Genomic DNA, 57,671 nt, shown 5'->3' with positions numbered 1-57,671 from the left:
ATGCAGGCCGCCACCGGTGAAAAAGCTTTCGCCGGGGCTGGCCGAATATTGTCGATCAAGGGCTGCGTCGAGCATCTTCGGCAGGCTCTGGTCACTGTTTTGCGCCAGGTAGTCCACGGCCCAGCGGGACAGGCGATCCTGGTCATCGATCTCGATTTTTTTCAGCGCAGCGGGCGGCTGGCCGGCGAACCGATCATGCAACTCGCTGATGATTTGCAGGTAGGTGGTCAGTACCCGCAGCTTGGCGGTGGAGCCCAGTTCCAGCTTGCTGCTTTCGTTGATGTCGAACGGTTGGTCGGTGTTGTCGGTCTGCACCCGTACGCGGGCACCGTCGGGCGTCATCTCATACAGGGTGAAGCTGTAGCGCACTTGGGCGGTGCTGCTGGGCGTCAGCAGGCGCGGGCCGAGTAGCCCCAGTTGGCCGGCGAAGGCCGGGTCTGCCAGGCGTTTGAGGTAGTCGGTGGCCTGGGTTTGCAGGTCGCTGTGCAGGGTGCTGGTGGCGGACAGGTCGAGGCGGTCCAGGTCATACAGCGGCCGGTTGAGCAGGGAACCCAGGCGGCTGCGGGCAACGTTGATGCCTTTGTTGCTTTCGATGGGCTGGACCGTGGGCTGCTGCTGCCAGTCCCGGTACGTGACCCGGCTGGCGAGTGCGGCCTCGGACAGCCCCGGCTCAATCACCCCGTTCTGCGCCAGCAAACGCAGATGACTGTCGGTCAGTTGCTCCAGGTCGGCACGGCCCTTGGCGAGGTAGTAAGACGGGCGGCGCTGGGCAATCATCAGGGACAACACTTCGCGCAGGGCCAGGCCTTTTTGCTTGAGCGTTTGCGGGTCGTCACTGGCGAGCAGGGCGTTGGTCTGGTTGAAGTCGGCGCCATACCAGACCCGCAGTCCTTCTGCCAGGCCATGCACCTCGCCGTGGCCGGGCACCGCCGACAGCGGCACGCTGTTGAGGTAGTCGCGCACCACATCCTGACGTGCTTGCAGGCTGTCCGGCCCGCCCTGATACGCCCGTACACTGGCGGAAATCATCTGGCGGATTTTCTCACCACCGCTCAGGGTCAGCCCATCGGGTGAGTGGCGGTATTTTTCCAATTGCGTGGCCAGGGTACTGCCACCGGCACTTTGGCCAGGCAGGTGCAGCAAGCGTGCGACCTGCGACCACGCGGCCTTGGCAAAACGTGGCCAATCCACGGCGGGGTTGGCTTGGGGTTGGTCGGGGTCGAGCAGGTCGCGGTTCTCGATAAACAGCAGGCTACTGACGATCACGGGCGCAATGGCGCTGAAACGCGGGTACGCCTGTTGCGGGTAATTGAAGCGGTACACCGGGGCGGCCCGGCAATCGGTAATCGTCAGACCAGCCTGGATTTTCTCGCGGTAGGGAATGAACAGGCCGTGATCGCTGTAGTCGATCAGCGCCGTGGAGAAGCGTGCCTGACGTTCGATCAGGTAGTTGCGTTTGAGCAGGCGCGGCAGGAACTCACCCAGGGCGCTGTAGCCCAGGCGCCGGTCGAACGGACCGTCGCCGGGATAGACAATGGCGTCGCTGGCACCGGGTTGTACCGTATAGCTCAACGCGTGGGCGAGACGGCTTAACTCTCGGGCTTGCCAGTGGGCCGTGCGCATTTCCCGATGGGCGGCAAACCCCAGCGCGATCAGGCCGATCAGCAGCAGTAACCAGACCATTCGCCACGCATACAGCCGCTTGCGGGGGCTTTGCGGCAATGGCTGTTCATCCAGGCTGTCGGCGGGGCCAGCAGCCTTGGGTGAATCGGTTTGCCATAAAGCGCCCATAGTCGATTGATCCATTCACGCAGATTGATCGGACTTGATTCAAGCGTAGACGTTGATTGAGGCAGACAAGGGATTTGTCGCAAACCCCTAGCGGGCTACCGCAGGTGCGTGGAAGGCAAGCCATAGCCTGCGAGGTCAATCGGACCGATTTCCGGTGTCCGTTACCAGGAGCTCCCTCATGTCTCAAACCCCCCCTGTGCCCACGTTGCGGCGTGCGCGCATCGAGCGGATCGTCAATACGTTTTCCTCTGTGCCGAGCTTGCGTACGGTAGCGCAGGCCCAGATCCAGGCGGCACTGGATCGGCAGTACCCTTCCTTGCACTATGCCGCCGCACACCTCGCCATTGGCATACCGGTAGGTCAGGGTTATCGCTACAGTGCGCTGGCCGACGAAGTGCTGGCGCGCCTGGCCCGTGCGCGACCGGTTCGGTATGTCGAAGACTTTCACCAGGTGATGCAGCATCAACGGGAGGTCTACGTGCAGGGCGGGCCGGGGCTGGTCGATCTGGAACGGCTGGTCAACCACGCGGGACGCGAGTTGTTGGATGCCTGGCTCGCACGTTTGCGGGATTGGTGGGGGGCGCCGCGAGGGGCGGGGACGAGCCGCTGGGCTGAGTTGTCCGATGAATTACTGGGGTTGCTGTATGAATGCCAGATGCCTGCGGGCATGAGTGCAGAGCACTTTTCACGGCTGTTTCCACGTCAGGCGCTGCACCCCAGCCGACCTGATCGTACGTGGCGTTCGCAGGGTGAGACGTTGACGGTACGTACGCTGTCGGTGCGCCGTGGCCAGAGCACGCAACCCCCTGACATGGTGCCGGTATTGATCCTTGATCACCGGCTGCTGGGGGCCGAACTGCGCACGCTGCTCGTGTTCAGTCCCGCCACGGGGATTCATCCGTTGCAACAGTTGGAGGATATCGAACCCCTGATCCCCGGGTTCGTGAGCGCCTCGCTGGCACACGGGGCCGTGGAGTGGTTTGTCGAGGAACTACCCGGCGACCCGTTCGATGCGTTGGCGGCCTGCTTTGCCCAACAGCAGAGCGCCGAAGTCATGGCAATCGACCGCTCAGTATCACGTACGCCCGAGCAGTGCCAGGCAATGCTGGACTACGTGACTGACCCCCATCGTTGGTTCGAGTCGGCCCTCACACCTGAACAGCAACGCTTGCAAGATCGATTACCGCTCTGGCTCATCCATGCTTCGCCGGACGACAGCCTGGCCTATGCTCGCCTGCTACAGGGGCTGGTCGCTGCGCAAACAGCGGCGGCGGGGCACACCTTTCTCGACGGTATCGCGCCGATTCGCACGTTCACCGCCCAGGCCCTGACGCACTGCCTGGAGAAGGAGCCCCGCGCCAAGGCGATCAGCCCGGATCACATTGAACTGACCTACAGCCTTGTCACGGCGGTGATGTTGCCAGGCGGTTTTACCAGTGGTGATGCCCACCGGGTGACACTCACGCTGACGGAGCTGGCCCTGGAAAACCTCGGCGGTTTCCCCCATGCGCCGTCCCAGATAAAACTCAACGGCGACGTGGCGCCCGCTTGGTTGAGCGCCTCTTTGTTGACCGGCTGCGTGACCGAGACGGACGTCGGCCAGGCGTACCCCGACCTGTTGCGCAAAAAACTGATCGACGACCCGATTGAATCGGCCCGCCGCGAGAAGCTGTTCAGTCGGCAACTGCGGGCGCAACTGCCGCTGCTGGCGCTGGAGCTGAAGCTCAAACGCGAGGGCGGCTTGAGCCAGGCCGGTTACCGGTTGGTGGAGGCGGCCGTCCAGGCCAGTGCGGATGGACGCGCGGCGGGTATGTGGTCGCTGGCATTCAAGGCCACGCCAGCTGCGACGGCGGACGAGGTGGTCGGTTTTTACGTGATCGGCCCACGTGACACCGAGCACGGGCCGCATCTGTTGTACCGGCCGTTGTCGACCCCAAGCCTGCGTGAGTTCGAGTCGCAGCAGGCGTTGTTGGAGGCCATCAAGACGCCAGGGGAATTGCACGACAGTGTCCTCGCCTGGATGGCCCCTGCCCGCCAGCCGGTGTATGCCAACGGTGGTTTCCAGGAACCGCATGTCGCGCACTTTCTGGCCGGTGATGAGTTCAGCGTGCCGGATCGGCCAGCGCCGGCACAGCTCAGTAAGCGGCTGGAGGAAGGCGACCCGTTGCCTGGCCTGTTTGTCTCGACTGCCCAGGCGTTGGTCAGCCTGGCCCAGGCTCAGTCGGTGTCCAATGCTCAGCAACGCTGGCGGACGTTAAAGGCCGGCGGTTGGTTGCTGTTCAATACACTGCTGCCGTTTGTCCGGGGGCCGGCACTGCTGGCGGGCTGGATGGTGCAGGTGATGGACAGTGTCCAACGGGATGTGGCGGCATTGGCCAGTAACGACTCGGTCATGCAGACCCAGGGTGTGATAGACCTGTTGACCAATCTGGTGATGATCCTGGCCCATCGGGCCTCGCCTCATGAGTGGCCGGCGATGCTGGACCAGCAAGCCTCAACGTTTGCTTCGCCAGCGTCGATGCAGCGTCCTCCCGCAGTGATACCTGGCCCTGCCACCGTGCAGTTGCAGCCTCCCTTCAGTTGGAGTAATTCGCGCGATACGCTCACACCGTCCTTGCGCGCCCGGCTGGAGGGTATGAGTCTTAAGGCCTTGCCCCAACCTTGGCCATCACGGCTGCCAGGCGCACAGGCTTCGGGGATACACGAAGGCTTGCTACTGGATACGGCGTCGACCCCGGTCCACTGGCAGGCGCTGGTGCGCGGTCATGTGTACCGCGTGCAAGTGGCCCGTGACCGCGTGCGAGTGGTCAGCGCCGACGGTAGCGCGAACGGGCCGTGGCTCAAGTCGCTGGGGGGCGGTGCATGGGATGTGGACTTGGGCTTGCGCCTGCGCGGCGGGCAATCGGATACCCCGACCGGCCTGGTTGACAGTGAGTCACGCCGTCAGCAACTGGAGCAGGATTACCGCCAATCCACCGAGCGCCGGGAAACCGCAGACCGTGCCCTGACCACGGCCCGCATGCTTAGAGACAGTGAGGATACGCGCGTCACCGAACAGCATCGCGCCACGGCGGGCGCTCGCTATGTGCAGGAGCTTCAGAACAAACTCGAGGCCTCATTGCTTGAGCTGGAGTGCCTCAGGGCGCTGCAGGTCATCAGGCGCCGACCCGGTTATGCGAGAGAGTTGTCCACGTTGCTGGAAGGGACGGCGCTCATGTTGCAGCTATTGCTCCAGCACGCCCGCCAACAGACCGTCGCGATCCACCGCAGGTTGGTGCCGCTGCTGGAGCTGGTGCAATCGCTGAGCGCGCAGGAGGCACTTTTGGATATCTATCAGCAGCCCCACCGGCAGATCATGGAGGGGCTGCGGCAGTTGGCCGACAGTAATGAGCAAGCCATTGACTGGCGCGGCCTGCAACTGGGTTTGCTGGATGAACTGAGTCAGGTGCCCAAGTATGGGCGGGACAAGGCCCAAGCCTTGCGCGAGAGCGAGTTGTCCGCGCCGACGGTGCTCGAACTGCAATCGCTGCAGGTCACCGCCTTGTGGGCCGTGGCGATCAATACCGAAGGGCCGACGCTGGAGGAAGGTTTTTTTCAAAGCCTGGACGACACCATTCACCGCGCCCGTTGGGCCAGTGGCTCGCAGGCGCACTTGGACGAGCTGGCGCCGCAAAGTGCGGAGCTGCGTACCGAGTTGCTGGAGAGTTTCGACCGTGTCTACGCCTTGAGCGATGATCGGATTGAGTTCTGGCGCGCTATGGCCCCGGAGCGATTCGATCTCAAGTACCTGGAGAAGCTGCAACAGTTGCTCGCGCAATTGCACAAGGAGGTTCAGCGTGAGCTGGCAGCGGTGCTGGTTCCGACAGCCGCCGCGACGCCTGCTGTGGGACGTGCGCGGGTTCGGCAGAAAAAAATCATTCGCGTGCGCAACCAGGACATGTACGTCGCCCAGGTCAAAGTGACAACCGGCGAGCATCCCCAGGAAGTGGCCGAAGTCACGGATGCCCAGGACGCGGTGATCGCCACGTTTACCCAGGCCGACGATGGCATTTGGGAGCCGGTCAAGGCACCCGCCCCGGCGCTTCCTGGGCCGCAGCCCAACCTGGACCGGCTGGTCGAACAGGGGCAGGCGTTACGCGCGCCGGTGGAAAAGGCCATCGCCGAGGTACTCAAAATGGTCAGTCGGGCCAATGAGCCTCAGTCGTTGCAGGACCTGCTGGAGCAGCGCGCCGACAAGTTGCGCCAGTGCGCCGAGGCGATCCAGCAGCGGTTGCTGCACAGCGTGCCGGAGCGCCTGGCCGCGACGCAGCGTGCCCGGGCCACAACCGAGGCCGATGAGTTGCGCGCGGCCGCCAGCCGCTTGTCCGAGCAAGGTTTGCAGGCACGCCTGGCTGCAATCAAGGCGCGCCTGCCGACCCAGGCCGGGGTGCAGGTGCTGGTCAGTCATCACGAAGCGCGCATCTTTCGCCAGGGGGCGCGGGTCGAACTCGCCGGACGGTCCAATGACTGGTTGCAAGCGTACGTGGTGATGGACGCGCAAACGCGTCAGGCCCTGTGCTACGGGCATTTTCACTACGAACGGCCGACCGGGCCGGACGACCATTTCACCGCTGCGCACCTCAAGACACCCGCGCAACATCGAATGGGCAAACAGTCCCAGGCCCAGGCCCGTGCCCAGGCATTCGCCAGCATGCAGGCGGGGCAAAGCGGGCGTGTGACGCAAACCCTGGAGATCCATCGGGGCGAAATCAACCTCAGGATGGCGCGCAGGTTGTTTTTCGATGCGCCGCAGTGGACCGGCGACTGGTGATCGATACGGACCCTCGGGCTAGAGCGCTCCAGCTCCGGTAAATACGACCAGGGCAGGGGCATGACGGTGCACCGATGCTGTGCAATACTCGCCGCCGTTTGCGACAGACTATTCCTACAGTTCCCAGGTGATGCCCCTCCGCAGAAGCGGCATTTGCCGAGGAATCTCGCTGAATTTTGTTGCTTATTGAGTGAAAAGCCCTGCTTGCGGCTTTCTATACTGCACGCCCCCTGAGCTGGCCGGTGTGTCGGCCGGACGGGTTTACCCACGAGGTGAGCCCGCTAGGACAGCGTCACGGCGACCCGCTGTGGCGCTGAACACTCGGTGGTTCAATCCAATAACAAAATGAGGTTGTATCCCCATGCCAGCTGGCAACCACCTGCCCCATGGCGAGACCGCTTCTGGCGGCCCGCTCAAACGCGAACTCGGTGAGCGGCATATCCGCCTGATGGCCCTCGGCGCCTGTATCGGTGTCGGCCTGTTCCTCGGTTCGGCCAAGGCCATCGAGATGGCCGGCCCGGCGATCATGCTCTCCTACATCATTGGCGGCCTGGCGATCCTGGTGATCATGCGCGCCCTCGGCGAGATGGCCGTGCACAACCCGGTCGCCGGTTCGTTCAGCCGTTATGCCCAAGACTACCTTGGCCCGTTGGCGGGCTTCCTGACCGGCTGGAACTACTGGTTCCTGTGGCTGGTGACCTGCGTCGCCGAGATCACCGCCGTGGCGGTGTACATGGGCGTGTGGTTCCCCGATGTACCGCGCTGGATCTGGGCCCTGGCGGCCCTGGTGAGCATGGGCACCATCAACCTGATCGCCGTCAAGGCCTTCGGTGAGTTCGAGTTCTGGTTCGCCCTGATCAAGATCGTCACCATCATCGCGATGGTCATCGGCGGTGTCGGCATCATTGCCTTCGGTTTCGGCAATGACGGTGTTGCCCTGGGTATTTCCAACCTGTGGGCCCACGGCGGCTTCCTGCCCAACGGCGTGCAGGGTGTGTTGATGTCGCTGCAGATGGTGATGTTCGCCTATTTGGGCGTGGAGATGATCGGCCTGACCGCCGGTGAGGCGAAGAACCCGCAGAAGACCATCCCCAATGCCATCGGCTCGGTGTTCTGGCGGATTCTGCTGTTCTATGTCGGCGCGTTGTTCGTGATCCTGTCGATTTACCCGTGGAATGAAATCGGCACCCAGGGCAGCCCCTTCGTGATGACGTTCGAGCGGTTGGGCATCAAGACCGCCGCCGGCATTATCAACTTCGTGGTGATCACCGCTGCGCTGTCGTCGTGCAACGGCGGCATCTTCAGCACCGGTCGCATGCTCTACAGCCTGGCACAGAACGGCCAGGCTCCGGCGACGTTCGCCACCACTTCCAGCAATGGCGTGCCGCGTCGCGCCCTGTTGTTGTCGATAGGCGCGTTGCTGTTGGGCGTGTTGCTCAACTACCTGGTGCCGGAAAAAGTCTTTGTGTGGGTGACGTCCATCGCCACCTTCGGCGCGATATGGACCTGGGTGATGATCCTGCTGGCGCAGCTCAAGTTCCGTCGCGGCCTGAGCCCGGATGAGCGCGCCGGGCTCAAGTACCGCATGTGGCTGTACCCGGTCAGTTCCTACCTGGCGCTGGCGTTCCTGGTGCTGGTGGTCGGCTTGATGGCCTACTTCCCGGACACCCGGATCGCGCTGTACATCGGCCCGGCGTTCCTGGTGCTGCTGACCGTGTTGTTCTATGTGTTCAAGCTGCAGCCGGCCCAGGCTGGCCAGGGTTCGCCGCGCTCGGCATGACCCCCTGAACGATGGCCTGCCTGCCCCTTGCGACAGGCAGGCCACAGGTCAGACGTGTTGCAGGGTCAGTTGGGTGCCTTCTGTCAGTTGCCGCACCAGGCGGTTATGTTCACTTCGTTCTTCCTCGGCCAGTGACTGGCGGCGCTCCAGGTACGCATCCGAACGCTTGTCCGGCAGTTGCTGCTCGAGCACGCTGACTTTGTAGCTCATGGTGTCCTTGATGGTCAGAAACGGCTCCGGCTCGCTACTTGCCAAATATTCGATCCAGAATTCGCTCATCAAGATCCACTCCTGCAAGGCGGGCGACTCGCCAAGCCGGAGCAGGGTGTTGCGCGCAGTGTTGACCACCTCGTCCGTGACGTAGTCATTCACGGTGTACAGCAGTTCCAGCGGATAAAACGGCAGGTCGAACTCACGGGCCAGTTTTTCGCGCAGGTACACCGTTACCTCGGCTGGGTCGACCGTCAGGTTGGCCCGTTCACGCTCAAGAATGAACTGATCGGCAAAGTGATCCAGCTGATTGAGGTAGAAGCAACTCTTGGCCAGCGCCAGCAAGGCCCTGTCGGCCATGTAACTGCGGGGTTGCTGCTTGGCCTGGTGGATACGGTGATGCAACTCCATGTTGGTGAACGCCAGCAGCACACTGTCGCCGCAGTCGCCTGAGCCGTAGGTGTTGAGGCATACCGTGTCGCGCAGTTGCCTCGACTCGCCCATGGCGCTCAGTAAGGTCCAGACTCTGTGGGTCAATGCTCTCCTTGGGGTGTCGCCGTGGATGTAGGCGTAGGTCCGCGTCAGGTCCTGCAAGACCCGGAACACATCATCGGCACTCGCCGTCTCATTGGTTTTCAAACCCTCCCACAGCGCTCTGCGTGCCGGTACATCCTGGAGCGGCACGCCCATCAGCCATTGGCTGAGGTCGTCGACGGCCACAGCCGTATGCCGAGGCGTACGCAGTTGGCCACCCAGGCGAATGCCGGTATCCAGCCGGTACGCTTCGATACTCGCCAGGGTCGGTGCCGACAGCGGGTTTTCATGCAGGAGCGTGTTGCGATTGGCGGCTTGCAGCCAGGGGTTGGTGAAGACCTCTTCTGGAATGGTGGAGATCTGGTTTTCCTGCAGGTGCAACTCCATCAGGTACGGCAGCGCACTGGCGCCACGGGGCCATTGCGTGATGCCGGTGTTACCCAGGTGCAGGATGCGCAGTTGGGTCATTTGACTGACATCCGGGGCGAGTGCCAGGTCCGGGTTGTCGCTGAAGTCCACGTTGCGCAAGTTGACCATGGTTGCCAGGCGTTGTACCGCCTCTTCGGTCAAGCGGATGTCGTTGTCGTTCAGGTCCAGGTAGGTGAGCGAGGTCATGTCCGTGATTGCACTGGGCAGTTCGGTCATCCGGCAATCGAGGTGCAATGCCTTGAGCTGGTTGAATTTAGCGAGGAATTCAACCGCCGAAGACGGGAAGGCATTGCCGGAAATCCGCAGGTGTTCAATATGGCTGAAACCGCTGGTACCTGTGATGAACGAGGCGGGTGGCAGGCCACCATCGTCCAGTTGCAACTCCAGGGAGTACACGTGGAACAGCCCGGCGATGTAGACCGCCCTGTTGTCCCGCCGCCATGCCTGGCGCAATTGCTCGGCAATGTAGCGGCGCCGGGCCTGGCGCTGCCCGATGGGGTCGTCGATCACGTTGTCTTCATCCAGCACGGTTTCGCTCCAGCGCCGCAACTCCAGGTCCATGGTCTGGTACTCGGCCTTGCGACGTTCGAGCTCAATCAACACCGCCGGCTCAGTGAGGTTCAGCGACTGGATCAATTGGCGCGCGTCGTCGCGGGTGAAACGCGGATAAATCTCTTGGACCTTGGCCACCAGGTCCGGCGGCCTGGGGCCGTTGAACGGCCAGAAACGTGACCAGAGCGGGTACACCAGGAACGAACGCTCCAGGCCCATCGCCGGTTGCATCCAGGGTTGCAGGTGCGGGATATCCAGCAGGCCCTTGATCTCTACGCGGCGGGACAGGGCGATATCGGCGAGTTGCTGGCGCAGTTCGGTGATGCCGGTTTCATCGGTAACGCCCAGGACCGTTTGCTCGCTCGCCGACAAGGTGCTGAGAATCACCCTCAGCAAGTCGTTCGAAGGTTGGCCAAGGGGCACGCTGTTGGCGTCATAAGCCTGATAGCCACGATGGGTCTTGGCCACGGTCTTGCGCGAGGTGCCTACCAAATGACCGGCCGTTTTGAGCAGGCGCCCCTGTTCGTCGCGTTCGCGAATATCGATGCGCACATGCCTCGGCCAGGTGGGCAGGAGTTTGAGCAAATGCAGGATAATCCGGTCGCTGTCGGCATTGGCGCAGGCAGACACATGCAAGCCCTCATAGGCGCGGTTCAGTCGCAGGTCGTGGCTACTCAAGCGCGCCTGTTCCGCGAGTCGCAGGCTCAATTGGTTGTTTTCATGCAGTTGCTTGAGTTCGCGTGGCGAGGCGTGGCCAAGAATCGCCGTGACGGTGCTGGTGGGCAGATCGGGATGCTTGGCCTTGAACCGTCGCACCGACTCGCTGCCCCCGGACTCGCTGCGTTGGTACAACGAGCTCAGGATCTGCGCCTTTTCCCGGTCGGTGTAGTCGACGATCCGAGTGATCAGCTGGAACAGGCGCTGCTCGTGAGTCGTCGGCAATTCACCGAGCAGGGCAAGGGTCACGTCATCGTGGGTGATAATGTTTTCCAGCAGCCTGGCGTTTTTGAAGTCGGATTCGGTGATCTTCACCGTCAGGTCGTCCGGGCTGCTGCGTTGCGGGTATTGATGGGTGACCTGGTGGTTGTCATCGACAATTTGCAGTACGTGGCTGTCGGGCCATTCCGGCAGGCTGGAGAGCACCAGTAATTGCAAGTCCGGTCGGGCGTTGGAGGCGATGGGGGTTTCGTACATCGCGTCGATGAACTGGTCGATTTCCTGGTCGATCCTGAAGCGTTTGCAGGTGTCGACCAGCAATGGCGGCGCTGCACGGCCGCAGCGGTGAACCTGGCGCAATAGGTGGGCAGGGGTGTCGGTCAGGGCGAGGATGTTTTTGGACATGTCCTGGGTGAAGCTGTGGTGATTGCCCCCCAGGCGATAGAGCAGGCTATGGTCGTCCCAGCTCATCGGGTTCTCGCTGGACAGGCGCCAGGCACCGTGACCGTTGTGCTCCAGGGTCGGGGTGTCGACGCCGACCTTCTGCGGGTGCTTGAGCCGCCATTTAAAGCTGCGCTTGTCATAGATGATGCGGTACAGAGAACCGAACAACGGCAGGTAGTGGCGGCCTTCCAGGGGGAAAATACCTTGGGCATCCGGTTGCAGGGCGGGCGGCAAGGGCAATGTGTGTTCGTACTGCGCCAGTGACCCGTTGACCAGGCTCACAAAACCTTCGGGGGTGCGTTGGCTGCTCATGTAGTCGCCCAGGGTGTGGCGCAGGCCCAGCGCATCGGTCGCACTGTGCATGCCCAGCGCCTGGTGCTCGTGGGGTTGCAGTACCGAGCCGATGGCCAGGTAGAAACTGTCGACGACCGGGGACACGGCAATCGTGCCGGCATTGCGCATGTCGTAGGCCTCATAGGCGCCGTCGCCTGAGTGCCGCAGCTCTACGGTTCGGTCGTCTGGGCCGCTGGAGCGATAGGGGGTGGCGATGGCTCCGGCATGCACTTCTGTGATCACGAAGTCGCGCTTGAGCCGATGGCGTACCAGCGCCGATGCGAACTCCCTGGCCCATTGGTCGGCGTCAGTGTTGTAGGGCCTTGGGTGATAAAGCCCGTCGATTGCCGCGTCGATACGCAGGGCGATGCGGTGGTTTTCCAGTTCTTCATGAAAGTGGCTGGGCAGCGCCCCCTCCTGCAAGTAGGCCTGCTGTTGGCGCGGTGTCAGAGGGTGCTGCTGCAGCAGGCGTTCCAGCAGGGCTGGGGACAAGGGGCGATTGAGATCGCGCAGTTTCTTGAGCAGCGGCGTGACCGCCACCAGCGGGGCCGATGCCTGGATGGGCAAGAAGCGTCGGGCATTGATGGGCGGGAGTGGTTCACTTTTTTCATACCCGGCATAGCTGAAGATTGCCGCGAACAACGCCATCCGCTCACGGCTCGCCAGCGCGGCCACGTCCCGGCGAACGCTCATGATCCGCTGTTCGGGCGAGGCGTCGGCCTGATCCGCCAGGCCCAGCCGTGAGTGGGCCGGTTGCAGGCTGATGATCAGGCTCAACAGCGGCTCGGCCCGATAGGGCGGCTGGCCACGATCCCCTTCGACCTGGTAGCCACTGTCTTCACTGCGGATGAGGGTCAGGGTCTTTGACTCGGCCACCGTGTGCTCGAGGTTGCCGAAGGTTTCGATCACGCTGCGTTGCGGGTCGCTGATGCTCAGCAGCAGGCTGGCGGGCCAGTCCGGCAGTTGGGTCAGCAGGCACAGCACCAGGCTGTCACCGTAGGGCGGCAGGTAACCGGGCTCAGGGAAACGTTCGATGATCTGCTGGATCACCTGGTCAGCCTGCAGGCGCCGTACGCCCTCGATCAGGTTCAACGGTGCCGGTTCGCCACGCCAGACCCGATCCAGGGTGGTGCGGGTGGTTGCGGTGCTGCGCAGCATGCGTTCCAGGTCGAGCTGATGGATGACCGACGAACCGTTGGGCAGCATCCGTTGCAGCAATTGGATATCCGAGAGGGTATGAGCGTTGTGCAGGTCGAAGGTCCAGGCCTGCAGCGCGGGCTCGAACACAATGGGTGGCTTGTAGCTGCTGCGACCATTCTTGAGCACGTAGCGCAGGCTCGGCACGTCGTGGCTCACTTCGGCTACCAGGGGCTGGCCTTCATGATGCAGCTTGACGTATTGCTTGCCGTGTACGGTGAACACGCCCAGGGCATCGGCGCTTTTGCCATCCAGTAGGTATTGCCGATCATGGGCATAAGGGCCTGGGTCGGCCTTCCACAGTTCATCCACGCCGTCGGGGCGCGTGACCTTGCGGGGGTTGCCCAGCCGTTGCAGGTGTTCGAGCATGCGTTGGCGATGGGCTTTACCCGCGACATTGATCAGGCGTCCGCTGATCGCCAGGTCGGCGACGTCGGTCAGGGTCGAGGCAAAGCCGCTGGCGTCGCCCTTGGCGGCTTCATTCAGGCCGACGCTGACGCTGTAGGTCATGCTGCCCAGCACCGCCAGTTGCATGATTCGGTTCATGCCCGTGACGCCACCGGGCAGGGGGGTCAGCAGCAGTTGCAGGACTTCGGATGCAATGGCGGCGGCGGCATCCTTGACGGCTTGCCAATCGGCTTCGGAGCGGCTGCTGGCGAGGGTGTCCATGTCGGCCTGGCAACGCTGCAACTGACGATATGCCAGGGCTTGGCGCAATGTCTCGGCGGGGCCGGCATGCGGGTCGGTGGCGAAGCGGATATCGTTGAGTGTGCGTTCCGGGAAGGCGTTGTGAAACCCGTCGTACAGTGTGCCCGCCAGCCAGTTCATGCCCTCGGGGCGTTTTTCCTGGGTCAGCAATGACTGGAAGGCCGACAAGCCCACCAAGGGCAACTGCCGGGAAAACCAGCCGAGGTCGCCTTGCTGGTGACTGTCCAGCAGTTGCTGACGAAAGTCGGCTTCTGCCGAGCGGGCATCGTCGTGGTAGCGAAACGCGCCGCCAGGGCGGAAGGGAAAATAGGACAGCACCCCGAGGCTGGCAATCTTGATCAGCATCAAGGGCACGGGAATGTAACTCTCCCACGCCACGAATGGCACGGAGACAATGGGCGTGACGCCTGAGGTCAGGCTCAGGCTCTCGATCGACAGCTGCGTCCCGCTGCCGTCGATCGATGCCCTGAGGCGCTCATACATCGTGCGAGTCAAACCGTTGTGGGCGCGGTTGCGCCAGGCGTCTAATACATCGAACTGCAGCAGGGCCTGCGCGGCGTCATTCATCAATTGACGCAGCGTGCCATGCTCGCCCAGCGTGGCTCGGATCGTAACGTGCAGTTGGTGACCCAGGTCCAGCTCGCGGGCGATGCCGATGAACTCGCGGGCACTCAGGCTTCGGTCGCCGTCGGGACCGACCACGCGGCTGGCATCAATCAGGGTATAGCCGGAATCCGTGCGAGCGTACGCGGTGAAGCCGAAGTTCACGCAGGCTGCCTCCCACAGCGACAGGCTCTTGACGTGTTCGATATGGCGCAGGTCCATATCCGAACGACGCGGCACTCGGATGTGGCTGCCGGTTCGCCGCTCCCATGGCAAGGGTTGTTCCACTTTTTCCAGGTAGGTGGTTTCGAAGCGGTACTGTTCCGGGTCGCGCCCGCCGATCCTGTCGCGCAATTGCGCCAGGCCCTTGGTCTTGAAGGCACTTACGACCCGTTCTTTCTCGGTCTCGACTGCCGTCAAGGCCGCGAGGGCCTGGCGTTGCAGGTTTACGAAACGTCGCTTTTCCTCGTCGTCCAGGCCATCCAAGGCTTGGATCACGTTGCGCTGGATCAGCTCCAGTGCCTGTTGCTGGGTCCAGGAGGTACTCGATTGCAGATTGCCGGACAGGCCGTTGAGTAATTGTTGAGTCGGCATGCGCTCTACCTTTCACGATAAGTGGAGGGCAGATGGAAGCACCGCGCATGCCGGCGCTGGGGCTATCTATTTAAGGGCCGGCGCCTCGCCGCGCAGCGCCAGGTCCAGGCGCTTGTTGAACTCCAGCCACGCCGCCAGCCCGGCCATCAGCGCCAGGCCCAGCAACGCGCTGAAAACCTGCATCGGCCAGGCATCCTCGACCTGGGCGTTGAGCATGTCCGCCAGCGGTGCCAGCAGCACGCCGAGGCAGAACACCTCCAGGGAGTAGCGGCCCATGCGACAGCTTTGTTGCGCCCACCAGGTTTGCGTCCAGCCGCGACCCGGCAACAGCTTGGCGGTGACATAGGCCAGGGCCAGGAAGTGCAGCAGGCGCAGCGGCGACAGGTCGGTCTTGCTGATGGGGTAGATCAGGTCGCTGAGCCACGACGGCATCAGCGCGTCATGCACCTCGGGCCAGCGCCATGACAGGGTCAGCACACACGCCACCACGGTGTACACCGCCGCCGCCATGAACAACGGCTGGCGCTTGAGCGGGCGCTGTTCCGGCGGGCGCGCCTGACTGGCCTGCAGCGCCGCCGCGCCACCGAGGATAAACAGGAACTGCCAGGTCACCGGGTTGAAGTACCACACGCCGTCGGCAATCGCCCGCAGGTTCCAGCCCATCCACGGCGCCAGCAGATACACCGTCGCCGACGCGGCCACCACCAGCCAGGTGTGGCGCAGCAGCAGCGGCAACACCAGCGGCAACCCCGCCAGCAGCACGATATACAACGGCAGCGGGTCCATCAGGTTGGGCTTGAAGCGCAGCAGCAACTCGTCGGTCAAGGCTTGTTGCGGGTTGGTGATGAAGTGCGTCAGGCCCATTTCCTGGACGAGGTCGCGGGTTTCCACCTTGCTGTTGGCGAAGAACACGATGCCCATCAGCATCGCCAGCAAAAAGATATGCACCACGTACAGCACCCAGGCGCGGCGCAGGATCTTCAGGCAGGCCATCCAGTAGCCTTCGCGTTGCAAGACCTTGCTGTAGGCCAGTACCGAGGCGTAGCCGGCCAGAAACACAAAGACTTCCGCAGCATCGCTGAAGCCGAAGTTGCGCAGGGTGATCTGGCCGAGGGGGTTGTGGGGGACGTGATCCCAGAAAATGAAGATCAACGCCAGGCCCCGAAAAAAATCGATGCGCGGGTCGCGTCCGTTCAGCATGGCAGCGGGCTCTTGAACAAAAGGTTTAGTAATGACCGGCGAGCGCGCAGGTTGTCGTACGCCGCACGTCGGGCGGGCGCAGGTTGGCGGTATTTGTAAGCAATTGCAAAGGTTGGGTATTACTGAATGTCTCTAGGCGTCAATGATCACCAGGGTGCCCTGGCTACCTGGAAGTACGGCATGAGCGGTGCCTGCTTCCACGAGGTACATCTGGCCGGTCTCTACGTGGATCTCTTCATCAGCGATGCTCAGGCGCAAATGGCCGCTGATCACCAGTAGCCCTTCGTTGTAGTCGTGCACCTCTTCTTCGTAAGCCTGCTCATCCATGCGCAACACCTTGATCCGCGCCGGGCCGACCTGGCCCAGGCGTATCGATTTCCAGCTGTCAGGCAGTTGCCCGGCGAGTGCAGCGAAGTCCAGTAACGGCATGTGAATCTCCTTGTTTCTACGATGCCGTCGGTGGTCCGGTTCAGCGGGGAAGAGGTGGGTCAGAACGCATCCATCAGCAGCACTTTGCACGGCTTGGCCTGGTGCTCATTGATCTGCGGCACCAGCCGGGTGAAGTGTTCGGTCTGGCAATGGGTGTCGAGCGCGGCCTGGTCGGGCCATTGCTCGATGAAAATGAAGTGCCCTGGGTCTTTCTGATCGACAAACAGATCGTAGGCGATGCACAGCGGTTCCTGGCGGGTTTTTTCCACCAGTTCGGCGTACCAGGGACGTACGGTGTCGAGGTATTCGGGTTTGATGAAATCTTCGGCGATGACTTTCAACACGATCTGGGTCCTTAAGCAGCGGCGACTTCATGGGGCTCAAAACTGTCCGCCCGCGCCATCTGCCACATGCGCGAATAGAACTCGCCATTCACTTCGCCGGTGAGCAACTCGCCAGGCTTGAGGAACACATGCAACTGCGAGAACAGCTTGATCTCGGTGGCCGACATGCGTCGTACCAGATGCTTGGCCGACAGCTGCGACGGATGATCCAGGCCTGCCGCCGCGAGCATTTCGGCCAGGGCCTTGAGGGTGTTGCGGTGGAAGTTGAACACCCGCTGGGCCTTGTCCGGCACCACCAGTGCACGTTGGCGCAATGGGTCTTGGGTGGCGACGCCGGTGGGGCATTTGTTGGTGTGGCACGACTGCGATTGAATGCAGCCAATGGCAAACATAAACCCCCGCGCCGAGTTGGCCCAGTCGGCGCCGATGGCCAACACGCTGGCGATATCGAAGGCGCTGACGATCTTGCCACTGGCCCCCAGCTTGATCTTGTCGCGCAGGTTCAGGCCTACCAGGGTGTTGTGCACGAACAGCAGGCCTTCGCGCAGCGGCACGCCGATATGGTCGGTGAACTCCACGGGCGCGGCGCCGGTGCCGCCTTCCTTGCCGTCGACGACGATAAAGTCCGGGAGGATGCCGGTTTCGAGCATGGCCTTGGCAATGCCCATGAACTCCCACGGGTGGCCCAGGCAGAACTTGAAGCCCACCGGCTTGCCGCCGGACAGTTCACGCAATTGGGCGATGAATTGCATCAACTCGATGGGGGTAGAGAACGCGCTGTGACGTGACGGCGAGATGCAGTCTTCGCCCATCAGGATGCCGCGGGTTTCGGCGATCTCTTGAGTCACCTTGTGCTTGGGCAGGATGCCGCCGTGGCCGGGTTTGGCGCCCTGGCTCATCTTGATTTCGATCATGCGCACCTGCGGGTTCTGCGCCTGCGCGGCGAAGCGCTCCGGGTCGAAGCGGCCGTCGCTGGTGCGGCAGCCGAAGTAGCCGCTGCCCAATTCCCAGGTCAGGTCGCCGCCGTTTTCGCGGTGATAGGGGCTGATGCTGCCTTCGCCGGTGTCATGGGCAAAATTGCCAAGCTTGGCGCCTTGGTTGAGCGCGCGGATCGCATTGGCGCTCAACGAGCCAAAGCTCATCGCCGAGATATTGAACACCGACGCCGAATACGGCTGGGTGCATTGCGGGCCGCCGACCATCACGCGAAAGGCGCTGGGGTCGCTCAGGGGCGCGGGGCGCATGGAGTGGCCGATAAATTCGAAACCCAGCTGGTACACATCGATCAGGGTGCCGAAGGGTTTGTCGGCGGTTTCGTTCTTGGCTCGCGAGTACACCAGGGATCGTTGCGAGCGCGAGAAGGGCAGGGCGTCGCTGTCGGACTCCAGCAGGTACTGGCGGATTTCCGGGCGGATAGCTTCCACCAGGTAACGGATATTGCCCAGGATCGGGTAGTTGCGGCGCACCGCGTGGGGGCTTTGCAACAGGTCGAAAATACCGATCAGGCTCAACACGCCGGTGACCAGGGTGATGGGCCACAGCCATTCGTGTTGGATAAAGGGCAGGCTGGCGAGGGTGAAAATGACGCACACGGCAAAGAAGGCGTAGCGGCTTAGCAAGGACAGGCTCATACGGTTTCCTTGGGTTCGGACTCTCAGGTCGATCCGGCATTCTGCGCCAGTAACGAAACGCCAGACAACCTGCAGGTGTACTCAGTTTGATCCCGGTGATGGGACGGACTGGCCCGAAATAGACAAGGCGCGGCTATCGGTCAGTTCAAACCGGGCCTGGTTTTCGGTGGTCGAATCTGCCCCGACGAAGACGGTGAACGTACCGGCCTCAATCACCGGCGAAAAGTTGCTGTCGAGCAGGGCGAAGTCTGCCTGGTCAAGGGTGAAGGTCAGCTCCCGCGCCTCGCCGGGCGCCAGCTGCACTTTGCGGAAACCGCGTAGTTGGCGAACCGGGCGGGTCACGCTGGCGACATCATCGCGCAGGTACAACTGCACGATGTCTTCGCCTGGGCGCGCTCCGGTATTGGTGACGGTGACCGCCACGCTCAGCACTTGGGTGGACGCCAGCCGCTGTGTGCTGAGCCGCGGTGCGGAGTAACTGAACGAGGTATAGCTCAGGCCGAAGCCGAAGGGATACAGCGGCGTCCAGTGTTCATCGATGTAGCCGGAGGTATACCTTTCATCGCCGCTGGGCGGACGCCCGGTGCTTTTGTGCGCGTAGTAGAGGGGGATCTGCCCCACGTTGCGCGGGAACGTGATCGGCAGTTTGCCGCTGGGGTTGACGTCACCGAACAGGATATCGGCCACGGCATGGCCCATCTCACTGCCCAGGAACCAGGTTTCCAGCAGCGCCGGCGCCTGGCGCACGTTCTGCGAGAGCACCAGCGGGCGGCCATTCATCAACAGGATGACCACGGGTTTGCCGCTGTCCAGCAGGGCACGCAACAGCGCCTCCTGGGCACCCGGCAGGTCGAGGTCCGCGCGACTGCGGGCTTCGCCGCTCTGATCGGCGCGCTCGCCGAGCACGGCGATCACTACCTCGGCGCGGCGGGCGGCCTGCCGGACCTCGTTGAGGTTCTGCGTCTCGGTGCTGATGGGCGAAGCGCCGGGCAGGTAAACCACCTCGGTGCCAGGGGCGACGGCGCGGCGTATGCCCTGCAAGACCGTGATCGAATCTTCGGGATGAGCCGCCAAGGCCCAGGGGCCGATCGTGGCCTCGGCGTCCGTGGCCAGGCTGCCGACCACCAGCACGTTGCGCAGGTGCTTGGACAGCGGCAGCAGGGCGTCGGTGTTTTTCAACAATACGATGGACTTTTGCGCGGCCTCGCGTGCCAGTGCCCGGTGCTGCGGTGTCAGGACATTGGCCCGTTGCCGCGCCTCGTCGCTGTAGCGGTAGGGATCGTCAAGCAGTCCCAGGCGCTGCTTGGCCTGGAGTACACGGCGCACCGCATTATCCACGGCGGTCAGGGGAACCTGGCCAGTGCGCACCAGGGTGGGCAGGTATTGGCGGTACGTCTGGCTGACCATGTCGATGTCCACCCCGGCGTTGAACGCCAGCCGTGCCCGGTCGGCCGGACCGCCGGCGATGCCGTGCTGGCTCAGCTCCCAAATGGCGTTGAAGTCACTGACAATGAGGCCACGGAACCGCCACTGATTGCGCAGCACACCGGTCAACAGCGCGGTGTTGCTGTGCAGGGGCGTCCCGGCCAGTTCGTTGAACGAGGGCATGATCCCATCGACGCCAGCCGCCACGGCCGCCTGGAAAGGCGGCAAGTACACTTCCCGCAACGTGCGTTCCGACACGTCGGCGACGTTGTAGTCGCGCCCGCCTTCGGCCGCGCCGTAGGTCACGAAGTGTTTCGCGGTCGCCAGCATATATGACGGGTCGGCAGGCCCGGCGCCGTGGAACCCCCGCACCTTGGCGCTGGCCAGCGCTGCGCCCAGGAACGGATCTTCGCCGGTGCCTTCCACCACACGGCCCCAGCGCGGGTCGCGGGCAATGTCGACCATGGGCGCGAAGGTCCAGTGTATGCCGCTGGCCGTCGCTTCAACGGCCGCCGCGCGAGCGGTCCGTTGTGCCAGGTCAGGGTCCCAGGCAGCGGCTTGCGCCAACGGCACGGGAAATACAGTGCGAAACCCGTGGATCACATCAAAGGCAAACAACAACGGTATAGGCAGGCGCGAACGGGTGACGACGTGTTCCTGCAACCGGCGGGTCTGTTCGACGCCGTAGGCGCCAAGGACCGAGCCTACGGTGTTCATGGGCAGTTGCGCCAGATCGCCTTGGTCAATGACCGGGCCTGTAGGTGTGTCCTGGACGCCGAGCTGGCTGAGTTGGCCGACTTTTTCTTCCAGCGTCATCTGTTGCAACAAGGCCTCTACGGGGTCTTGCTCACCGGCGTGGAGAGCGTTGCCGCTGACACTGAACACCACGCAGAACAGCGCCCATTGGCCGCCGAGCCTCATGGACTATTGCCGGTGTCGGTCGTTGAAGGGGTACCGATTGCCGTCGATTCCGAATGGAAGGGGTGGTACTGATACAGCCAGGTCTCTGACAGCGGCTGGCCGTCCAGGCGCAGGAACAGGCGCAATTCCACCGGCTCCTTGCCGTCGACGTTCAGGTCGAACTGTGCTCGCCAATGGCCGGCGACGCCGTCCGGCACCGCTTCGGTAAAGACCCGGCTGAGGGCGCCCCTGGAGCAACTGATCACGGCCTCGGGCTTGACCCCCGGTGCGAGTTTTTCCAATGGGGCGCCCTGGAATTCCACCACGAATTTACGTACCCCCAGCGGGCGCGGCTCACCCGGTGAGCCGCCTTTGCCCAGGCGAGTGGCCACGCACACCGCCAGTGGCGAAACGTAGGGCTCCCGGGCCAGCCAGTGCAGGCGATACCGCAGCGCATAGCGGTTGCCCGCTTCCGCCGGGGCCGAGGGCACCCACATCGCGACGATGTTGTCGTGGATCTCGTCGTCGGTGCCGTTTTCCATCAGTTGCACGCTGCCTTCGCCCCAATCGCCCAATGGCTCGACCCACAGGCTGGGACGCCGTTGGTAATTCACCCCATCAAGGTAGTGGTCGAAATTACGGTCGCGCTGTAACAGGCCGAAGCCCTTCGGTTGCCGGTCGCTGAACGCCGAAACCAGGGTGCGTGGCGGGTTGTTCAAGGGCCGCCAGATACGTTCTCCGTTGCCGGTCCAGAGCGCCAGGCCGTCGCTGTCGTGGACCTCGGGGCGCCAGTCGGCGGCGGTGCGCTTGGCGGTTTCACTGAACCAGAACATCGAGGTCAGCGGCGCAATGCCCAGCCGGCTGACGTTCTTGCGCAGGAAAAACGTGCAGTCGATGTCCATGACCACGCCCTGTGTGCGGTGGATCTCGAAACGGTAGGCGCCGCAGATACTGGGGCCGTCGAGCCGCGCGTAGAGGGTCATGGCGTTTGTGTGCTGGTTCTTTGGCGGCTCGAACCAGATGTGGGTGAAGTCGGGGAATTCTTCGGCCTTGCCGGCTTGTGCCACATCCAGGGCAATCGCCCGTGCCGACAGGCCGTACTGGTACAACTCGCCGATGGCCCGGAAGTACGACGCGCCAAGAAAGGCCACCCAGTCGTTCTGTTGCCACGCCAGCCTGGCCTGGTCGCCCAGGCGGCTTTCCTGGATACGAAAACCGGCGAACCCGCTGTTACGGGGCAGGGCATGGGCCGGGCTGTCGCCCGGCATATCGAAGTGCGCCGGGTCGTAGACGATCTCGCGGGCGATGCCGTTGTCCAGCACATACAGCCTGACGGGCGTGCGAAAAAACGACCCCAAGTGAAAGAATGTCACAGGGAACTTGCCGGGGCCTTTGGCGAACAGGGCGTGCTCGGGTTTGAAGCGGATCTGGCCATGGGCGGCGTAGTCGAGTCGCGCCAGCAGCGCGGCCGATGCGGTGCTGGGGTAGGTGTAGGGTTTCAAGGCATCGGCCTGTGCCTGTTCGATCAAGCCTTCGAAGGAAAAAGCGCTGGGCTGGTCGGCTGTATCGGCCGCCAGGGCGCCCCTGCCCAGTGGCATGAGCAAGGCGCCCAGTGACGCGTATGTGAGGAACTCGCGACGCGTAGACATGCTGTCCTTTCCTTCGACGATGAGGGTCCAGGCCTCACGTTCAGCACGCCACCGGCATGCAACCGTGTTGCTTGTGTGGAGTCTCGAGTCGGGAAAAGGGTCTGTCTACTGTCAGAAATAACAGGGTGCGCAGGGGCGGATGATTCGGCGGCGTGTCCTACGCCGCCGTCTGCCGAATCGGCAATACCACGCGAAACTTCGTGCCCTTGCCCAGTTCGCTGCTGACAGAGATATCGCCATGGTGTTTCTTGACGATGCCGTAGGAGAGTGACAGCCCTAAGCCAGTGCCTTCGCCTACCGGCTTGGTGGTGAAAAACGGGTCGAAGATTTTCTGCACCGCCTCGGGGGCAATCCCGCAGCCGTTGTCCGCCACTTCCAGCCACACGTTCTCGCCTTCCACGCCGTTGCTGATGGTGATGATGCCGCGCTCCGGCCCCATGGCCTGCGCCGCATTGATCACCAGGTTCATCACCACCTGGTTGAGCTGGGAGGCCAGGCATTCGATCTCTGGCAGCGGCGCGTAGTGCTTGACCACATCGGCCTTGTACTTGAGTTCGCTGGCAACGATGTTCAGCGTCGAATCGATGCCCTGTTGCAGGTTTGCGAATTGCCAGGTCTGGTCGTTGTCCACCCGCGAGAAGTTTTTCAGGTCCTTGACGATCTGCACCACGCGGCCGATGCCCTCCTTGGACTCGCGGATCAACACCGGAATGTCTTCCTGTAGAAACTCCAGTTCCAGGCGGGTGCGCAAGGCCTTGAGCTGCTCGTGCTGTTCACCCGTGGCGAGGCTTTCTTCGGCCTGCCGGTAAGCCTCCAGCATCTGTTGCAACTGGTTGAAGTAGCCGTCGAGGGTGCTGAGGTTGGAGGAGATAAAGCCTACCGGGTTATTGATCTCATGGGCCACGCCCGCGGCGAGTTGCCCCAGGGAGGCGAGTTTTTCCGACTGCACCAGTTGGCTTTCCAGGTGCTTGCGCTCTTCGATTTCCAGCTGCAGCGCGTGGGTGCGTTGTTCCACCAGCCGTTCCAGATGAGTGGTTTGCAGGGTGGCGCGACGGGCCATGTCCCATTTATTGGCCAGGGTGTTGGCCATCTGCTGGACTTCGATGTTATCGAACGGTTTTTTCAGGATCAGCAAGCGATCATGGCCTTGCAGGCGGTCGAGCAGGTCCTCCCAGGAATAGTCCGAGTACGCGGTGCACACCACCACTTGCAGGTCGGGGGCGACTTTCCAGAGCTCTTCTATGGTCCTCGCGCCGTCCCAGCCCTGGGGCATGCGCATGTCGACAAACGCCAGGGCATAGGGCTGCTGGTGCGCCATGGCGGTGATGAGCAACTGCAGGCCTTCTTCGCCGCCGTAGGCCGAGTGCAGGTCGAAAGGGGGGGCCGTGGGTTTGCTGGTTTCACCGAACAGTGCCGACTCCATGTCATCCAGCTCCTGGTTGGATTCAGTGGGCGGCATCAGGATCTTGCGGAAATCCTCATGAATCGACGGCGTGTCATCAATCAACAGGATGCGCCGGTTGGGAGGCTGGTTCATACGAGGCTTCCGGCAGGAATGAGGGGGATAGTCAGGGTGAATAGCGCGCCCAGGCCCGGCCCGTCGCTGTGGGCGCTGAGGTGGCCGTCCATTTCGACGGCGGCCAGGGCGCAGCTGTGCAGGCCGAAGCCGTGACCTTCCTTGCGGGTGGTAAACCCGTGGGTAAATATCCGGGTCATGTTCTCGGCAGGTATGCCTTCGCCTTCGTCCTTCACGCTGATCTGCAACCTGTTGCCCTCCAGCGACTGGACTGTCAGGGTCATCTGCCGTGGCCGGTCGGTGAGGTTGGACATGGCGTACTTGGCGTTGCTGATCAGGTTGACCATGATCAGCAGCAAGCGGTGTTTGTCCCCGAGGACTTCCGGTACCTGCCCATAGTGCTTGACCACCGTGACATTGTGCCGGCTCAGTGCCCCCGCGTTCATGCGCAGGGCGTCTTCCATCAAGGTGCTGATCTGCACCGGTTCCTTCATCGAGGGCGCGCCCGCATAGGATTGTTGGGTGGAGACGATGTCCTTGATATGGTCCACGCTCTTGCTCAGTTGCCCCAGCTCCTCGATCAGGCCTTGCTGCTCGACGGCAATGGCGTCCACCAATTGGTTCAAGTAGCCGGGCAGCAACTTGCCCTTCTCATCCTCGGTGATAAAAGTGCCCAGGTCGCCCTGGCGTTCGTTGATCAACTGCATGGCCTTGCCCAGGCCCATTGCCTTGCTGCTGCGCAGTTTGCGGGTGACCAGGTCGGCGGAGATGTTCACGCTGTTAAGCACATTGCCGACGTTGTGCAGCACGTTGGTGGCGATCTCCGCCATGCCGGCCTGGCGCGCGCTGTCCATCAGCTCGCTCTGGGCATCCTTGAGCTGTCGGGTACGTCGTTCCACACGCTGTTCCAGGGTTTCGTTCACCGCCTGCAAGGCGCGGTTGACGCGGTTGATCTCGGCGAAACTACGCAGCAGGCGAACCGCCAGGAACAGCAGCAGGGCCACCAGCAGGGTCGAGAACACCAGCAGGTAACGGTGGTATTGCTGCTCGACCAGGTCGAGGGCCTGTTGGTCCTGGTTGAGGTGGGTGGTCAGGTCATCCAGGCGTTCGGCTACCGGAATGGCGGCGATCTGTTCGAGCAACGTGTTCACCACCGGCTGCTCGCGCAGGATCAGTTCGATGTGATTGCTCAGGATCTCCACCGGGCCGCGGAATTCGCTGGGCAGCAGTTCCTTGTTGACGGCCAGCTTGCCCAGGCCGACGAGAATGTCGGCGGCGCGCTCGTCGCTGGTGACCTGGGCGAATTCAAGGCTGCTGAGCAGCAGGTCGTAGGTGTCGGTGGCCACGCTTTGCAGTTGCGCTTTTGTATCGTCGTTTACCTGGTTGAACTGCGCCTGGATATCGTCTTCGGCGGTCGGCAGGAAAGCCAGGGAGTTGCGCAATACCGCGTTATGGGACTTGAACTGGTCGACGCGCCGGGCCTTTTCCTGGATGGCCGCTTGATAAGCCTGCTGGCTGGCTTCCCAGGCGGGCAGGTCTTGCGGGCTGTGGTACGAGCCGCGTGCTTCCAGCTCGGCCCACAACCGGGTCATTTCCGTCAGGGGCGTCACCAGGGGGTCGTAGTTGTGGGTGATGGCGATCCTGGCCTTGAGGACTTCGCTGTCCCACTGGGCATTGAGTTGCTGCAACTGCCGGATCAGGTCCCGGGAGTGGGTGTAGGAAGACGACTGGTCGCTGGACGACTTGATGTACAGAAAAATCAGGGTCGAGGCCAGCAACAGGGTGATCAATCCCAAGGCCAACTGGCTGGTGCGGCGGCGAGAAAGGGTCATGACGGTCTGCTCATAAAGGCTTGCCTTTCCATTCGCCGGTCAGGGTCTTGAGAAACTGGATGATCAGGTCTTTATCCTCCTGTGAAGGATTGCGCCCCAGTTGGAACTTGAACATGACGTCGACGGCTTCTTCCAGGGTCTTGGCCGAGGCATCGTGAAAATACGGGGCCGTGACCGCGACGTTACGCAGGCTGGGGACCTTGAACACGTGCCGGTCTTCCTCATCCTTGGTCAGCAGGTAGCGCCCCAGGTCCGACTCGACGGGGTTGCCGCGGACCTTGAAGTAGTCGCCCATCACGCCGAATTTCTGGAACATGTTGCCGCCGATGTTGATGCCCTGGTGACAGGCGATGCAACCGTAATCCTTGAAGCGCTGGTAGCCGTACTTTTCCTGGATCGTGAGGATGTCCGTGTTGCCCAGCAGGTACTGGTCAAACCGTGAGTTGGGCGTCAGCAGCGTGCGTTCATAGGTGGCCAGGGCGTTTTGCACATTGGCGGCGGTGACGCCATCGGGGTAGGCCTGCTTGAACGCCGCCTGGTAGGCGGGCAGGGCGGTCAGGTTCTGCACCACGGTGTTCCAGTCGCTGCCCATTTCCACCGGGCTGATGACCACTTGCTCGACCTGCGCTTCCAGGGTGTCCACGCGGCCATTCCAGAACTGTTTGAAGTTCAGGCTGGCGTTGAAGACCGACGGCGTATTGATCTCCACGGGTTTGCCGTCGAAACCCAGGGAGAAGGGCCTGGTGTCGGCGCCCCCGGATTCGAGGTGATGGCAACTGGCGCAAGACAGCGTGTTGTTCACTGACAGGCGCGGCTCATTGAACAGCTGGCGGCCCAGCTCGACCTTGGCCGCATCGAGGTGCGGCACCGGCGGCAGGGGTTTGAGCGCTTCGTCCAGCGGCGCGGCCGTCACGGTCGTCCCCAGGCACAGCCCCAACGCGAGGATGGAGCCGAAACGGTAGGTTGAAACATCGCTCAAGCGAGCACTCCTTGCAGGCATAGGGCTATTGGTCGGGCATCAGTGTGGGGCTGCCCACCTGCAGCAACTGGGCGAAATCCTTCGCAGGCACGGCCTTGCTGAACAGAAAGCCCTGGCCTTCTTCACAGTGCTGGGCTCTCAGGAAGTTCAGCTGTTCGACGGTCTCTACCCCTTCGGCGACGATGTTCAGCTCCAGGCTCTTGCCCATCCCGATGATAGCGCTGATCAGTTGCGCGTCCTGGCTATTTTCGTGCAGCCCGCGCACGAATGATTGGTCGATCTTCAGCACATCGATGGGAAAGCGTCGCAGGTAGCTGAGGCTGGAGTAGCCGGTGCCGAAATCATCCAGGGCCAGGCGCACGCCCATGGCCTTGATCCGGTTCAGGATATCGACCGTCTCGTCGACATTCTGCATCAGCACGCTTTCGGTGATTTCCAGCTCCAGCTGGTTGGGCGGCAGGCCGGTCTGCTTGAGGATGGCGGCCAGGTTGTCGACAAACTCCCGCTGGCGGAAGTCGATGGCCGAGATGTTCACCGAGATGCGCAGCGGCGCCAGGCCCATGGTGCGCCAGGCCTGTGCCTGTTCGCAGGCGTGGCGCAGCACCCACTGGGTCAAGGGGACGATCAGCCCGCTGTCTTCGGCCACCGGAATGAAGTCGGCCGGGTGGACCCAGCCCGAGCGCGGTTGAAACCAGCGGATCAGCGCCTCTGCGCCGAGGATCCGCCCGGTTTTCAGGTCCAGCTTGGGCTGGTAGTGCAGCGCAAACTCATCGTGCTCCAGGGCCTGGCGGATCGCGCTTTCCAGGTTCTGTTGATGCCGGGCGCGCAGGTTCATGTCTTCGGTGTAGAAACTCAGGTCGTCCGGGCCACGCTCCTTGGTGGTGTGCATGGCGGTTTCGGCGTGCTTGATCAGTTCCACCGCAGTGCTGCTGTCATTCGGGTAGATGCTGATGCCGAGGCTGGCGGTAACGCTCAGGTCGTGCCCCGCGACATGCCGGGTAACGCTGATGGCCTGGAGCACCTTCTGGGCGATGTGCTGGGTTTGCTGGGGATGCTGGACATCATTGAGCAGGATCACAAACTCGTCCGAACCATAGCGAAACACCGAGTCAGACTCACGCACGGCCGCCACCAGGCTTTGGCTGACCTGCTGGAGCACCTCATCCCCCACCGGATAACCCAGGGCGTTGTTGATGCGCTTGAAGCGGTCGAGCCCGATAAACATCACCGCCAGTTGCGTATCATGGCGCCGGCCCAGGGCAATGGCCTGGGTCAGGCGGTCGCCCAGCAGCGTGCTGTTGGGCAGCTCCGTGAGCGCGTCGTATTGCAGCAGGTGCGAGACTTTCAGCAACTCCTGCACGCGCTCCTCAATCGTGCGTTCGAGCCCGATCACCTTGAGGGCGGCATCCTGGGCGAGCTGCCATTTCCAGGTCAGGGCGCTGGCCATCTGGCGGATTTCCAGGTGGTCGAAGGGCTTTTTCAGGATCAGCAACTGGTCGTTGTACTTCAATCGCGCCTCGATCGCTTCAAAGGAATAGTCGGAATAGGCGGTGCACAGGGCGATCTGCAGGTTGGGATCGACGTTCCACAACTGCTCGATGGTTTGCAGGCCGTCCCAGCCGGGCGGCATGCGCATGTCGATGAACGCCATGGCGTAGGGGGTGTTGGTTGCCAGGGCCCGACTCACCAGATCCAAGGCCTCCTGGCCCTGGTAGGCGGAATCGAGGATAAACGCCTGGCGAGCAACGGCCGTTGTGCCGAACAGGGTCTGCTCAAGGGTATCCAGGGAGGGCTCGGCGTCGGCGTCGGCGCACAGGATCTTGCGAAAGTCCAGGTGGATGGACGTGGCATCATCGACGATCAGGATGCGACGGTTGGCCCGCCCTGCGTTCGGGTTCATAGTGCGCGCCTTATCTGCAAACGGTTCGACGGCATAACCATTCCTTCCTTGGTTCCATGGCTGAGCGGGGCGCAGACCTGCCGTGACAGTGTAGTCGAGGTCCCTTGAATTCGGCGGCCAGTTGGCGTCAAATCAACTCCGCGCCTTAAGCGAGGGAAGATGGCTTGGCACAGGGGTTCAAATCAGCTCAATTCAGTTCAATGTGAAGGCGCAACAGGCATGGATGAACAACTTGCGACGAAACCCACTATTTTGCTGGTCGACGATGAAGAGTCGATCCTCAACAGCTTGCGCCGCCTGTTGCGCGGCCAACCCTTTGATGTCGTGCTCGCGGGCGGCGGCGCCCACGCCCTGGAGATCATGGCCGCCCAGCCCATCGACCTGGTGATGAGCGATGCGCGCATGCCCGGCATGGACGGCGCGCAGCTGCTGGCCGAGGTTCATCGCCTTTATCCCGCCACCAGTCGCATCCTGCTCACCGGCTACGCCGACCTGCCGACGATCATCAAGGCGATCAACGAAGGGGCGATCCACCGCTATATCGGCAAACCCTGGAACGACGACGAACTGAAGCTGATCCTGCAGCAGGCCCTGGAATTTCAGCGGCTGGAGCGCCTGGCCCATCAGCAGAACGACCAGCTCAAGCTGTTGAACGCCACCTTGGAAAAACGCGTGGCAGCACGCACCAGTGAGTTGCAACAGACCGCCGACATGCTCGACCTGGCCTACGACGAGCTCAAGCGCAGCTACGTGACCGGCACCGAAGTGTTTTCGTTGCTGGCCAACCTGCGCCTGCCCAAGAACAAACAGACCAACCGCGCACTGATCGAACTGGTGCGAGTGTACTGCACCGCCCAGTCCATAGACGAAGCCAGCGCCCGCGACATGGCCATGGCCGCCGCGCTGTACAACATCGGCAAGCTGAGCTGGAGCGACAGCATGTTGATCGAGCCGGCCGACAAGCTGCACAGCACCGATCGCGAGCGCTACCGTGGCTATCCGGCCCAGAGCGAATCGCTGCTGATGACCCTGGAGCCGATGAAGGATGCGGCGCGGATCATCCGTCATCACCAGGAACGCTGGGACGGCAGTGGTTTTCCCGACCACCTCAAGGGCGATGCGATTCCGTTCGGTTCACGCCTGCTGAAACTGGCGGTGGACTTCATCGAGTTGCAGAAAGGCCTGATCCTTGAGCGGCACCTGAACAGCGATGAAGCGCTGTTGTATATCCGCAAGTATGCCGGGCGCCTCTACGATCCGGACCTGGTCGAGGACTTCATCCTGGCGTGCGCTGCGTTTCTCAGTGACGTGACCCTGGGCGATCCGACCGTCAAGGTGCTCACCACCCGTGAGCTGGAAGACGGCATGGTCCTGGCGCGTAACCTCAACGCCGATAACGGCATGTTGCTGCTTAACGCCGGCAAGGTGCTGAACCTGCCGTTGGTGGACAAGCTGATTGCGTTCGAGGCGATGGAAGGCGCCAAGTACAGCGTGTTCATCAAGGAGTCGGACGAGAGCGAAGGGGTGCTCCATTAATTTTCATTTTTTGAGTTCAAGGTTTTCAGTTCATGCCTAGCACTATCCGTATCGCCGCTGCCCTGCTGATCGGCAGCGACGGCCACACCTTGCTGGTGCGCAAGCGCGGTACCCAGGCCTTTATGCAACCCGGTGGCAAGATCGACGCCGGTGAGCAGCCCGTCGAGGCCCTGGCCCGCGAGCTGTACGAAGAGCTGAACCTGCGCATCGAGCCCGGCGACGCGGTCTACCTGGGTCACTTCTCGGCCCCTGCGGCCAACGAACCGGGGTTTACCGTGGACGCTGAATTGTTCCAGGTGCAGATCGATGCTCCGGTCAGCCCGGCCGCTGAAATCGAAGAGGTGCGCTGGATCGACCCGGCCGGTGATGGCGGCCTGGTGCTGGCGCCCTTGACCCGTGACCTGATCCTGCCGTTTTACCGCGCGTCACTGACCACGCCGGCCTGACGCGAATGAGCGTGCGTGCGCTGGGGGCCAACGATGCCGAGGCTTATCGGGCGTTGATGCTGGAAGCTTACGGCGCCTATCCCCAGGCGTTCACTTCCAGTGTGGCCGAGCGTGCGTCGATACCGTTGAGCTGGTGGGAAAAGCGCCTGGAAAGTCCGCTGGATCGTTTGCTCGGCGCGTACGTCGACGGGGTACTGGCCGGCATCGTCGGCCTGGCCTTCGAGCCTAGGGAGAAGGCGCGGCACAAGGTGACCCTGTTCGGCATGTACGTGAACGCGGCTTACCAGCAGAAAGGCTTGGGCCGGCGATTGGTCGAGGCAGCGCTGGATGAAGCGCGCCGACATCCGCGGCTGAAAGTGATCCAGCTGACCGTCACCGCCGGCAACGATGCAGCGTTTGCGCTGTACCGCCGCTGCGGGTTTATCCAGTACGGCCTGGAACCGTTGGCGGTGCGAGTGGGCGTGGACTACTTCGACAAAATCTACATGTGGCGCGAACTCACGGCGCACTGAGATCCAATGTAGGAGCGGGCAAGCCCTAATGCCAGTCAGTTAAGAGATAGAACGGGCAAACAGTAACCTGTGGCGAGCGGGCTTGCCCCGCGTTGGGCTGCGCAGCAGCCCCAATAAGAGCGCTGCAGTGTGCCAGGCAACTCCGGGGCTGTGTTTTGGGGGCTGCTTCGCAGCCCAACGCGGGGCAAGCCCGCTCGCCACAGTTACAGTGTTCCTCCTTAACTGACCGGCATTAGGACTTGCCCCTCCCACATTTGGAACGGTGTGGTTTCAGCGTACCGCGCTGACGCCATCCAGGGTTGAAAACGACGTGTCCTTGGCCGTCAGCAAAAAATCGCGCATATACGGCGCATCCAGCATGTCCGCACGAATCCCCGCATACAGCGTCGCAAACAAGCCTTTCTCGCCCAGGCGCTTGGCCTTCACGTAGCCGCGCGAGCTGTATTCATGCAGCGCCCAATGGGGCATGCCGCACACGCCACGGCCGCTGGCGACCAGTTGCATCATCATCACCGTCAGTTCCGAGGTGCGCACCTGGGCCGGTTCCACATCGGCCGGTTCCAGGAAGCGGGTGAAGATGTCCAGGCGGTCACGCTCCACCGGGTAGGTGATCAGGGTTTCGCTCAGCAGGTCTTCGGGCACGATGTACGCCTTGTTCGCCAGCGCGTGCTGGTTGGCCACGGCGAGCATGGCTTCGTAGGTGAACAGCGGCACATAGGTGATGCCCGGCAGCTCCAGCGGGTCGGAGGTCACCACCAGGTCCAGGTCGCCACGGGCCAGGGCCGGCAGTGGCGCGAACGCAAAGCCCGAGGCCAGGTCCAGCTCGACTTCCGGCCAGGCATCGCGGAATTGGTCGATGGTCGGCATCAGCCATTGGAAACAACTGTGGCACTCGATCGCCATGTGCAGGCGTCCGGCGGTGCCCCCGGCCAGGCGTGCAATATCGCGCTCGGCACCACGCAGCAGGGGCAGGGTGGCGTCGGCCAGTTGCAGCAGGCGCAGGCCGGCGCTGGTGAAGCGCACGGGTTTGGTCTTGCGCACGAACAGCGGCATGCCCAGGCGCTCTTCCAGCTCCTTGAACTGGTGGGACAGCGCCGACTGCGTCAGGTGCAGACGCTCGGCGGCCTCCACCAGGCTGTCGGCTTCGCGCAGGGCGTGCAGGGTCTTGAGGTGACGGATCTCGAGCACGGGCTCTCCATGAAGACAATTTGTGACGAAACGGAATAGCGTGAGTTTGTCTCATGTTGCAATCCATGTCGACCATGACCGCCGGGCACTCTTCATCAAACTGTCATGGAACTGTGGCAGCGCCCTTGAACAAACTTCATCAGACTCGCGCTCTACTGGGGTTCTGCGTTTCGGTGTTTTTCATGCGCGTGTTGTTTTTACTGGCCGCTCTACTGTTCGGCCTGCCGTCTTTTGCGGCGTCTCGATGTGATGTCAATGTCCCGACCCAAACGGTCGACCTGGCCCAGGTGAGCATCGCCTACCAGAGTATCGGCCGTGCGTCCGACCCGGCCTTGCTGCTGGTGATGGGCTTGGGCGGGCAACTGATTCACTGGCCTGACGAAGTCGTCGTTGCCCTGTGTCAGCAGGGTTTCCGGGTGATCCGCTACGACAACCGCGATGTCGGCCTCTCCACCTGGCGCCAGGCGCCGGCGAACGCCAACCTGACCTTTGAAGTGCTGCGCTACAAGCTCGGCCTGCCGGTATCGGCGCCGTACACGCTGACGGATATGGCCGATGACGCCCTGGGCCTGATGGACGCCTTGCAGGTCCAGCAATTCCACGTACTGGGCGCAAGCATGGGCGGCATGATCGCCCAGCACCTGGCGGCGATGGCGCCCCAGCGCGTGGAAAGCCTGACCCTGGTCATGACCAGCTCCGGCGCCGAAGGCTTGCCGGCCCCGAATGCGGCGCTGGTGCAATTATTGTCGCGACGCAGTGCGCCGAATCGTGAAGTGGCGCTGGAGCAGCAGGCCGATTTGCTCGCGGCGCTGGGCAGCCCGACTGTGAAGGACGATCGCCAGGTGCTGCTGCACCAGGCGGCGCTGTCCTATGACCGCGCCTTCAACCCGGACGGCGTGAAGCGCCAGATCATGGCGATCCTCGCCGAACCCAGCCGTGTGCCGCTGCTCAACCAGCTGCGCGTGCCGACACTGGTGGTCCACGGCACCGCCGACCCGTTGCTGCCGGTGATGCACGGCGTGCACCTGGCGGCGCATATCCAGGGCAGCCAGTTGAAGTTGATTCCCGGCATGGCCCATCGTTTCCAGGAAGCGTTCAAGGCGCCGCTGCTGACGGCGGTGTTGCCGTACCTGCAGGCTCATCGTGAAGATGCCGCACATTGGGCGCAGATTGACCCGGTCGCGCCTTCGAAGCTGCTGTGACATTGGTGTATCGTGCACCCTTTACGGCGTATTGAAGCCTGCGAGGTTGCCTGTCATGAGTACTCCCCTGAAAATCGATTTCGTCAGCGACGTGTCCTGCCCCTGGTGCATCATCGGCCTGCGCGGCCTGACCGAAGCCCTCGACCAGCTTGGCACCGAGGTGCAGGCCGAGATCCATTTTCAGCCGTTCGAACTGAACCCGAACATGCCCGCCGAAGGGCAAAATATCGTCGAACACATCACCGAGAAATACGGCTCCAGCGCCGAAGAGTCCCAGGCCAACCGTGCGCGTATCCGCGACATCGGCGCCGAGCTGGGCTTTGCCTTCCGCACCGACGGCCAGAGCCGTATCTACAACACCTTCGACGCACACCGCCTGCTGCATTGGGCCGGGCTCGAGGGCTTGCAGTACAACCTCAAGGAGGCGTTGTTCAAGGCCTACTTCAGCGATGGCCAGGACCCTTCCGATCACGCCACCCTGGCGATCATCGCCGAAAGCGTCGGCCTGGATATCCAGCGCGCCGCCGAGATTCTCGCCAGCGATGAATACGTCGCCGAAGTCCGCGAGCAAGAGCAATTGTGGACCTCCCGTGGGGTGACGTCAGTGCCGACCATCGTGTTCAACGACCAGTACGCCGTCAGCGGTGGCCAGCCGGCGGAAGCCTTTGTGGGCGCGATTCGCCAGATCATCAACGAAGCTAAAAACTAAAATCGAACACTGATCCAAATGTCCTTGAGGTAAGCGCTGGCCCGCCCCTTGCATCGACCCCCTAAAGCCATAGGGGAAACATGACCTTGAACATTCTCGACCTCGACCACAGCCTCACCGGTCAGGCACCGATTGCCCGGCGTCTGGCCAGTGGCCGTGCCACGCGTATCGACCTGCTGGACCTGGGCCCGAAGCTGCGCCTGTGGTCCACCGAAAAAACCTGGAAGCGCTTCGCCGAACGCCTGGCCCGGCGGCCCCGGCCCACGGATGCGCGTCCGGAAATCCTGTTCGTCGGTTCCGGCGATTATCACCACCTGACGCCGGCGTTTCTGGCCGACCTGAAAGAACCCATCAGCCTGATCCACTTCGACAACCACCCCGACTGGGTGCGCTTTGCGCCCAGGCGCCACTGTGGCTCGTGGGTCAACCGCGCATTGAACATGCCGGCGATCAAACGCATCGTCACCCTCGGCCCCTGCAGCGATGACCTGCATAACCCGCAACTGCGTGGCGGCAACCTCGGTGCCCTCAAGCGCGGGCGCCTGCAACTGTTCCCCTGGCAGCACCCGCCGTCGAAAGTCTGGGGCCGGGTCGGCGATGGCGCCGGCCACCAGCAGCAGGAAAACCACCTGCACTGGCGCAACCTGGCGGAGCTGGACTGGCCGGCGTTTCTCGAGCAGATGATCGGCAGCCTGCCCACCGAAGCGATCTGGATCACCATCGACAAAGACGTGCTCGCCAGTGAAGACGCCGCCACCAACTGGGACCAGGGCGGCATGCGCCTGACCCACCTGCTGCAAGCCCTGCGGGCGCTGGCGGCGCGCAAGCGCATCATCGGCATCGACGTGTGCGGCGAGTTCGCCACGCCGGCGTTCAGCAACGCGTTCAAGCGTTGGGAAGCCAAGTCCGACCAGCCGCCCGCGGAGCGCTGGAGCCCGGAGGATCTGCAGCGCAACGCCGCCACCAATGAAGCCCTGATCGACCTGTTTGAGGAGCTGTTCCCGTGAGCCTGACCGTGGTGTTACTCGTGGCGTTTTCCATCGTGCTCGATGTGATCGGCCAACTGTGTTTCAAGCTCGGCCTGGACCGTTTGCCGGAGTTGGAGGGCGGCTTTCGCCTGAATGCGTTCTGGGGCCAGGTGTTCCATGCGCCGTTGCTGTGGGCGGGGATCGGTGCCTATGTAATCGAGTTTTTCGTGTGGCTCGAAGCGCTGTCTCGTGCGCCGTTGAGCCTGTTATTCCCGGCGGCGGCCCTGGCTTATTGCGGGGTGGTGCTGGCGGGCAAGGTGGTACTGGGCGAAACCGTCAGCCGACGTCGTTGGCTGGGCACGCTGGTGATTACCTTGGGTGTGATGCTGGTAGCGATTGCTGGGAGTCAGGCATGAGTACGCAAACGATGCATACCGGTTGGTTGCATGGGCGCCTGGGCACGGTGGTGCTGTGGGCCTTGCTGATCTGCACCGAGAGTGCCGGGCAGCTGTTTACCAAAGTTGCAGGGGACCAACTGGGGCAGATGGATTTCAACTGGCAGTGGTTGTCCGAGGTGGCGCGTAACCCGGGGATCCTGGCGGCGATCGCCAGTTACATCGGCGCGTTTTTCGTGTGGATGCTGATCCTGCGGCGCAGCAGCCTGTCCCTGGCGTTTCCGCTCAGTTCGCTGGTGTTTGTGGTGGTGTTGCTGGGTTCGTGGCTGGGGCTGGGGGAACATATCAGCCCGCTGCACTGGGTAGGCGTGGCGGTGATCATCGGCGGTATAGCGCTGCTGGCCGAAGGCGAAGAAAACTGAAACGCCTGTCGGGCTAACCCACCCCCCGTAGCAGCTGCCGAGCGCAAGCGAGGCTGCGTCAGGCGCGCTGCCGATTCAGGGCCGAGTCGCGGCCGACGCAGCCTCGCCGGGGCTCGACAGCTGCTACGGACTTGCGCGGTGTTGGATAAGGCGGTATCTACGGGGAGGAGGTGATCATCGGCGAAATAGCGCTGCTGGCCGAAGGCGAAGAAAACTGAAACACGAATTCATGGGGAGTGGGCTTGCCCCTCCCATATTTTGTTCGAAGTGATCAATCAAACTTGTAGCTGATCGCCGTTTGTACCTGGCCCTGGTTCACGTCGCCGGTCTCCTTGACGATGCTGCTGTTGGCCGCCGAACCCACCAGGTGCACCCAGCTGGCGCTGGTCAGCAGTGACCAATTGGAGGCCAGGGGGAATTCGAAACTCTGGGTCAACGTGAGGTTCTGGAAGCCGCCGTTGGCGTTATACGGACGAATACCAGAGGCCGCGGATTCATTGGCGTCCACCCCGAAATAAGTCTGGGTCTGGCGCGCATCGGCGAAATTCGCCGCCAGGCCGCTGCTGCCGATCACCCCGCCACCCAGGGGGTAGCCCAGCTCGCCGCCGACCTTGCCCAGCGCGCCGCTCTGCGAGTGCCCGCCGCCCACGGCCTGGCCCATCCGGGCGTACACGCGCCAGAAGTCGGCCGGCGCGTATTGGATGAAGCCGCCCACTTCCGCCATGTCCGACACATTGCGCAGGCCTTGCAGCTCACCGTTGGAGGTACGCCCCTGCAGGTAGTTGATATAGGGGCCGGCGGTAAAACCGTTGGTGTTCAGGGCGCTCCAGGTCAGGCCGTCATCGGTGCTCAGGCTGACGTTGCCCCAGTCCAGGTCCAGGTAGGGCACGGGGCGGGTTTCGTAGCGGCTGCCGGTGGGGTCGTGGGGTTGATAACTGAGGCCCGCGCCGGCTTCACCGGTGACCGGGGCTGCCAGGGCGGTGTCGGCAATGCCCCACAGCCCCAGTAAACCGGCGAATACAGCGCAAGTGAGTTTGAGCATGGAGCAGGTTCCTTATCTGGACATGCGCGCATGAACGCGCGAAGGGCATCCCTTGCGCAAGCACTCATCTTGTTTGTAGCGAGCTACAAAAATTGTAGCTTGCACGACACATATCTCCACCGCTAACGCCAGAACCCCCAGCCCGGCTGGGCTTCAGCCAGTTGGCACACTCCCTGCTCTACCCCTTGGGCAAGCGCACACAGCGCGCTCCTCAAGGTAAACGCAGATGATCCACTGGCATATCGTGTGTGACTTCGACGGGACCATTACCCCCACCGATGTCATCGACAACGTCCTCCAACGCTTCGCCGGCCCCGAGTGGGAAACCATCGAACAGGAATGGCTGGATGGGCATATCGGTTCCCGCGAATGCCTGAGCCGTCAACTGGCGCTGATCAAGGCCACCCCAAGTGAACTGCTGGCGTATTTCGACAGTGTCGAGATCGACCCGGATTTCCCCGACTTCGTCGATCACGTGCTCGGCCTGGGCGCTTCTCTCGAAGTGGTCAGCGACGGTATCGAACAGGGGATTGCGCGGATCCTGTCGCGCAACTACGTGACCTTGCTGCCGATCCTCGCCAACCGCCTGCGCCAGGTCGACCAGAACAGCTGGCGCATCGATTTCCCGTATGCCAGCGATGCCTGCCGCGCCGCGTCCGGCAACTGCAAGTGCAAATCCACCCCGCGCAACAAGCGCGTGCTGGTGATCGGCGACGGCAAGTCGGACATGTGCGTGGCCTCCACCGCCGACTTCGTGTTCGCCAAAGACAGCCTCGCCCAGTACTGCGCAGCCAACAACATCCCTCACGCGCGCTTCGACACCTTCGCCGAAGTGCCTGCGTTGCTGGCCCGCCTGCCTCAGGGCATCGCCGCCAACGCCACCACCTTCAACACCTCTTCTGACAATCAGGAACTCTTCCATCATGTCTGATATCCGCATCGCTACCGCCGAAGACCAGATCCTTCTGGATAAAGAAGCCAAGTATTGCTCCTACGGCGACACCGTTCACTACATCGAGCCACCGCGTATTTTCAGCCGTTGCGAAGGCTCCTACGTGTGGGACACCGAAGACCAGGCCTACCTCGACCTGCAAATGTGGTACTCGGCCGTCAACTTCGGCTACGCCAACCCGCGCCTGAACAATGCGTTGAAACAGCAGATCGACACCCTGCCGCAAATCGCCAGCCAGTACCTGCACAAAGGCAAGATCGAGCTGTCGGAAATGATCGCGGTGGACGCTAAGAAGAAATTCGGCCTCGACGGTCGCGTGCACTTCAACGTCGGCGGTTCGCAGTCGATCGAAGACTCCCTCAAGGTGGTGCGTAACGCCACCAACGGCAAAAGCCTGATGTTCGCCTTCGAAGGCGGCTATCACGGCCGGACCCTCGGCGCCTCGTCGATCACTTCCAGCTACCGCTACCGTCGTCGCTATGGCCACTTCGGCGAGCGCGCGCAGTTCATCCCGTTCCCGTACCACTTCCGTGGCCCCAAGGGCATGACCAAGGAAGAGTACGGCAGCCATTGCGTGCAGCAATTCGCGCGCCTGTTCGAGACCGAATACAACGGTGTGTGGGACCCGAAAGTCGGCCAGAGCGAATACGCCGCGTTCTATGTCGAGCCGATCCAGGGCACCGGCGGCTACGTGATCCCGCCGATGAACTTCTATCGCGAACTCAAGCATGTGTTGGATCAGCACGGCATCCTGATGGTGTCCGACGAAATCCAGATGGGCTTCTACCGCACCGGCAAACTCTGGTCCATCGAGCACTTTGACGTACAACCGGACGTGATCGTGTTCGGCAAGGCGCTGACCAACGGCCTCAACCCACTGGGCGGCATCTGGGCCCGTGAAGAGTTGATCAACCCGAAGATCTTCCCGCCAGGTTCGACCCACTCCACTTTCGCCTCCAACCCATTGGGCACGGCGGTGGGCCTGGAAATGTTCAAGATGACCAACGAAGTCGACTACGGCGCGATGGTCATGGCCAAGGGCAAATTCTTCCTCGAAGGCCTGCAGGACCTGCAGAAACGGTTCCCGATCATCGGCGACGTCGACGGCCTGGGCCTGGCCCTGCGCTGCGAAATCTGCGGCCCGGACGGCTTCACGCCGGACAAGGCGACCCTGGACTACATGGTCGAAGAAGGCATGAAAGGCGACATGGTCGTCGATGGCCGCAAACTCGGCCTGATCCTCGACGTGGGCGGCTACTATAAAAACGTGATCACCCTGGCACCGTCCCTGGAAATCAGCTACCCGGAAATCGAACTGGGCCTGAAGCTGCTCGAGCAACTGCTGGTACGGGCGACCCAACGGTGAGCGCCGCCGGGATCGACCTCGGTGAAGGCAGTGCCGGTTTCGTTCTCGGTGAAGGTCCGGTCGGGATCCTGTTGATCCACGGCCTGACCGGCACCCCGACGGAGTTGCGCCAGGTCGCCAAGGGCCTGGTCAAGGCGGGTAACTGCACGGTGTACGTGCCCACCCTGGCCGGGCACTGCGGTGACAACAGCGACCTGCAGGCCACCGGCTGGCTGGACTGGTACGAGGGCGTGCGCAAGACCTTCGTGCAGGTCAGGCAACGCCACGAGCAGGTGTTTGTCGGTGGCTTGTCGATGGGTGCGGTGATGTCGATGTACGTGGCTGCCGAGCACCCTGGGCAAGTTGCCGGGCTGTTGATGTATTCCACCACCCTCAAGTACGACGGCTGGAGCATCAACAAGCTGGCGTTCCTCACGCCGTTGCTGATGAAGATTCCGTTCGGCGTGCACATCTGCCGCTTCGAAGAGAAGCCGCCCTACGGCATCAAGAACGAACGCCTGCGGGCAATCGTCGAGCGGCAGATGAAGGAAGGGCAGAGCAGCGAAGCCGGTTTGCTGACCATGGAAGGCATCACGGTGCGCGAGTTGCACCGCATGAATGCCGTGGTCAGGAAATGCATGCCCAAGGTCAAGGTGCCGGCCCTGGTGCTGCACTCCCTCGAAGACGACATCACCAGCCGCTGGAACGCCGATTACGTGGAGCGTCACCTGGGCGGCCCGGTGACCAAGATCCTGCTGGACAACTGCTACCACATGATCACCGTCGACCTGCAATACCGCCGGGTGATCGAGTTGAGTGCCGACTTTGTCGAGCGGCACACCGCGTTTGTGGACGCCGGCTTACTTTGTGGTGAGCGGGCTTGCCCCGCGCCGGGTGGCGAAGCCGCCCCATCACTGACACTGCATGCGTCCAGTTAGAACTGAGGTGCCTGGGTTTGGGGCGGCTTCGCCGCCCGGCGCGGGGCAAGCCCGCTCACCACAAGATGTCGCTCGCCAGCCATAACAAGGGAAACGATGTGATCACCACCCAAGCCTTCCCGACCATCCGGGCCCTCCAGCGTAGCGCCTGGAACGACTGTTTTCCCGGTGCCCTGGAAGACTGGGACTATTACGTCGCCGTGGAAAACGCCGCCATCGATGACTTCCAATGGCGCTACCTGGCGGTTTACGACAATGGAACGCTGGTGGCCGTGGCCGCCGCCTTCATCACCCATTATCGCCTCGACACCACGGTGTCGGGCGCCGGCAAGCGTTTGGCCGAACGTGTGGAGCGGCTGTGGCCGGGTGTTTTGCAATTGGGCCTGTATGCCATTGGCTCCCCGGTAGCCGAGCGTTGCGACGCCGGGGTGGCCAGTGGCGTGCCCGAGTCGCGTCGCCCGTTGTTGCTCAAACACTTGCTGGAAGCCGCGCGCCAGGATGCCGATGATTTCGGTATCGGCCTGCTGGCGGTCAAGGATGCACCCAGCCAGGATCCCCATTGGCTCGACAGTTGCCGGGTGGCGGGTTTTCAAAGCATGCCGGGCTTGCCCACCGGGGTGTTGCCGCTGCCGTACGGCTCGGTGGACGCCTACCTCGGTTCGCTGGGCAAATCCACCCGCAAGGACTTGCGCCGCAAGCTGCGTGCACCTGGACCACGGGTGGAATGGCGCGGCAATATCGACGACGTGCTGCCCGAGGTCATGGGCCTGTACGAAGCCACATTGAAGCGCGCCGAGTTGCAGTTCGAACACCTGCCTGCCGGCTATTTCACCGGCGTGCTGGAACGCCTTGGCGATCGCGCCGTCTGTGTTCTTTACTGGGTCGACGAGCAGTTGGTGGCGTTCAACCTGCTGCTGCTGGACGAGCACCGGTTGGTGGACAAGTTTTTCGCCCATGACGTTGCGTTCAGCCGTGACTACAACCTGTACTTCCGCAGCTGGCTGACCAACGTCGACTACTGTATTCAACACAATATTGCGGTGTATGAGTGCGGCCAGGCCGGGTATGCCAGTAAGCTGCGCCTGGGCTGCGAGTTCCAGGGCAACAGCGTGTTTTTCCGCCACCGCAACCGGCTGGTCAACGGCCTGCTCACGCTTGTAAAACTGTTTATTCGACCGGATCGTTCCGACCCTGCCATGGCTGCTGCGATAAGCGAAACCTGATGATCACCAAGACCCGCCAGAAAGCCCGCCCCTTTGCCATTTCGCGCTGGAGCGTCCAGCGCAAGCTGGTGCTGGCGTTCTGGCTGGTCAGCGTGATTCCCACCATGATCGCGGCGGAGCTGGCGGCGACCACGCTGTCGCAGATTTTCGACAGCAACGTGCGTATCTGGCTGCAGGAATCGACCAAGATCGTCAAGGACGAGATCGGCGACATCCTTCACGACAACGCGCGCATGGCCAAGCTGTTCCTGCGCTACACCAGCCCGCCCTCGAGCCGGCAGGCGGCCAAGCATGACCGGCTGACCGCGGACATCGCCGATGCCACCGACATCGACGTGGTGGCGCTGATCCGCACCAGCGATCAAAAGGTGGTGTTCAGCACCGCCTCCGATGACATCGTCAAACAGATCAGCCTGACCAGCAACGCGGTGCTGCAGACCGTGCAAGTGGCGGGGGTGAGTACCGGGATTGTGGTCTCGACCTTCGAAACCAGCCAGGACGGCGTCGACTACCGCCTGTTGGTGGCGACCTACCTGGACAGCAGCTTTCTCACCAGCGTGGCCGATGTGCATTCCCTCGACCTGCGCCTGTACCTGGCCAACCCCGAGGGGTTCTCGGAGATATTTTCGACCCAGCGCTTCGTGGATCACCCGGCGCGTATCCCGAAAAGTGTCGAGACCGCGATGCGCAGTACCAAGCAGCCCAGCGAGCAGTTCACCAACAGCTACAGCGGGTTGTACTGGCCGATTTTCAACGACGCCGGTGACCTCCAAGGCGTGATTTTCAGCGGACTGTTGCGCCATACCAGCCTGGTGGGGCTGGTGAACCAGAGCAACCTGTTCGTGCTGATTTTCCTGCTCAGTTCGGCATTGTCCCTCGCGGCCGGGGTGCTGGTGTCACGGCGCCTGACCAAGCCGTTGCGGGACTTGTCCGAAGGCGTGAGCGCGGTGATCTCAGGCAACTACGCGCACCGCGTGCTGGTCAGCGGCGGCGATGAACTGGCGCAATTGAGCAGCACCTTCAACCATATGACCGAGCGCCTGGGCGAGTTGCACCACCTCGAAGCCCAACTGCGCCGGCGCGATCGCCTGCATGCCCTGGGCGAAGTCGCCATGGGCCTGGCCCACGAGATCCGTAACCCGTTGGGCATCATCAAGACGGCCACCCAGTTGTTGCACCGCCGCGTTGATCTGCCGGACGCCGACAAGCGCCACCTGGAATATGTGATCAGCGAAGTCAGCCGCATCAACGACTTGATCACCGAGTTCCTCGATTTTGCCAAACCCAACCCACCGTTGCGCGTGCTGCAGCCGGCCCGTCCATTGGTGGAGGAGATCCTGGGCTTCTGTGCGCCGGAACTGGCCAGCCATAACATCGACGCGCAGATCGACGACCAGGCGCCGGGGGCGACGATCTACGCCGACGCCAAGCAACTCAAGCAGGCCTGCCTCAACCTGATTCTCAACGCCATCGATGCCATGCCTGAAGGCGGGCGCCTGACCCTGGGGATTCGCAGCGAGGGCGACAACACCGTCATCACCATCGCCGACACCGGCCAGGGCATCGCGCCGGAGATGATCGAGCGCATCTTTACGCCATTCGTCACCACCAAGGCCTCGGGCACGGGCCTGGGCCTGGCCAAAGTCTATTCGATCATGGAAAGTCACGACGGCAGCATCGAATGCGCCAGCGAAAACGATGCCGGCGCCACCTTCAGCCTGTACATTCCAGCGACAGGCGAAGACGACGAGGACAGTCATGACGCATAACATTCTGGTAGTCGACGACGAACCCAAGCTCTGCGACCTGCTGGCGTCGGCCCTGGGCCAGAACAGCGTGCAAGTGTTCATTGCGGGCAACGGCCTGCATGCGCTCAAGGTGCTGGAACAGGAAGACATCGACCTGGTGATCAGTGACTGGCGCATGCCGGGCATGGACGGGCCGGCCTTGTTGGCCGAGATCAAGGTGCGTTATCCCCACGTGCCGGTGATCGTGATGACCGCCTACAGCACGGTGAAAAACGCCGTGCAGTCGATGCGCAACGGTGCCTACGACTACATTGCCAAACCGTTCGATATCGACGAGCTGGACATCACCGTGGCCAAGGCCCTGCAGTTTCGCGACATCATGCGCGACAACGCGCGCCTGCGCGCCGAGCTGGATGAGCAGGCGCAGTTCGACAGCCTGGTGGGCGACAGCCCGGCGTTTCGCAAAGTGCTGCAGGCGGTGGATTCGGTGCGCGACAGCAGCACCACCATCCTGCTGACCGGCGAAAGCGGCACCGGCAAGGAAATGGTCGCCCGCGCCATCCACAAGCACGGCAGCCGTGCCGACAAGCCGTTTGTGGCGGTCAACTGCGCGGCGATCCCCGAAGGGCTGCTGGAAAGCGAAATGTTCGGCCATCGCAAGGGCGCGTTTACCGGCGCCGTGTCTGACCGGGTCGGGCGCTTCCAGCAGGCCGACAAGGGCACGCTGTTTCTCGATGAAGTGGGCGATATGCCCCTGGCATTGCAGGCCAAGATCCTGCGCGCCTTGCAGGAGCGGGTGATCGAGCCTGTGGGCGACCCCCGCGAGCGCAAGGTGGATGTGCGGGTGATCGCCGCCACCAACAAGAACCTGCTGGAGGCGGTGGCCAACAAGGAGTTTCGCGAAGACTTGTATTACCGCCTCAATGTGTTCCCGATCCCGCTGCCGGCCCTGCGTGAACGCGTGGAAGACATCGCGCCCCTGGCCCGTCACTTTGCCCGGACCCTCAGCGCCACTGCCGGCAAGCGTATTACCGGCTTCAGCCCTGAAGCGTTGCAGGCCATGGCCGCGTATCACTGGCCGGGCAATATCCGTGAGCTGCAAAACTGTGTGGAGCGCGCGACCATCGTGGCCGCCACGCCTGTGATCGAAGACATTGATTTGCCGGGCTATCTGTTTGCTTCCAAACCCAGCGAAGGCGGCGTGACCGCGATCCTCAGCGACGGGCCGGGGATTCCCCAGGACCTGGACGCGGCGCTGGCGGAGGTGGAGAAGGCCTATATCCTCGCGGCGTTGCAGGAGAGCAATGGCGTGCAGGCTGCGGCGGCGGCGAAGATCGGGATTTCCGAAAGGAGCTTTTGGTATCGCCTGAAGAAACTGGGCATCCAGGTCGACAAAATAGTCCGCTGATTAAAATGTGGGAGGGGGCTTGCCCTAATGTCAGTCAGTTAAGCGTACATCTCCTCCTGTAGGAGCGAGCTTGCTCGCGAAAAACGTCAACGATAACGCGTGCTTCCTGAATGAACGCGGCGCCTGTGAGTTTTTCGCGAGCAAGCTCGCTCCTACAAAAAGCCTTAAATGACTGGCATTAGGGCAAGCCCCCTCCCACATTTTTTGACCGAGTCGGGTCAGGTATGGAAGCGTACCCAGATACTCACCAGGATCGTCGCTGCCATCAGCCACGCTACCGCTGCGACGGCTAAAGAGGCCTCCAGCCGCATGCGGTCCACCATCACATACAACGTCGCCAAATACACAAAGTAGGGAATGATCGACCACATCCCGAACAGGATGGTGGTCTTCAAATCGTCCAGCGAACGGCCCTTGCCGACGATGTAATGGGCGATCAACGCAAAGGTCGGAAACAGCGGCACCAGCCCGGCGATGTAGTAGTTCCTGGTCTTGGCCAGCGCCGCCAGGATCAGCACCACCGCCGCGCCCAGGGCGGCTTTCAAAAAAAGATCCATCAGTGGCTCAACCCGTATTTCTTGACCTTGTCGAACAAGGTGGTCTTGGCCATGCCCAGTTCCTGGCTGGCCTGGGTCAGGTTGCCGCCGCTGCGTTGCAGGGCATCGCTGAGCAGGTTGCGTTCAAAGGCTTCCACCGCTTCGGTGAACGCCAGGCCTTGGCTGCCGCTGCTGGCCCCGCTTTTCTTGAAGGCGGGCAGGCCGAGGGCGAAGCGTTCGGCGACGTTGCGCAGTTCGCGTACGTTACCGGGCCAGTCGTGGCTCATCAGGCTGGAGAGGGTCTGGTTGTCCAGTTCCGGCGCGGTGCGGTCAAAACGCAGCGACGACTGCTGCAGGAAATGTTCGAACAGCTGCAGGATGTCTTCGCGGCGTTCGCGCAGGGGCGGCAGTTCCAGGGTCACCACGTTGAGGCGGTAGTACAGGTCGCTGCGGAACTGGCTGGCGCGGCTCAGTTCGTCGAGGTCGGACTTGGTGGCGGCGATCACCCGGCAATCCACGGCCACGCTCTGGTTCGAGCCCAGGCGTTCCAGGGTGCGCTCCTGCAGCACTCGCAGCAATTTGATCTGCAGGTTGATCGGCATGCTTTCCACTTCATCGAGGAACAGCGTGCCTTCATGGGCGTGTTCGATCTTGCCGATACGGCGCTTGCCGGCGCCGGTAAAGGCGTTGGCTTCGTGGCCGAAAATCTCGCTTTCGAACAGGTTCTCCGGCAGGCCGCCGCAGTTGAGGGCGACGAACTGGTGGGCATGCCGGCGGCTGAAATCATGCAGGCAACGCGCGACCAGCTCCTTGCCGGTACCGGTCTCGCCTTCGATCAGCACGTTGGCCGAGGTGTCGGCGACGTTGGCGATCAGCTCGCGCAGGTTCTGCATGGCCGGCGAGCGACCGATGATGCGGCCTTCCAGCGAATCCCGCTCAGCCAACTGGCGGCGCAGCGACCAGACTTCCCGCGCCAGCCCGCGTTGTTCCAGGGCGCGGCGGGCGACGTCGACCAGGCGCTCGGGGGAGAAGGGTTTCTCCATGAAGTCGTAGGCGCCATTGCGCATGGCGCCGACCGCCATGGAGATGTCGCCATGCCCGGTGATCAGCACCACCGGCAGGCTTTTATCCAGGGCCTTGAGACGGGTGAGCAGTTCCAGGCCGTCAATGCCCGGCAGGCGAATGTCGCTGATCACAATGCCGGCGAAGTTCTCGCCGATACGTTTCAATGCCTCCTCGGCACTGCCCAAGCCCACGCTTGGGATATCTTCCAGCGCCAGCGCCTGTTGGCAGCCGAGCAGCACATGGGGGTCGTCTTCGACGATCAGCACGGTGAGGTCTTGAGGATCAATATTCATGTCGACTCAGCTTGTTGAGCGCCCACCAGCGGCAGGCTCAGGACAAAGGCAGTGCCACCGCCGGCCGGGTGCTCCACGGCGAGGGTGCCGCCGGTGGCTGCCGCGAGGCTGGCGGAGAGGGTCAGGCCCAGGCCCAGGCCTTGCTCGCCGGGTTTGGTGGTGAAGAAGGGTTCGAACAGATGCTTGCGCGCCTCGGCGTCGATGCCGTGGCCGTTGTCGCGCACCAGCAGGCGGTATTTGCCCTCGGCGGCGCTGCCTTCCAGCCACAACTCGGGAGCCGGTTGTGCCTGCATGGCGTCGAGGGCGTTGCCGATCAGGTTGACCAGGATCTGTTCCAGGCGGGTCTGGTCGATCTGCAATTGGGCCGGGGCAAAGTCGCGGTGCAGGCTCAGCGGCAGGCTGTCCAGGCGTGGGCCCAGGACCTGGAACGCGGCGTCCACCGCCTTGGCCAGGCTGGCTTCGCCCTGGTCATCGCCGCGTCGGGCAAAGGAGCGCAGGCTGGCGGTGATACGGCCCATGCGGTCGATCAGTTCGTTGATGGTCTTGAGGTTGGCGCTGGCGGTGTCCAGCGCGCCGCGTTCGAGGAAGCGCACGGTGTTGCCGGACAAGGTGCGCAGCGCGGCCAACGGCTGGTTCAGTTCATGGGCGATGCTGGTGGACATCTGGCCGATGGCCGCCAGCTTGCCGGCCTGTACCAGTTCATCCTGGGCGCGGCGCAGGGTTTCTTCGGCCTGGCGCCGTTCGCGGATCTGGCCCTTGAGCCGCTCGTTGCTGGCGCGCAGGTCGGCGGTGCGTTCGGCGATCCGCCGTTCCAGCTGGCTGTTGGCTTCCTGCAAGGCTTCCCGCGCCGCGAGGCGGGTGGCGATGACTTTGCGCCGCTCGTTCCAGGCAATCAGCAAAAACGCGACGAGGCCAAACGCGACAGCCACCAGGATGCCCTGGTTGATCGCCGCGCGACGCAGGTCGTTGAGCGGGGTGAGCAGGGTGAAATTCCACGGTGTGTCATTGAGTGGGCGGGTTTGCGCCAGGTAGCTGACTTCGTGCTCGTCGTTGACCACTTCAGTGTTGGCCGGGAAAGTCAGCTTCTCGCTGCGTTCATTCAAGCGCTCACGGGCCAGGGGTTCCAGTTCGTTGAGCGTGGCCCAGTAATATTGCAGGCTGTGGGCCAGGCGATCCTTGGTCTCGTCGCTCAGCGGTCGCACCGCCTTGAGGCGTCGAGCCGGGTCGCTGGAGAGAATGATGATGCCGTTCTCGTCGCTCACAAAGGCTTCGAGGCGCGCGCGTTGCCAGCGCTCTTCCAGGGCTTCGAGGCGCACTTTGACCACCGCCACGCCGATGATCTTGCCGTGTTCCTCCAGGCCATGGGCCAGGTAGTAGCCGGGTTCGCCGTTGGTGCTGCCGATGCCGTAGAAACGCCCGGGCTGGCCGCGCACGGCATTCTGGAAATAGGCGCGAAAGGACAGGTCTTCACCCTGGTAACTGTCGGCATCGCGCCAGTTACTGGTGGCCAGCACACGGCCGGTGGTGTCCATCACGTAGATGGCCCGACTGCGACTGCGTCGGTTCAGGCCTTCGAGGTAGTCGTTGACCGTTTTGCGGGTTTCCTGGTTCGGCTCGGCCAGCAGCTTGGAGACGCTCGACTCCAGCTCCAGCAGGCTGGGCAGGTAGGTGTATTTGCTGATTTCACTTTCGACAGTGCGGGCATGCAGCTCCAGCTGGCGTTCGCCGTTGTCGCTGAGGGTGCGGATGCCGTAGTACTCACTGATCCAGAAGCCGATATAACCCAGGCCGATCATCAGGGCGATGATCAACGGCGGCAGGAACAGTTGGCGAATCAGACGAGGTTTCACGGCAAGTGATGGCGGTGCGGCGCGATAGAGGTTGGGGTCGCATTTCATCACAGATGCCTTGGGTCAGCTACCGCCCTCCGGCCAACTGTAGGAGCGAGCTTGCTCGCGAAAAACGTCAACGATGACGCGTGCATCCTGGATGTCCGCGGTGCTCTTGGGTTCTTCGCGAGCAAGCTCGCTCCTACAGGGTGGGAGTGAGGCTGTTTTTAGTGCTGCAGGATTTTCTCAAGGAAGTGCTGCGCGCGCTCGGAGCGGGCGCTGATGTCGCCGAAGAACTCTTCCTTCGGGCAGTCTTCGATGATCTTGCCGGCGTCCATGAAGATCACGCGGTCGGCCACTTTGCGGGCAAAGCCCATTTCGTGGGTGACACACATCATGGTCATGCCTTCCTGGGCCAGTTGCACCATCACGTCCAGTACTTCGTTGACCATTTCCGGGTCGAGGGCCGAGGTCGGTTCGTCGAACAGCATGACGATCGGGTCCATGGCCAGGGCGCGGGCAATCGCCACACGTTGCTGCTGGCCACCGGAAAGCTGGCCCGGGTGCTTGTGGGCGTGCGCCGACAGGCCGACGCGCTCAAGCAGTTGCAGGCCTTTCTTGGTGGCTTCTTCCTTGCTGCGGCCGAGCACCTTGATCTGTGCGATGGTCAGGTTTTCGGTGATGGTCAGGTGCGGGAACAGCTCGAAGTGCTGGAACACCATGCCCACGCGCGAACGCAGTTTCGGCAGGTTGGTCTTCGGGTCGGCGATGGAGGTGCCGTCGACGATCACGTCACCTTTCTGGAACGGTTCCAGCGCGTTGACGCACTTGATCAGGGTGGACTTGCCCGAGCCCGATGGCCCGCACACCACGATCACTTCGCCTTTTTTAACCTCGGTGCTGCAATCGGTCAGCACCTGGAAGTCGCCATACCACTTGTTGATGTTCTTGATAGAGATCATACGGCAAACCTTTTTTGCAGACGCTTGACCAGCAGCGAGGCGGAAAAGCTGATGATGAAGTAGACGACACCGGCGAAGATCAGGAACTCATTGGAGCGCCCGATGATGTCGCCGTTGGAGCGGGCGGAGTTGAGGAAGTCCACCAGGCCCACGGTGTAGACCAGCGAGGTGTCCTGGAACAGGATGATCGACTGTTGCAGCAGCAACGGGGTCATCTTGCGGAACGCCTGGGGCAGGATGATCAGGCGCATGGTCTGGCCATAGGTCATGCCCATCGCTTGTGCCGCCGCCATCTGGCCCTTGGGGATCGACTGCACGCCGGCCCGCACGATCTCACAGAAGTACGCGGCTTCGAACATCATGAACGCCACGACGCAGGAGGTGAACGCACCGATCGGCGTGTCTTCGCCGGTGATCCAGCGCAACACGAACGGCACCGCCAGGTAGAACCAGGTGATCACCAGCAGCAGCGGGATCGAGCGGAAGTAGTTCACATAGGCGCCGGCCACCCGGGACAGCAGTTTGCTGGACGACAGGCGCATCAGTGCCAGGATCGTACCCAGCGCGATACCGCCGATCACGCCCATGACCATCAGCTTCAAGGTCATGACCATGCCGTTCCACAGGCCCGGGATGGCGGGGATGATGCCGCTGAAATCGAGTTCCATTATTTACCCCCCACGGAGATCAGGCCGGGCACTGCGACTTTCTTCTCGACCACGCGCATCAGCAGCATCAGGCTCATGTTCAGGGTGAAGTAGATCAGCGTGGCCAGGGTGAAGGCTTCAAACAGGTTGGCCGAGAACTCGGCGGTCTGTTTGGTTTGCGCCAGCAGTTCCATCAGGCCGATCAAGGACGCCACGGAGGAGTTCTTGAAGACGTTGAGGAATTCCGAGGTAAGCGGCGGAATGATGATCCGGTAGGCCTGGGGCAGCAGCACGTTCCAGTAGATCTGCGGCAACTTGAAGCCCATGGCACGTGCAGCGGCCTCTTGGCCCCGTGGCAGCGCCTGGATACCGGTACGCACTTGCTCGCACACACGGGCAGCGGTGAACAGGCCCAGGCACACGACAACGCTCAGGTAGGCCGAGGTGGTCGGGTTGAGGTCCTGTTTGTACCAGTCCTGCAGGTTCTGCGGCAGCAGGTCGGGTATCAGGAAGTACCAGATGAACAGCTGCACCAGCAGCGGCACGTTACGAAACAGTTCCACGTAGCAGGTCGCGATGCCCGATACGAGGCGGTTTGGCACAGTGCGCATGACCCCCAGAATGGAGCCCAGCAGCAAGGCGATAATCCATGCCACGACAGCGATGGCGATGGTCCAGCCCAGGCCGGCGATGTACCAGTCGAGATAAGTCTCGCTGCCCACGCCGGTGGACTTGAAGAACACGCCCCAGTCCCAGTTGTAATTCATTAGGGTCTCCCCTCGAGATCGATCGATGTACAAGCACCCGCTTGGGGAAAGTCCATTCCCGCCTGGCGATGAACGCCAGGCACACGCGATCGGCTCGAAAACCGCCCGGTCGAGTGTTCCAAAGTATAGCCAGCAGGTAGTAACAGACGCCTGAGGGAGGGTTGGCTCCCTCAGGCGATAAGGTTAGTCAGGAATCAGATTTTTACTTCAGGCGCCGGCTTGTCGGTCGGGTTCTTGATCAGTTCCTTAACCTTGTCGCTCATTGGGAAGTTCAGGTTCAGGTTTTTTGGTGGGATCGGGCTTTCGAACCACTTGGCGTAGATCTTGTTGATTTCGCCGGACTTGTACAGGCCAACGATGGCGTCATCCACCGCTTTCTTGAAGGCAGGGTCTTCTTTGCGAACCATGCACGCGTAGGCTTCGAAGGACTGTGGAGTACCGGTGATGACCCAGTCATCCGGCTTCTTGGCCTTGGCTTCTTCACCGGCCAGCAGGGCGTCGTCCATCATGAAGGCTACGGCACGGCCGCTTTCCAGCATCTGGAAGGACTCGCCATGGTCTTTGGCGGAGATGACGTTCATGCCCATCTGCTTGTCAGCGTTCATCGCCTTGATGATGCGCTCGGACGTGGTGCCGGCGGTGGTCACGACGTTCTTGCCTTTCAGGTCGGCGAAGTCGGCGTAGCTAGGCTTGCCTTCCTTGTCTTTCTTGACCAGCAGGCGAGTGCCGATTTCGAAGATGTTGGTGGTGAAGGCGACTTGCTGGGCGCGTTCGGCGTTGTTGGTGGTGGAACCGCACTCGATGTCGACGGTGCCGTTCTGAACCAGCGGAATACGGGTCTGCGAGGTGACCAGGTTGTACTTGGCCTGCAGATCGGGTTTGTTCAGGTCTTTTTTCAGGGCTTCGACGATGGCCAGCTGAATGTCGTGGGAGTAGCCCACAGGTTTGCCCGAACCATCCGCAATGTAGGAAAACGGAATGGAGCTGTCGCGGTGCCCGAGGGTGATGGTGCCGGAGTCGTTGATTTTCTTCAGTGTGCCGGTGAGTTCGGCGGCAAAGACTGGAGTGCTGATCAGAGCAGCAGCGATAGCTGCGCCCAGGATATGGGGAACGATGCGCATCAATACTTCCTCGACATTTGTTTTTTTTATGAAGCCGGCTAGACGGCTCTCTTGTACAGCGAATGCCCGTGACGGCTCCTGAAGCGTCCCAGGCAATCGTCTGGGAGTGTAGAGCATGAGTCGTGCCAGACCGAAAATAAAAGCTTAACAAGTTGATTTATATGATGATTAATTTTGTATGACGACAAATATGTAACCGTTTGATCCGGTAAACCGAATAGGCTTGCCTGTGGCGTTCGGAAAACCGAATGCCAGGCGCTATAAAAAAGCCCCTGGGCCTTACGGCGCAGGGGCTTTTGTGCGATGGGCCTGTCAGGCCGCTTCGATCTTGCTGCGGGTCTGCTCAACCTTGGACAGGTAGCGTTGCACGTTATCCTGTTCCTGTGGGGTGGTGAACAGGCCGAGTTTGGTCCGGCGCCATAGCACGTCCTGGGGCTGGGTTACCCATTCCTCGGCACACAGGTAATCGACCTCGCGGGTGTAGAGGCCGCCGCCCAAATGTTCACCCAGGTCAGCCAGCGACTGCACGCCTTCGAGCAGGCGCCAGGTGCGGCTGCCATAGGTGGTGGACCAGCGGCGCGCGATCTCGCTCGGCAACCAGTCGAACTTGCTGCCAATGGCCTCGGCCAGGGCTTCTGGGGTGGTCATGTCCTCGCCGCCGGGCAGGCTGGCGGTGGCGGTCCAGCTGGGACGCATCTGCGTGAAGTACGGGGCCAGTTGCGCCATCGCCGATTCGGCGAGCTTGCGGTAGGTGGTCAGCTTGCCGCCGAACACCGACAGGATCGGCGCCTCGCCCGTACCACCGGACAGCGACAGGGTGTAGTCACGGGTGATGGCCGACGGGTTGTCCGACTCGTCGTTGCACAGTGGGCGCACACCCGAGTAGGTGTGGACGATGTCGTCGCGGCTCAGCTGTTTCTTGAAGTGCGCGTTGACCACCTTGAGCATGTAGTCGGTTTCACCTTCGGTGATCGCCACTTTCGCCGGGTCGCCGGTGTATTCGCGGTCGGTGGTGCCGATGATGGTCAGGTGGTTCAGGTACGGAATGGTGAAGACGATGCGCTGGTCTTCGTTCTGTAGGATGTGCGCGTGGGCGCCTTCATACAGCTTCGGCACGATCAGGTGGCTGCCCTGGATCAGGCGGATACCGTAGGGCGAGTCCAGCTTCAGGTCGTCCTTGATGAACTTGGCGACCCACGGGCCGGCGGCGTTCACCAGGGCGCGGGCACGGATCGAGAACAGGCTGCCATCGGCGCGTTCCATGTTCATGTCCCACATGCCATTGCTGCGATGGGCACTGATGCAGCGGGTCTGGGTATGGATGTGCGCACCCTTTTCACGGGCCGCCATGGCGTTGAGGACGACCAGGCGGGCGTCGTCGACCCAGCAGTCGGAGTATTCGAAGCCTTTGGTGATTTCGCTTTTCAGCGGGCTGTCAGGGCCGAACTTGAGGCTCTTGGAGCCGGCGAGTTTCTCGCGCTTGCCCAGGTGGTCATAGAGGAACAGGCCGGCACGGATCATCCACGCCGGGCGCAGGTGGGGGCGGTGTGGCAGGACGAAGCGCATCTGCTTGACGATGTGCGGGGCCTTGGCCAGCAGCACTTCACGTTCAGCCAGGGCTTCGCGTACCAGGCGGAATTCGTAATGTTCGAGGTAGCGCAGGCCGCCGTGGATCAGTTTGCTGCTGGCGGAGGAGGTGTGGCTGGCCAGGTCGTCCTTTTCGCAAAGGAATACCGACAAACCGCGACCGGCTGCGTCTGCTGCAATGCCGACGCCGTTGATCCCGCCACCGATTACGGCAACGTCATAGACTTCGGCAAGCGGTGGAGCAGGCAAGGTAGAAGGGTTCATCGACTGGCCTCGGGAGCTTTTTCGTATTGGAATTCGAACATTAATGTTCATTTGCGAAAATGGTAGCTGATAAACGTGGGCACAGCCAGCCGACTTCGATTGAAAAAACTCATCGAAGGGCGGGAAAAGGAAAATTTGTGAACATAAGCCTGGGCAAGGCTCGAGAAAAAGGCGCTGGATAAATCGCCATCGGGGGCTTGCCCCGATGGCTTCAGTGCAGACGCTATACGACTTCCAGGCGAACCTTGTGCTGGTTCAACAACTGCACCAAGGCTGGCACCGGCTCCTGATCCGTCACCAGGCAGTCCACCAGGCTGATCGGCCCCAGTCGAATCATGGCATTGCGCCCGAATTTGCTGGAGTCCGCCGCCAGGATCACCTGGCGTGCATTGGCGATGATCGCCTGGGAAACCCGGACTTCCTGGTAGTCGAAGTCCAGCAGGCTGCCGTCCTCGTCGATACCGCTGATACCCACCAGCGCGAAGTCGACCTTGAACTGGTTGATAAAGTCGACACTGGCCTGGCCCACCACGCCGCCGTCACGGCGCACATTACCGCCCGTCAGCAATACATCGAAGTCGTCCTTGGCGCTGAGCATGGTGGCGACGTTGAGGTTGTTGGTGATGATTTTCAGGTGGTTGTGGTTGAGCAGCGCACGGGCAATGGATTCCGTGGTGGTGCCGATATTGATGAACAACGAGGCGTGATCGGGAATTTGTGCCGCGATGGCTTCGCCGATGCGTTGTTTCTCATCGCGCATCTGGTCGGCACGCATGGCGTACGCGGTGTTCTCGACACTCGAGTCATAGGCCGCGCCGCCGTGGTAGCGGCGCAGCAGATTGGCGTCCGCCAGCTGGTTGATGTCGCGGCGGATGGTTTGCGGGGTGACAACGAATAGCTGCGCCATTTCCTCGATACTGACGTAGCCGCGTTCGCGGACCAGTTCGAGGATTTGCTGCTGGCGGGGAGGCAGATTCATGGGGCGTCCTTTGGGCTGCCATACAAAAGTGGCCCATGATGACGCAGGAATCTGCTCCCTGCCAGTTACAACCCGATATGGGGCCGGCGCATGGCTTATTCGGCGCCTTCGTGGGGTTCCCAGTCGCGGGTGCGGCTCACCGCTTTTTGCCAGCCGGCGTAGAGTTTCTCCTTGGCGGCTTCTTCCAGCTGCGGTTCGAATTCGCGCTCGATCACGGCCTTGCCGCGCAGCTCGTCGAGGCTGCCCCAGAAGCCGCAGGCCAGACCGGCCAGGTAGGCGGCGCCGAGTGCAGTGGTTTCGCGCATTTGCGGGCGCTCGACCTGGGTGCCGAGGATATCGGCCTGGAATTGCATCAGGAAGTTGTTGGCCACCGCACCGCCGTCCACACGCAGGGCCTTGAGGCGTTCGCCCGAGTCCTGTTGCATGGCGTCGAGCACGTCGCGGGTCTGGTAGGCAATCGACTCCAGGGCGGCACGAATAATGTGATCCACGCGTACGCCGCGGGTCAGGCCAAACAGTGCGCCACGGGCATACGGGTCCCAGTAGGGGGCGCCCAGGCCGGTGAAGGCCGGGACCAGGTACACGCCATTGCTGTCCTTGACCTTGCCGGCGAAGTATTCGGTGTCAGTGGCATCGGCGATGATTTTCAGCTCGTCACGCAGCCATTGCACGGTGGAGCCACCGTTGAACACCGCGCCTTCCAGCGCATAGGCCACTTCGCCACGGGGGCCGCAGGCGATGGTGGTGAGCATGCCGTGCTTGGACTTGACCGCTTTGTCGCCGGTATTCATCAGCAGGAAGCAGCCGGTGCCGTAGGTGTTCTTGGCCTGGCCGGCCTCAACGCACATCTGGCCGAACAGTGCCGCTTGCTGGTCACCGGCGATACCGCCGATGGCGATGCCGCTTTTGGTGCGGCCGTAGATCTCGGAGGAAGACTTCACTTCCGGCAGCATTTCCCGCGGAACGTCGAGGATCTCCAGCATCTTCGCATCCCACTCCAGGGTGTGGATGTTGAAGAGCATGGTGCGCGAGGCGTTGGTGTAGTCGGTGACGTGGGTTTTGCCGCCGGTAAATTTCCAGATCAGCCAGCTGTCGATAGTGCCGAACAGCAACTCGCCGTTGCGCGCACGCTCGCGGCTGCCTTCGACGTTATCGAGGATCCACTTGAGCTTGGTGCCGGAGAAGTACGGGTCGGTGACCAGGCCGGTGGTGTCGTTAATGTATTGCTCGTGGCCGTCGCGCTTGAGCTGCTGGCAGATTTCGGTGCTGCGGCGGCACTGCCAGACGATGGCGTTGTAGATCGGGCGGCCGGTGACCTTATCCCAGACCACGGTGGTTTCACGCTGGTTGGTGATGCCGATGGCGGCGACCTGGTCATGGTGCAGGCCGGCCTGTGCCAGGGCCTCGACCATCACCGCGCTCTGGGTGGCGAAGATTTCCATCGGGTCATGTTCGACCCAGCCGGCTTGCGGGTAGTGCTGGGTGAATTCACGTTGGGCGGTGCAGACCACGTTGGCGTCGCGATCGAAGATGATTGCCCGGGAACTGGTGGTGCCCTGATCAAGGGCAATGATGTAGTTCTTATTCTCGATGTCGGTCATGTCAATTGCCTTGGACGAAATAAGGAAGTCAGAAATCAGCCGGGGCCGCATAGGGCAGGGGACCAGGCTGGCGCTTTCAGGAAATACGAGTCTTGCCGTTGACAGCCGTGTCAGTTGTTTCCGCTATAGCAGGTGCGGCGCTCGGCAAGTGGCGGGCAATCAGCCCGCGATAGGCCGCAGCACCGAGGCATGCGCCGACAATCGGCGCGAAAATCGGAACCAGGAAGTAAGGAATATCGCGGCCGCCAGTAAAGGCCATTTCACCCCAGCCAGCGAAAAAGGTCATCAGCTTGGGCCCGAAATCCCGCGCCGGGTTCATCGCAAAGCCGGTCAGCGGGCCCATGGCACTGCCGATGACCGCAATCAGCAGGCCGATCAACAGTGGCGCCAGCGGGCCGCGCGGCAGGCCGTTGTTGTCATCGGTGAGGGCCATGATCACGCCCATCAGGATCGCGGTAATGATCATTTCCACCAGGAAGGCCTGCGCCGTGCTCAGCAGTGCATGGGGGTAGGTGGAGAACACCGAGGCCAATTCCAGGCTGGCCTGGGTGCCGCGTACCAGATGGTGGGTTTGTTCGTAATCGAAAAAGAGATTGCTATAGAGCGTGTACACCAGCGCCGCCGAGCAGAAGGCACCGGCGATTTGGGCCAGGATGTAGAACGGCAGTTTGCGCTTGTCGAAGTCGGCAAAAATACACAGGGCGATACTGACCGCCGGGTTGAGGTGGGCCCCGGAAATACCGGCGCTCAGGTAGATCGCCATGCTGACGCCGATCCCCCAGATGATGCTGATTTCCCACAACCCGAAGCTGGCACCCGCGACCTTGAGCGCAGCAACGCAGCCTGTACCGAAGAAGATCAGCAGCGCAGTCCCCAGGAACTCGGCCATGCATTGGCTTGAAAGTGAAGGCTGTTGAAGAGCAGTTGTCATGGAAAACCTCGATTGTTGTTCTTGTCTGGCGCACTGCCTCAACGGACGGTTGCGCGATTTTCACCGTGACAGGATCCCCATCCAAGACACGGCTTACTGCTGGAACGCTGCAGGTGTATTCCTACAGTATTCGGAAACGAAAAAATATAGACAAGAATGACGGCTGTCAAAGGTCGAAAGTGAACTGTCGGTCACTTTCCAACTATTGGTTTGATGAATGATCACGCTCGCCACGTTAAGTATTGTGGACGGGGAGGGCGGACTAGAGCGTTTTATGCGGGCTTGGCCTAGAATTGGCCGTCTGTTTGCCACGCTCGGAGAGGTCATGA

At 62.2% G+C, this 57,671-nt stretch carries 42 protein-coding genes (2 of these 42 running past the window's edge); 17 read left to right on the top strand and 25 right to left on the bottom strand.

Annotated elements, in window-relative coordinates; genetic code table 11:
- Nucleotides 1–1,791 carry the 5' portion of a transglycosylase domain-containing protein gene (locus V3W40_RS03025; RefSeq protein WP_330214412.1) on the bottom strand. The gene continues 1,305 nt to the left of window position 1, outside the view, so the window shows 1,791 of its 3,096 coding nt (coding positions 1–1,791); its start codon is at nucleotides 1,789–1,791; the stop codon falls past the left edge of the window.
- Between the two features lie 178 nt (nucleotides 1,792–1,969).
- Here V3W40_RS03025 and V3W40_RS03020 point away from each other — a divergent pair, with 178 nt between their 5' ends.
- Both V3W40_RS03020 and V3W40_RS03015 read left to right on the top strand, forming a co-directional pair.
- Complete coding sequence (locus V3W40_RS03020) at nucleotides 1,970–6,601, top strand: hypothetical protein (protein WP_330214411.1); 4,632 nt, start codon at nucleotides 1,970–1,972, stop codon at nucleotides 6,599–6,601.
- A gap of 361 nt (nucleotides 6,602–6,962) precedes the next feature.
- Entirely contained in the window at nucleotides 6,963–8,381 is a 1,419-nt protein-coding gene (locus V3W40_RS03015; protein ID WP_065926556.1) for an amino acid permease, read from the top strand.
- A gap of 48 nt (nucleotides 8,382–8,429) precedes the next feature.
- On the opposite strand, the gene V3W40_RS03010 is transcribed toward V3W40_RS03015, so the two are convergent.
- The 11 genes from V3W40_RS03010 to V3W40_RS02960 form a co-directional block, all read right to left on the bottom strand.
- On the bottom strand, nucleotides 8,430–14,921 hold the full coding sequence (locus tag V3W40_RS03010) for an NEL-type E3 ubiquitin ligase domain-containing protein (protein ID WP_330214410.1): 6,492 nt from the start codon (nucleotides 14,919–14,921) through the stop codon (nucleotides 8,430–8,432).
- 66 nt (nucleotides 14,922–14,987) lie between these two features.
- Nucleotides 14,988–16,121 (bottom strand): OpgC family protein, encoded by a 1,134-nt coding sequence (locus tag V3W40_RS03005; RefSeq protein WP_065948881.1) that lies wholly within the window; start codon nucleotides 16,119–16,121, stop codon nucleotides 14,988–14,990.
- Nucleotides 16,122–16,253: 132 nt separating this feature from the next.
- On the bottom strand, nucleotides 16,254–16,550 hold the full coding sequence (locus tag V3W40_RS03000) for a cupin domain-containing protein (protein WP_065926553.1): 297 nt from the start codon (nucleotides 16,548–16,550) through the stop codon (nucleotides 16,254–16,256).
- A 59-nt stretch (nucleotides 16,551–16,609) separates the two neighbouring features.
- Nucleotides 16,610–16,894, bottom strand: a complete 285-nt coding sequence (locus V3W40_RS02995; protein ID WP_065926552.1) for a putative quinol monooxygenase — start codon at nucleotides 16,892–16,894, stop codon at nucleotides 16,610–16,612.
- A gap of 11 nt (nucleotides 16,895–16,905) precedes the next feature.
- On the bottom strand, nucleotides 16,906–18,525 hold the full coding sequence (locus V3W40_RS02990) for an FMN-binding glutamate synthase family protein (protein ID WP_065926551.1): 1,620 nt from the start codon (nucleotides 18,523–18,525) through the stop codon (nucleotides 16,906–16,908).
- Nucleotides 18,526–18,606: 81 nt separating this feature from the next.
- Complete coding sequence (gene bglX, locus V3W40_RS02985; RefSeq protein WP_330214409.1) at nucleotides 18,607–20,871, bottom strand: beta-glucosidase BglX; 2,265 nt, start codon at nucleotides 20,869–20,871, stop codon at nucleotides 18,607–18,609.
- Nucleotides 20,868–22,448 carry a glucan biosynthesis protein gene (locus V3W40_RS02980; RefSeq protein WP_330214551.1) on the bottom strand — a complete coding sequence of 527 codons (1,581 nt, stop codon included), beginning with the start codon at nucleotides 22,446–22,448 and terminating at the stop codon, nucleotides 20,868–20,870. The genes bglX and V3W40_RS02980 overlap by 4 nt, the downstream gene beginning before the upstream one ends.
- Nucleotides 22,449–22,656: 208 nt before the next feature.
- A complete protein-coding gene (locus V3W40_RS02975) occupies nucleotides 22,657–24,036 on the bottom strand; it encodes an ATP-binding protein (protein ID WP_065926549.1) in 1,380 nt (459 codons plus the stop codon).
- Nucleotides 24,033–25,847, bottom strand: coding sequence for a DAHL domain-containing protein (locus tag V3W40_RS02970; protein WP_330214408.1), 1,815 nt, complete (start codon nucleotides 25,845–25,847; stop codon nucleotides 24,033–24,035). The genes V3W40_RS02975 and V3W40_RS02970 overlap by 4 nt, the downstream gene beginning before the upstream one ends.
- A 10-nt stretch (nucleotides 25,848–25,857) precedes the next feature.
- Nucleotides 25,858–26,826: a cytochrome-c peroxidase gene (locus tag V3W40_RS02965; protein ID WP_115487709.1), complete on the bottom strand. Its 969-nt coding sequence runs from the start codon at nucleotides 26,824–26,826 to the stop codon at nucleotides 25,858–25,860.
- A 25-nt stretch (nucleotides 26,827–26,851) separates the two neighbouring features.
- Nucleotides 26,852–28,726, bottom strand: coding sequence for a putative bifunctional diguanylate cyclase/phosphodiesterase (locus V3W40_RS02960; RefSeq protein WP_330214407.1), 1,875 nt, complete (start codon nucleotides 28,724–28,726; stop codon nucleotides 26,852–26,854).
- Nucleotides 28,727–28,945: 219 nt separating this feature from the next.
- On the opposite strand from V3W40_RS02960, the gene V3W40_RS02955 reads away from it, so the two are divergent.
- Genes V3W40_RS02955 through V3W40_RS02945 form a run of 3 tightly spaced genes read left to right on the top strand, consistent with a single transcriptional unit; the run spans nucleotide 28,946 to nucleotide 31,220 of the window.
- Nucleotides 28,946–30,262 carry an HD domain-containing phosphohydrolase gene (locus V3W40_RS02955; protein ID WP_330214406.1) on the top strand — a complete coding sequence of 439 codons (1,317 nt, stop codon included), beginning with the start codon at nucleotides 28,946–28,948 and terminating at the stop codon, nucleotides 30,260–30,262.
- Nucleotides 30,263–30,294: 32 nt separating this feature from the next.
- Entirely contained in the window at nucleotides 30,295–30,708 is a 414-nt protein-coding gene (locus V3W40_RS02950; protein WP_065926545.1) for an NUDIX hydrolase, read from the top strand.
- Nucleotides 30,709–30,713: 5 nt separating this feature from the next.
- Nucleotides 30,714–31,220, top strand: a complete 507-nt coding sequence (locus tag V3W40_RS02945) for a GNAT family N-acetyltransferase (RefSeq protein ID WP_065926544.1) — start codon at nucleotides 30,714–30,716, stop codon at nucleotides 31,218–31,220.
- A gap of 270 nt (nucleotides 31,221–31,490) precedes the next feature.
- Here the strand turns inward: V3W40_RS02945 and metR are convergent, their stop codons facing one another.
- The gene (gene metR, locus V3W40_RS02940) at nucleotides 31,491–32,408 is read right to left on the bottom strand and encodes a transcriptional regulator MetR (protein ID WP_027604617.1); all 918 of its coding nucleotides are present in this window, start codon (nucleotides 32,406–32,408) and stop codon (nucleotides 31,491–31,493) included.
- A gap of 182 nt (nucleotides 32,409–32,590) precedes the next feature.
- On the opposite strand from metR, the gene V3W40_RS02935 reads away from it, so the two are divergent.
- The 5 genes from V3W40_RS02935 to V3W40_RS02915 all read left to right on the top strand — a co-directional run bounded on the left by V3W40_RS02935 (nucleotide 32,591) and on the right by V3W40_RS02915 (nucleotide 36,104).
- Nucleotides 32,591–33,610: an alpha/beta fold hydrolase gene (locus tag V3W40_RS02935; protein WP_065926543.1), complete on the top strand. Its 1,020-nt coding sequence runs from the start codon at nucleotides 32,591–32,593 to the stop codon at nucleotides 33,608–33,610.
- A gap of 55 nt (nucleotides 33,611–33,665) precedes the next feature.
- The gene (locus V3W40_RS02930) at nucleotides 33,666–34,319 is read left to right on the top strand and encodes a DsbA family oxidoreductase (protein ID WP_330214405.1); all 654 of its coding nucleotides are present in this window, start codon (nucleotides 33,666–33,668) and stop codon (nucleotides 34,317–34,319) included.
- A gap of 86 nt (nucleotides 34,320–34,405) precedes the next feature.
- The gene (locus V3W40_RS02925; RefSeq protein ID WP_065926599.1) at nucleotides 34,406–35,326 is read left to right on the top strand and encodes an arginase; all 921 of its coding nucleotides are present in this window, start codon (nucleotides 34,406–34,408) and stop codon (nucleotides 35,324–35,326) included.
- Nucleotides 35,323–35,703, top strand: coding sequence for a transporter (locus V3W40_RS02920; RefSeq protein ID WP_315871411.1), 381 nt, complete (start codon nucleotides 35,323–35,325; stop codon nucleotides 35,701–35,703). The genes V3W40_RS02925 and V3W40_RS02920 overlap by 4 nt, the downstream gene beginning before the upstream one ends.
- The gene (locus tag V3W40_RS02915; protein WP_065926540.1) at nucleotides 35,700–36,104 is read left to right on the top strand and encodes an EamA family transporter; all 405 of its coding nucleotides are present in this window, start codon (nucleotides 35,700–35,702) and stop codon (nucleotides 36,102–36,104) included. The genes V3W40_RS02920 and V3W40_RS02915 overlap by 4 nt, the downstream gene beginning before the upstream one ends.
- A 271-nt stretch (nucleotides 36,105–36,375) precedes the next feature.
- Here the strand turns inward: V3W40_RS02915 and V3W40_RS02910 are convergent, their stop codons facing one another.
- A complete protein-coding gene (locus tag V3W40_RS02910; protein ID WP_065926539.1) occupies nucleotides 36,376–37,146 on the bottom strand; it encodes a MipA/OmpV family protein in 771 nt (256 codons plus the stop codon).
- Between the two features lie 226 nt (nucleotides 37,147–37,372).
- Between V3W40_RS02910 and V3W40_RS02905 the strand changes: the two genes are divergently transcribed.
- The 6 genes from V3W40_RS02905 (at nucleotide 37,373) to V3W40_RS02880 (ending at nucleotide 44,760) form a co-directional block, all read left to right on the top strand.
- A complete protein-coding gene (locus V3W40_RS02905; protein WP_065926538.1) occupies nucleotides 37,373–38,077 on the top strand; it encodes an MtnX-like HAD-IB family phosphatase in 705 nt (234 codons plus the stop codon).
- The gene (locus tag V3W40_RS02900) at nucleotides 38,070–39,464 is read left to right on the top strand and encodes an aspartate aminotransferase family protein (protein WP_027604609.1); all 1,395 of its coding nucleotides are present in this window, start codon (nucleotides 38,070–38,072) and stop codon (nucleotides 39,462–39,464) included. The genes V3W40_RS02905 and V3W40_RS02900 overlap by 8 nt, the downstream gene beginning before the upstream one ends.
- The gene (locus tag V3W40_RS02895) at nucleotides 39,461–40,381 is read left to right on the top strand and encodes an alpha/beta hydrolase (RefSeq protein WP_330214404.1); all 921 of its coding nucleotides are present in this window, start codon (nucleotides 39,461–39,463) and stop codon (nucleotides 40,379–40,381) included. The genes V3W40_RS02900 and V3W40_RS02895 overlap by 4 nt, the downstream gene beginning before the upstream one ends.
- A gap of 98 nt (nucleotides 40,382–40,479) precedes the next feature.
- Nucleotides 40,480–41,604 (top strand): GNAT family N-acetyltransferase, encoded by a 1,125-nt coding sequence (locus V3W40_RS02890; protein WP_065926536.1) that lies wholly within the window; start codon nucleotides 40,480–40,482, stop codon nucleotides 41,602–41,604.
- Nucleotides 41,604–43,373 carry a sensor histidine kinase gene (locus tag V3W40_RS02885; RefSeq protein WP_065948873.1) on the top strand — a complete coding sequence of 590 codons (1,770 nt, stop codon included), beginning with the start codon at nucleotides 41,604–41,606 and terminating at the stop codon, nucleotides 43,371–43,373. The genes V3W40_RS02890 and V3W40_RS02885 overlap by 1 nt, the downstream gene beginning before the upstream one ends.
- The gene (locus V3W40_RS02880; protein WP_065926534.1) at nucleotides 43,363–44,760 is read left to right on the top strand and encodes a sigma-54-dependent transcriptional regulator; all 1,398 of its coding nucleotides are present in this window, start codon (nucleotides 43,363–43,365) and stop codon (nucleotides 44,758–44,760) included. The genes V3W40_RS02885 and V3W40_RS02880 overlap by 11 nt, the downstream gene beginning before the upstream one ends.
- Nucleotides 44,761–44,978: 218 nt before the next feature.
- Here V3W40_RS02880 and V3W40_RS02875 read toward each other — a convergent pair whose 3' ends face one another.
- From V3W40_RS02875 to V3W40_RS02825, 11 genes are all read right to left on the bottom strand, one after another.
- On the bottom strand, nucleotides 44,979–45,317 hold the full coding sequence (locus V3W40_RS02875; protein ID WP_065926533.1) for a GlpM family protein: 339 nt from the start codon (nucleotides 45,315–45,317) through the stop codon (nucleotides 44,979–44,981).
- The gene (locus V3W40_RS02870; RefSeq protein WP_330214403.1) at nucleotides 45,317–46,654 is read right to left on the bottom strand and encodes a sigma-54-dependent transcriptional regulator; all 1,338 of its coding nucleotides are present in this window, start codon (nucleotides 46,652–46,654) and stop codon (nucleotides 45,317–45,319) included. Before V3W40_RS02870 ends, V3W40_RS02875 begins: the two co-directional genes overlap by 1 nt.
- Nucleotides 46,651–48,552, bottom strand: coding sequence for a sensor histidine kinase (locus tag V3W40_RS02865; RefSeq protein WP_065926531.1), 1,902 nt, complete (start codon nucleotides 48,550–48,552; stop codon nucleotides 46,651–46,653). The genes V3W40_RS02870 and V3W40_RS02865 overlap by 4 nt, the downstream gene beginning before the upstream one ends.
- 158 nt (nucleotides 48,553–48,710) lie before the next feature.
- Nucleotides 48,711–49,445: an amino acid ABC transporter ATP-binding protein gene (locus tag V3W40_RS02860; RefSeq protein WP_065926530.1), complete on the bottom strand. Its 735-nt coding sequence runs from the start codon at nucleotides 49,443–49,445 to the stop codon at nucleotides 48,711–48,713.
- Nucleotides 49,442–50,113 carry an amino acid ABC transporter permease gene (locus V3W40_RS02855; protein WP_027604601.1) on the bottom strand — a complete coding sequence of 224 codons (672 nt, stop codon included), beginning with the start codon at nucleotides 50,111–50,113 and terminating at the stop codon, nucleotides 49,442–49,444. The genes V3W40_RS02860 and V3W40_RS02855 overlap by 4 nt, the downstream gene beginning before the upstream one ends.
- Complete coding sequence (locus V3W40_RS02850) at nucleotides 50,113–50,859, bottom strand: amino acid ABC transporter permease (protein WP_024073702.1); 747 nt, start codon at nucleotides 50,857–50,859, stop codon at nucleotides 50,113–50,115. The genes V3W40_RS02855 and V3W40_RS02850 overlap by 1 nt, the downstream gene beginning before the upstream one ends.
- A 194-nt stretch (nucleotides 50,860–51,053) precedes the next feature.
- Nucleotides 51,054–51,980, bottom strand: coding sequence for a glutamate/aspartate ABC transporter substrate-binding protein (locus V3W40_RS02845; RefSeq protein WP_027604600.1), 927 nt, complete (start codon nucleotides 51,978–51,980; stop codon nucleotides 51,054–51,056).
- Between the two features lie 312 nt (nucleotides 51,981–52,292).
- On the bottom strand, nucleotides 52,293–53,831 hold the full coding sequence (gene glpD / locus V3W40_RS02840; protein WP_027604599.1) for a glycerol-3-phosphate dehydrogenase: 1,539 nt from the start codon (nucleotides 53,829–53,831) through the stop codon (nucleotides 52,293–52,295).
- Between the two features lie 223 nt (nucleotides 53,832–54,054).
- Nucleotides 54,055–54,810, bottom strand: coding sequence for a DeoR/GlpR family transcriptional regulator (locus V3W40_RS02835; RefSeq protein ID WP_027604598.1), 756 nt, complete (start codon nucleotides 54,808–54,810; stop codon nucleotides 54,055–54,057).
- A gap of 95 nt (nucleotides 54,811–54,905) precedes the next feature.
- Nucleotides 54,906–56,411: a glycerol kinase GlpK gene (gene glpK / locus V3W40_RS02830; RefSeq protein WP_065926529.1), complete on the bottom strand. Its 1,506-nt coding sequence runs from the start codon at nucleotides 56,409–56,411 to the stop codon at nucleotides 54,906–54,908.
- 76 nt (nucleotides 56,412–56,487) lie between these two features.
- On the bottom strand, nucleotides 56,488–57,342 hold the full coding sequence (locus V3W40_RS02825) for an MIP/aquaporin family protein (protein WP_074844064.1): 855 nt from the start codon (nucleotides 57,340–57,342) through the stop codon (nucleotides 56,488–56,490).
- A 325-nt stretch (nucleotides 57,343–57,667) separates the two neighbouring features.
- Between V3W40_RS02825 and ybaK the strand changes: the two genes are divergently transcribed.
- Nucleotides 57,668–57,671: the beginning of a Cys-tRNA(Pro) deacylase gene (gene ybaK / locus V3W40_RS02820; RefSeq protein ID WP_065926528.1), read on the top strand. The gene runs 467 nt beyond the window's last position; the window shows 4 of its 471 coding nt (coding positions 1–4); its start codon is at nucleotides 57,668–57,670; its stop codon lies off the right edge, out of view.

This window comes from Pseudomonas sp. AM8 (assembly GCF_036346475.1).
Lineage (GTDB): Bacteria > Pseudomonadota > Gammaproteobacteria > Pseudomonadales > Pseudomonadaceae > Aquipseudomonas > Aquipseudomonas marginalis.
Note: the sequence above shows the minus strand (reverse complement) of the source record. Positions and strands in the feature narration are given on the sequence as shown.

What these genes read in the sequence shown, in the direction of transcription:
- V3W40_RS02865 (WP_065926531.1), bottom strand. Translation starts at nt 48,552, where the DNA reads ATGAAATGCGACCCCAACCTCTATCGCGCCGCACCGCCATCACTTGCC.
- V3W40_RS03020 (WP_330214411.1), top strand. Translation starts at nt 1,970, where the DNA reads ATGTCTCAAACCCCCCCTGTGCCCACGTTGCGGCGTGCGCGCATCGAG.
- V3W40_RS03010 (WP_330214410.1), bottom strand. Translation starts at nt 14,921, where the DNA reads ATGCCGACTCAACAATTACTCAACGGCCTGTCCGGCAATCTGCAATCG.
- V3W40_RS03000 (WP_065926553.1), bottom strand. Translation starts at nt 16,550, where the DNA reads ATGCCGTTACTGGACTTCGCTGCACTCGCCGGGCAACTGCCTGACAGC.
- V3W40_RS02980 (WP_330214551.1), bottom strand. Translation starts at nt 22,448, where the DNA reads ATGCCACTGGGCAGGGGCGCCCTGGCGGCCGATACAGCCGACCAGCCC.
- V3W40_RS02945 (WP_065926544.1), top strand. Translation starts at nt 30,714, where the DNA reads ATGAGCGTGCGTGCGCTGGGGGCCAACGATGCCGAGGCTTATCGGGCG.
- glpD (WP_027604599.1), bottom strand. Translation starts at nt 53,831, where the DNA reads ATGAACCCTTCTACCTTGCCTGCTCCACCGCTTGCCGAAGTCTATGAC.
- bglX (WP_330214409.1), bottom strand. Translation starts at nt 20,871, where the DNA reads ATGAGGCTCGGCGGCCAATGGGCGCTGTTCTGCGTGGTGTTCAGTGTC.
- V3W40_RS02880 (WP_065926534.1), top strand. Translation starts at nt 43,363, where the DNA reads ATGACGCATAACATTCTGGTAGTCGACGACGAACCCAAGCTCTGCGAC.
- V3W40_RS02955 (WP_330214406.1), top strand. Translation starts at nt 28,946, where the DNA reads ATGGATGAACAACTTGCGACGAAACCCACTATTTTGCTGGTCGACGAT.
- V3W40_RS02935 (WP_065926543.1), top strand. Translation starts at nt 32,591, where the DNA reads ATGCGCGTGTTGTTTTTACTGGCCGCTCTACTGTTCGGCCTGCCGTCT.
- V3W40_RS02870 (WP_330214403.1), bottom strand. Translation starts at nt 46,654, where the DNA reads ATGAATATTGATCCTCAAGACCTCACCGTGCTGATCGTCGAAGACGAC.
- V3W40_RS02850 (WP_024073702.1), bottom strand. Translation starts at nt 50,859, where the DNA reads ATGAATTACAACTGGGACTGGGGCGTGTTCTTCAAGTCCACCGGCGTG.
- V3W40_RS02910 (WP_065926539.1), bottom strand. Translation starts at nt 37,146, where the DNA reads ATGCTCAAACTCACTTGCGCTGTATTCGCCGGTTTACTGGGGCTGTGG.
- glpK (WP_065926529.1), bottom strand. Translation starts at nt 56,411, where the DNA reads ATGACCGACATCGAGAATAAGAACTACATCATTGCCCTTGATCAGGGC.
- V3W40_RS03005 (WP_065948881.1), bottom strand. Translation starts at nt 16,121, where the DNA reads ATGCTGAACGGACGCGACCCGCGCATCGATTTTTTTCGGGGCCTGGCG.
- V3W40_RS02915 (WP_065926540.1), top strand. Translation starts at nt 35,700, where the DNA reads ATGAGTACGCAAACGATGCATACCGGTTGGTTGCATGGGCGCCTGGGC.
- V3W40_RS02930 (WP_330214405.1), top strand. Translation starts at nt 33,666, where the DNA reads ATGAGTACTCCCCTGAAAATCGATTTCGTCAGCGACGTGTCCTGCCCC.
- V3W40_RS02885 (WP_065948873.1), top strand. Translation starts at nt 41,604, where the DNA reads ATGATCACCAAGACCCGCCAGAAAGCCCGCCCCTTTGCCATTTCGCGC.
- V3W40_RS02900 (WP_027604609.1), top strand. Translation starts at nt 38,070, where the DNA reads ATGTCTGATATCCGCATCGCTACCGCCGAAGACCAGATCCTTCTGGAT.
- V3W40_RS02975 (WP_065926549.1), bottom strand. Translation starts at nt 24,036, where the DNA reads ATGAACCAGCCTCCCAACCGGCGCATCCTGTTGATTGATGACACGCCG.
- V3W40_RS02855 (WP_027604601.1), bottom strand. Translation starts at nt 50,113, where the DNA reads ATGGAACTCGATTTCAGCGGCATCATCCCCGCCATCCCGGGCCTGTGG.
- V3W40_RS02950 (WP_065926545.1), top strand. Translation starts at nt 30,295, where the DNA reads ATGCCTAGCACTATCCGTATCGCCGCTGCCCTGCTGATCGGCAGCGAC.
- V3W40_RS02960 (WP_330214407.1), bottom strand. Translation starts at nt 28,726, where the DNA reads ATGAACCCGAACGCAGGGCGGGCCAACCGTCGCATCCTGATCGTCGAT.
- V3W40_RS02825 (WP_074844064.1), bottom strand. Translation starts at nt 57,342, where the DNA reads ATGACAACTGCTCTTCAACAGCCTTCACTTTCAAGCCAATGCATGGCC.
- V3W40_RS02875 (WP_065926533.1), bottom strand. Translation starts at nt 45,317, where the DNA reads ATGGATCTTTTTTTGAAAGCCGCCCTGGGCGCGGCGGTGGTGCTGATC.
- V3W40_RS02845 (WP_027604600.1), bottom strand. Translation starts at nt 51,980, where the DNA reads ATGCGCATCGTTCCCCATATCCTGGGCGCAGCTATCGCTGCTGCTCTG.
- V3W40_RS02835 (WP_027604598.1), bottom strand. Translation starts at nt 54,810, where the DNA reads ATGAATCTGCCTCCCCGCCAGCAGCAAATCCTCGAACTGGTCCGCGAA.
- V3W40_RS02905 (WP_065926538.1), top strand. Translation starts at nt 37,373, where the DNA reads ATGATCCACTGGCATATCGTGTGTGACTTCGACGGGACCATTACCCCC.
- V3W40_RS02860 (WP_065926530.1), bottom strand. Translation starts at nt 49,445, where the DNA reads ATGATCTCTATCAAGAACATCAACAAGTGGTATGGCGACTTCCAGGTG.
- V3W40_RS03015 (WP_065926556.1), top strand. Translation starts at nt 6,963, where the DNA reads ATGCCAGCTGGCAACCACCTGCCCCATGGCGAGACCGCTTCTGGCGGC.
- V3W40_RS02970 (WP_330214408.1), bottom strand. Translation starts at nt 25,847, where the DNA reads ATGACCCTTTCTCGCCGCCGCACCAGCCAGTTGGCCTTGGGATTGATC.
- V3W40_RS02990 (WP_065926551.1), bottom strand. Translation starts at nt 18,525, where the DNA reads ATGAGCCTGTCCTTGCTAAGCCGCTACGCCTTCTTTGCCGTGTGCGTC.